This window comes from Rossellomorea pakistanensis, from assembly GCF_016908495.1.
In the GTDB taxonomy this organism is placed as follows: Bacteria; Bacillota; Bacilli; order Bacillales; family Bacillaceae_B; genus Rossellomorea; species Rossellomorea pakistanensis.
Genome location: NZ_JAFBDZ010000003.1, coordinates 288,357 through 346,027 on the forward strand (window position 1 = coordinate 288,357; position 57,671 = coordinate 346,027).

Here is a 57,671-nt window from a genome sequence, read left to right on the forward strand (position 1 = left end):
CTCCTATTTAAATTAGGGATTATCCCGGTATTGTTTGAGAAAGTATCGCATCGATTGAAAAAGGTAAAAACAGTTATTATCGCAACGGTTACTTCAGCAATTGGAATTAATGTATTAATAGGTGAGCAGTACTTGTCGATTTTATTAACAGGTGAAGCGTTTCAGGATCAGTACCGTAAAGTTGGGTTACATCCGAAAAACCTGTCCAGAGCATTAGAAGATGGTGGTACAGTCATCAATCCATTGGTCCCTTGGAGTGTATGTGGTATTTTTCTTACTGATGTATTAGGGGTACCGACACTCTCCTATTTACCTTTCGCGTTTTTCTGTATCCTTTCTCCTCTACTAACGATTTTATTCGGGATTACAGGGTGGACGATTACGCGTATTGATTCAACTGCTAAGGAAATTAAATAATCAAAAGCACCTTCACTTCCTATTCTATTAGGAAGATGATGGTGCTTTTTTCTGTTTTACTAATTGGTTTGACTTAGGTAAAAAGTAGGGGAAGAACTGACGATATAGACTTCCAAACAAAATAATAAACATTAAATGTAATGAGGGAAATATTAATAAATTCAAATTATACTTACTAGTTATAATACCATTTCTCCACATGTAGAATTCCACAACTGAAAAAAAGAGCAATCCTGCTAAAAGATATTTCCAATCTCGATTCTTGTAAAAGATAACTAAAGAATAAAAATAGGTTGCTAACCAGAAGTAAAGGATATTCCCTGATGTAATATCTTTGATTTCATTATCAAACCACCCTAAGTGAATTTTATAAATCCCTATTAAAGAAGAAAGAGCCCATGTAGAAGTCAAAACGATTGTACTTAATGCGAAAAATAATGTAATTAAATAATGCCACATATGTTCTTTCTTTTGTAAATAACTATACCAATAGCGTGCTAGAAAAAAAGCAATTGTTAAAAAGAAGCTGGTATAGTATGATTTCCACCAATAATGATCATAGACGCCGATCTTTAAAAAAATCTCTTCAATTATTGCAAATATACCGACAAAAGCAAAAATCCAACGTTTTTTAGATGTCAAAAAGGTAGCAAATGTTATCGCAACTGGTACGGCAAGTAGTTGAGAGCTAACGGAGCCGAGAACATTATCATTATAGCTATTCCTTAAGATTAGCGGCTCATATGTATAGCTATCAAGTATGATAAAGATAATAAATTCAAAAAAATAGGATACACCTGAAATGAAAAGCCAGAAAAAAATTACTAAAGGTTGTTTGATTTTATACCCTGTATACATCAGAACAAATATGCTTACGACTGATATCAGTAAAAATGGAATCCAATTAGCCATAGTCCTTTATTCAGCTCCTTTCAGGTTTTCATCCTGTTCTATTTTCTGCAGATAATCACAATTTATGTTAAGTATCCATTAAAGTTTGGCAGTAAAAACCAACATTATTTGTTGATACAGGCTTTCAAAGTGATTATAGTAATTATGACAAAAGGTATTTTCCTACAAGATTTTCCTGAGTTGGAAGGAGATATTTCATTGAAAATAAGTGCATATTCTATAAAAAGACCAGTTTTCACAATCGTTACAATGCTCCTTATCATCATAATCGGAGGGGCTTCTCTACTTAAAATCCCATTAAAGCTCATACCGGATATAAATCCACCAGTGGGGGTAGTCGTCACTACATATCAAGGGGCAAGTCCAACAGAGGTAGTTGAAAAGGTCACAAAGCCTCTGGAAGAAAGCTTAGCGACATTACCAGGAATAAAAAATATTCAATCTACATCTAGAGAAGGCTCCAATTTTATATTATTAGAATTCTCATGGACAACTTCAATCGATGAAATCCAAAATGAAGTTCTTCAACGAATTGATCAAACACCGTTACCAGATGATTCAGATAAACCTAGGTTTTTAAAATTTGATCCCTCACAATTCCCGATTATCCAAGTTTCGCTAAGAGAAACCAAGGAGAATCAGAACCTTCAAGAGTTAGCGGAAAAATTAAGGTTAGAGCTTACTAAAGTAAATGGGGTCGCAAGTGTAAATGTTTCCGGTACGCTTACAGAAGAAATTATAATCGAGTTAAATCAAAATCAATTAAAGAAAAATAGTTTAAGCCAATCAACTATTGTTGATTCCATTAGGGCAAATAATGTGACGATGCCAGGTGACACCATTGATACAGAAGGCAAAACACTCACAACGAGAGTCATCAGTGAATTGAAATCGGTTGAAGATATTAAGTCACTTGTACTTTCTGTAAGCCCTCGAACGGGTGAAGAAATTACATTGGCAGATGTGGCTTCTGTCGAAAAAGGTAAGAAAAACGATCATACCATCACAAGGGCTAACGATGAAAATGCGGTTTTATTAAGCGTTCTACAACAATCTGATGCTAATACAACAGATGTATCAAGAGCTTTTCAAACAGAGCTAGGTAAACTTTTAGAGCAGGACCAATACAAAAATATCGAGGCTGACATCCTTTTTGATCAAGGGGATTATATCGAGCAGGCTATTGGAAGTATTACAAATTCTCTACTTGTTGGTGGAGCATTTGCTATGCTTGTCCTTTTCTTATTTTTAAAAAATATTAAAAGCCCGATTATTATCGGAGTAGCCATTCCTTACTCTGTCATTGTTACATTCGTTTTAATGTTCTTTTCGGATTTTGCTTTAAATATTATGACTCTTGGTGCTTTGGCTTTAGGAATTGGGATGTTAGTTGACAATGCCATAGTTGTAATTGAAAATATATACCGCCATTTGTCGATGGGGAAAAATCCAAAAGATGCTGCTCGTGAAGGTACAAAGGAGGTAGGCGCAGCTATAACTGCCTCTACTTTAACTACCATAGCGGTATTTTTGCCTGTCGTCTTTATTACAGGGTTACTTGGACAACTATTTACGGAGTTTGCATTAACGATTTCATTTAGTTTATTTGCTTCTCTTGTTGTTGCATTAACCGTAATTCCAATGCTGGCTAGTCGATTACTGAAAGGGCCCCCGAGAAATATGGAGGCGATCAGAAGACGCTCAAAAGCAATGAACTCATTTGAGCGATCCATCCGCTGGTCTTTAAAGCATCGTTGGATTGTTTTAAGTTTAACAACCGTAATGCTTGTTATTAGTGGATATGGAATGACAAGAGTTGGAACACAGTTTCTTCCTCCAACAGATGAAGGTTTCTTTAATATGAAAGTAGAATTGGAAAATGGAACATCTCTAGAAGAAACCAACAATGTTGTAAAAGAACTTGAAAAAGTTTTAGAAGATGAAAAAGATGTTAAGGTTTATGTGAGTTTTATTGGATCAACACAAGAAGAATCTTTTAGAGGAACGACAAGAGGGAATGTAGCTGAAATATATGTAAAATTGAAACCATTATCGATACGGGACCAATCAATATTTCAATTTGTAGATGATATGAAACCGAAATTAAGAAAGATAGCAAAAGAAGTTAATCCATCTGCAGAAGTTCAATTCAATTTACAATCGACTTCTGGAAGCAGCCCTCAAACGGTTACTTTTAACGTTAGAGATACAGACAAATTTAGGTTAGATCAGGCAGTTGACAAAATCTATCACAAACTAGAAAAAATCGAAGATGTAACGTCCCTTGAGACGAATGAAATGGAAACAATTGAAGAGATACAATTGGAGGTAGACCGAGAAAAAGCAAGAGCGGCAGGTTTAGCTCCTATCCAAATTGCAAATGTAATCAATGATGTAACACGTGGTGTTGTAGCTACTCAAATTGTTACAGACCAATCAGAAGTTCATAATGTAATCGTGCAGTATGATCGACAGATAACGAATAATCTTGAAAGCTTGAAGGAATTACAGATACAAAATGGTCAAGGTGGTTATATTGCTCTTAGTCAAATCGTAGAGATTCAGAAAACAGATGGGCCTGTAAGCATCCAAAGAATTAATCAGCAGAATGCCGTTGAATTTACCCTAAAATATCCTTCTTCATCGAATTTAGGTGAGATTTCTAAAATAATAGATGGAAATATCCAAGAACTGGACCTTCCTGAAGAGACTTTTGTTACTTTTAGCGGAGACCGTGAGCTATTGGAAAGTTCTATTGACGATATGGTTTTAGCGATCGGATTAGCGGTTGTCCTTGTTTACATTGTAATGGCAGCGCAATTTGAATCGTTTAAATACCCGCTTGTCATCATGTTTACATTACCTTTAACGGTCATTGGTGTAGCATTTTCTTTATGGGTGACAAACACTCCAATAAGTGTAGCTGCCATTATAGGGGTTCTTGTATTAACAGGAATTGTTGTAAACAATGCCATTGTGATCGTTGATTATATTAATCAAAAAAAGGAGCAAGAAGTGAACAGTTTTGAAGCGATTGTGGTATCTGTTAAAGATCGTGCAAGACCGATTTTGATGACGGCCTTAACGACAATTCTTGGTTTACTTCCACTTGCACTAGGAATTGGTGAAGGTACGGAAATAAATCAGCCAATGGGAATTACAGTTATTGGGGGACTCATAAGTAGTACAATGCTGACACTTTATGTTATTCCAATCATGTATAGCTTGTTCGATAAAAATACAAGAAAAACGAGAAAAAAGCGGTCTTTTAAAAGGCAAAATCCTGAGAGTACAGAATAATAGAATAACTCAGTTCCTTCAGTAATCATATCGATTGAATTATAAAATGTAAAAAATAGTAATAATGCCATTAACTCTGAACAAACTATTAGTAGAAGAGCTGCTAGGAGGATACTCAGATGGATAATTCAAAAAGATCACTGAAGTGGATTGGGTTTTCGAGAAATAATTCAAATAAAGACAAACGAAAACATTTTTTCTTTGGTCTATCACAATTCTCCAGGAGTGTTAAGTTTAAAGTGTCATTTCTTCCCCTTATTAATCCACTAAATAAATTTTTCGTACGGCAAATTATTCTAACTAAGAATAGGAATAATTACTTAGAAGAATGAAAACTTTAGGGAAATTAGAAGCGATTCTATGGAGTATAGCTCTTCCTGGATTTACGCAATTACTAATTGGTTCATGGATAAAAGGGGTATTATTCGTCTTACTTGAGTTTATTATTAATGTTCAAAGTCATTTTAATAAGGCTATTATGTTAAGCTTCTTAGGTGAGACAAGAATGGCAGCGGAAATAATTGATTACCAATGGCTTATGTTCTATCCATGTCTTTATATGTTCGCTATGTGGGATGCTTATAAAGCATCATTGGTAAAAGATGAGAAGCTATCCTTTTTACCTTTTGTTTTTTCCGCGTATACAGTAACGGTAGGGTTGATGGTTTCTCCTAATGTTGAAATCATGAACGTCTTCATTGGTCCAATTTTTTTCCCGATGATGTGTGTCGTTCCTGGTGTTATTATTGGTTTCATTCTTAAAAAAATTATTTTGCATGTACAAAGAAGTTAAAAAAGTTTACCCTTATTACTAACTAGTGTATAATATAAATATAATTAATATAATACTTTTGACATTCGTCAAAGGGGAGTAGCTATAGGTGTATACCTAAATAAAGTCGTCATTTCATGGAGGAATCCATCGGCTTTATTGGCAGTTATTTTGCTAAGCAAGACCTTTGCCTTTATTAGGCAGGGGTCTTTTTGTTTTTCCTCTCCTTTTAAAGGAAGAATAAATTCAAAAGATAGAAGAATTTTGGAGGGAGAAGAGAAATGGAAGTAGGAATTTTATTAGAGTATGGGTGGGTTTTACTTGTCCTTATTGGTTTAGAGGGTATTCTTGCTGCTGATAACGCAGTTGTTATGGCCGTAATGGTTAAACATTTACCGGAAAATCAAAAGAAGAAAGCATTATTTTATGGATTATTAGGTGCGTTTGTCTTTAGATTTGCAGCGTTATTTCTCATTTCATTCCTAGTGGATGTATGGCAGGTTCAAGCGATAGGAGCATTATATTTATTCTTTATTGCCTTCAACCATCTGTATAAAAAATGGAAAGGGAAAAATGGGAAAGAAGACCATATCAATGAAAATAAAGGCTCTGGCTTCTGGACATCGGTTTTAAAAGTGGAGCTTGCCGATATCGCTTTTGCTATTGACTCTATGCTTGCAGCGGTGGCACTTGCAGTAACTCTTCAGCCGACTGGTTGGTTTGAAATAGGTGGAATTGACGGTGGACAATTTTCAGTCATGTTCCTCGGAGGAATTATTGGATTGGTCATAATGAGGTTTGCGGCTACCTGGTTTGTAAAATTATTAGAAAAATACCCGTCCTTAGAAACTACCGCATTTCTCATTGTTGGATGGGTCGGGGTCAAGCTTGCCGTATTTACACTTGCACATCCTGAAATAGCTATACTCGATCATCACTTTCCAGAATCAAAGGGTTGGAAATTAGTATTCTGGATAATTTTAGTGGGGTTAGCTGTAGGAGGATATTTAGTATCAAGAAGAGAAGCGAGAAAACAAGAATTGGCCCAAGAATAAGCTATAAGGTTGACCAAATTGGTCAGCCTTTTTTGCTTCTGAAAAAATTTCAGAGATACAACCCCCTTAAATTGAATTTTTAAAACGTAAGCATTTAAGGAGTGCTCGTTTAAAAAAGTGTTTAAAGTAAAGCCTTATCCCACTTTCCGCATTTTTCCATCGAAAGTTGAAAGAGACATGATATAATAGTGTGCGAAACGAGGTGAGGCTGATGCTAAATTTATTGTTATTTATAGCTAGTAAGCGGAAAAAAGGTCAGCCATTAGAGGAAGCAGCCCTTAAAATTCAAAATGGTGATACCAATATTTTAGAAGAGGTCCTTGATTCATATAAGCCTTTTGTGAAGAAAACCGTTTCATCAGTTTGCAAGCGATACATCTATGAAAGCGACGATGAGTTTAGTATTGGTTTAATTGCTTTTCATGATGCTATTTTAAATTATAAAAAAGAGAAGGGGGCTTCCCTTTTAAGCTTCTCAGAAGTCATTATTAAAAGAAAAGTGATTGACTACATAAGAAAGCAAAGAAAGAACCAAGCTATAAGCTTAGATCTTCATGAAGATGAACTAGATGCTCCACAGTCAATAATAGAAAGTAACCGATCAATTGAAGAATATGATAAAACAATCGAGATTAGCGAAAGACAAGAGGAAATCCGCACTTTTGTTAATGAATTAAAACAGTATAAGCTCACACTAGATGACCTTTTAGAACAATCGCCAAAGCATGAAGACGCTCGCGTGAATGCAATCGCGATTGCTGAAAAAATTGTCGAAACTGCTGAAATTAGAGATTATTTATTAGAGAAAAAAAGACTTCCATTAAAAAAATTAGAAAAGATGGTTTCTGTAAGTCGAAAAACTATAGAGAGAAATAGAAAATATATTATCGCGATATCATTAATTATCATGGGAGAGTATGTATTCTTAAGGGATTACTTAAAAGGGCGGATAAATAAATGAAAAAGGGAATTATTTTTGAGGTGAGAGATGAATATTTGATTCTAATGACTCCTGATGGTGACTTTTTGAAGGGGAGGAAACATAGTAATCAACAGTATGTGATAGGAGAAGAAACAATTTTTTTTCCGATGACAGGAACAAGAGAAAAAAGAAAAGGCATTAAGAAATACTTACTGCTTCCAGTCGTTGCCGTTGCTGCATTAATGCTTTGTCTTTCCTTGATGCTATCTCTTTTCCAAAATGATGAAGTTTATGCTTATGTTTCAGTTGATATTAATCCTAGTCTTGAGATGAGCATCAATCGTGATCATGAAGTAATTGATATTATTCCATATAATCTCGATGGCAAAAAAATACTATCTCAATTAAAGCACTGGAAAGGAAATACAGTAACAGAGGTTACCTCTGAAATAATTTTAAAAAGTAAAGAAAATGGATATTTGTTAAATCAAAAAATCATGATCACTTCCATCTTTACAGAAAAAATAAATAAAAAGCAAAAAGAAGCTTTTGATCATTTATTAAATAATTTTGCATTAAAGAATAAGTATCATAAGCAAATCACTGTTGAACATTCTACCGAAGAAATTAGAAAAAAAGCCCACAAAAATGGAGTTTCTATTAGATCTTATATTGATGAGAAGTTAGAACCCCAGAACTCAGAACAACCTAATAAAAACATTAAAATGAAAGATGAGTCACAGAAGGATAGGGAGAAAAATATACCAGCCAACCCTAATGATAAGAAAGAAAATATAACTGATCGCAAACAAAATCACGAAAGTCATCCTTCTCAAAAAAAGAATGAGAATCGAGGCCATTCAAAACCGAAGGCACATCCTCAACGAACCGAGCAGAAGAGCAATGGAAGAGGTATGAATCACCCTATTAAGGAAGCAGAAGAAACTAAAGAAGCACGGTCTCAAAATAAGGGGAAAAACAAGGAGAGAAAAAATAATCAAGGGAAGAAGTCTGATCCCGATCACCAGCCTAATATGAATGAAAACAATGGTGCGGGAAATAAAAATAAAGAATAACCTAAAAAGGGTGACCCAATAATTAAATGGGCCACCCTTATTTAGTGTATAGGAACAATTGGAAAAAGTCTTTGTGGTCGTAAACTTTAGTTTCCTAAACCTTATATTTTAAATCCTTGAATGAGGGAAGGGATAGTTACCTTTCCTTCATAAGGTTCTTATCCAAGGCTTCCAGTCCCCATGTGGAGAGTTAGAAAGGAGTAGCGAAGACATTTCTCAAGATATGAGGGTCTTTTCGTTCTTTGAATAGGCTTACTTATCTTCCTAAAACTCAGGGGGGGCTCTACCAGTGATTATTTATTGATTATTTTGCCCATTTAATTGTGATTCTGCTTGTTTAACTAAACGTTTTGTAATTTCTCCACCAACAGAACCGTTAGCACGTGATGCACTATCAGGGCTTAAGTTAACTCCAAATTCTTGAGCAATTTCGTATTTTACTTGATCCAAGTACTGTTGAACTCCAGGTACAACTAATTTATTTGAACTTCTAGCCATTATAACTTCCTCCTATCATTAGTTTGTTAGAAATTTTGTATTACTAACTTAATTCTATTATTAGATCACAGGTACATTGTCATGTGTGGTAATTTTTCTTTGAAAGGAGAAAAAATGGGTAAACATATGGACCTTAGAATGTTCAGAATAAGTTAGGTTATTATAAAAATTAAGAATTAATAAAAGTCATTGGTCAATGAAACCGTTAAATTGTATTCATAATACTTAATTAACCCTTTTTTTCTGTGTTTATTTTCTTTATGATAGAAAGGAAACAAAAGTTGGAAAGGAAACCATTATGCGCAGTCGTTTTAAAAACCTTCTCAAAAGACTTACACCTGCACAAATTATTGTAAGTTACTATTTTATAGCTATATCCGTTTCAGTTCTATTATTACGACTTCCTTTTGTACATCAGACAAATATAGAGGTTTCATTCATGGACTCAGTATTTACAGCAGTGAGTGCAGTGAGCGTGACGGGATTATCCGTCATTAACATTTCAGATACCTATACAACAGGTGGAGTCATTGTTTTAATGCTCGTTCTTCAATTTGGGGGCATTGGCATTATGACACTCGGAACTTTCTTTTGGTTGATACTGGGGAAGAAAATTGGGCTGAGGGAAAGACAACTTATTATGGTTGATCAAAATCAATCTAATCTTTCTGGAGTAGTAAGCCTTATCATTGAAATTTTGAAAATCATGATAATAATTGAAGCCATCGGAGCGCTCCTTCTTAGTATTTACTTTACAAGATATTTTGCAACTTGGGAAGAAGCCTTTTTGCATGGGGTGTTTGCTTCAGTATCTGCAACTACAAATGGTGGATTCGATATTACAGGTAATTCACTCGTTCCGTATGCAAACGATTATTTTGTTCAAATGATACATATCATCTTAATTACTCTTGGGGCAATCGGATTCCCTGTTCTTATTGAAGTTAAGGGATTTTTATCCGGGAAGAAAGAGCATTTTAGGTTCTCATTATTTGCAAAACTAACATCGGTTACCTTTTTATTATTACTTATCGCTGGAACGATCTTGATCTATATAATGGAATTTCAACATTTCTTTGCAGACAAGAAATGGCATGAAGCCTTTTTTTATTCACTTTTTCAATCTGCTTCAACTAGGAGTGGTGGATTAGCTACTCTTGATGTTAGTCAGTTTAGTGAGGCAACATTGTTAGTTATGAGTCTTCTTATGTTTATAGGGGCTTCACCAAGTTCGGTCGGTGGTGGAATTCGAACCACGACATTTGCGATCAGCGTCCTATTTGTTATTCATTTTGCCAGAGGGAAAGACACGGTAAAAGTTTTCCGAAGAGAGATTTATCAAGGTGATATCATTAAAGCATTTGTTGTCATCATGCTCGCGTTGATTATGTGCTTTACTTCGATTGTCATCCTAATGCTGACAGAGGACTTTTCAATCATTCAAATTGTTTTTGAGGTATGTTCTGCGTTTGGAACTACAGGAATGTCCTTAGGGATTACCGCAGAGCTTTCAAATATCGGAAAAATTATCATTATGATCTTAATGTTTATAGGAAGGGTCGGTTTACTTTCCTTCTTATTTATGATGGGTGGAAAAAAATATAAATCGAATTATCATTATCCAAAAGAAAGAGTAATTATTGGTTAATCATTTTAGGCAGTTTTTCTAAGCAGTTTAAGATGTTTCTGAATGAGAACCTTTCTAGGGGAGAAACTATAGTTAATTTTCCTAGAAGGAGTGAAAGAAATGACAAAGCGTAAGGCTAAATTTGATGCTGCAGAAAAAAATAATAAAACCCCCAAAAAGAATTTAGATGAGGCAGAATTTTCTGCAGAATTTGCATATGGAGAAGATACAGCAAAAGGGAAAAATAGAAATTCTAAGAACGGTAAGGTTGGAGGACACAATGAGTAAAAAGAAGAAAAATGATCGTGAAGAGTTTGGTTTGGAATTTGGAGATGTAAATGCCGCAAAGCATTTTGAATTAGAAAGTAATCGAGAAGCTAAAAAAGATGAAAAACATTCGCGTAAAAACGATTCGAACTGTTAATACAAATTAGAGAGCTCCTTTTGAGGGCTCTCTTTGAGGTTTTTACCTAGCTTTCCTATTTAAATTAAAAATAGGAATAGAAACCTCCCAATCAAGATAGGATAAGTTTCTATTCCATTTAACAATTAGCTACTTTCTGCTAACTCCTTATTTAGTGTAAACAATTGTGATTGGCCGTTAGATGGCTCGAAATAGGCTAATAAATAATAGCCTTCTTCATTTTGAACCTCTCTCTCAGGGTCCCACTTAATTTTTTCTATTAATGTGTGTTTGTAAATCTCTTTTTCAGACAACCCTAGCTTTGCAAATGAAGGACCTGCAATTTCAGGGTGTGACAGAATGTTTTGGTAGATATCAGAACGCTCACTTTTACTCATTTCGTGCTGCCACCAAGGCTTTCTTGGTTTGTATCGCTGATTAAATAAGTAATCATATTTCATAAGACCATCAACAATTTCAAGATCTTTCAAATTAATGGAAGATAGAAATTGGTGTAGTCGTTTAAAGAGATGTTCGAGCTGATGCCCAATTCTCGACCATCCTTGGTTCTCCCAATAAGAGCCAAATTGTTGGAAGAAATCAAATGGAGAAGGGAAGCACTTAGTCACTAGGTATTCAATCGTTGCATCCATTCGATGATCATTCCAATACTTTTCTAATACATCCTCTACTTGTTTGATACGAACAATGTCATCAAAGCTTAAAACATTGTTTCCTAAAATTTCATATGGAGAATGGTCCATATATACGTATTGATGATCGTTTGCTCGTATTCTAAGCCCTGTTCCACGTAACATTTTTAAGAAACCAAGCTGGAGTTCTTCTGGTCTCATCGCAAAGACATCATTAAATGTTTTACGGAAGGAGTTATAGTCTTCTTCAGGTAAGCCAGCAATGAGATCGAGATGCTGATCGATTTTCCCGCCTTCTTTTACCATTGTGACTGTACGAGTCAGTTTTTGAAAGTTTTGCTTCCTCATGACAAGCTCGTTTGTTGTATCATTTGTGGATTGAACTCCAATTTCAAATCGGAATAAACCAGCAGGTGCTTCTTTATTTAAAAACTCAATCACTTCCGGTCGCATTATATCAGCCGTAATTTCAAATTGAAAAACTGTTCCTGGTAGATGCTCATCAATTAAGAAACGAAACATCTCCATGGCGTAGCTTCGACTAATGTTAAAAGTTCGGTCAACAAACTTAATGGTCTTTGCCCCATTTTTCATTAAATATCGAATATCCTCTTTTACCTTCTCACGATCAAAGTAACGGACACCTACTTCTATAGAAGAAAGACAGAATTGACATCTAAATGGACAACCCCTGCTTGTCTCAATATACGTAATTCTTTTTGATAAAGAAGATTTGTCTTCTTCAAAACGAAATGGTGAAGGAAGATCACGTAGGTCTAGTTTATTTCTCTGAGGATTAATGACAGGCTTTCCATCTAGAGCATAACCGACCCCATTTACTTTCGACCAATTTTGTTCACCTTGGATTTGGTTAAGAAGTTGTTTAAATGTTTCCTCGCCCTCACCAATAACGATGAAATCAACAATCGTTTCAAGTCGGTCAAGCCAATAGGTTACATCGTAAGTTACTTCGGGTCCTCCAAGGATGACTCTAACATTAGGCATGATTTTTTTAAGCATGTTAACAACTTTAATTGTTTCTTCAATATTCCAAATATAACAGCTGAATCCAATAACATCTGGTTTTTTGGAATAGAGGTCCGTGACAATGTTCATTGCAGGATCTTTAATTGTGTATTCAGCTATTTCAACGGAATATTCAGGCTCTGCAAATGCTTTAAGACAGCGTAAAGCTAAGTTTGTATGAATATATTTAGCATTTAAAGTACTTATAATAACATTCATTATGATTACTCCTTACAAGATGGTTAGGACCATTAGTATTCTTTCTGCTTTCCTATTTTAACGGAGTGTTGTCGAAACCTCAATATTATCGACTATTTTAGAAAAATTCGACGAATAAAGAAGGATTTAGTGAATATTTTTAGAATTACTTACTAATAAAGTGAAACTTCCATCAGTGGAGTTATCTTTATCCTCCGCTGATGGTTAGTGGAACCAATCGGGCTTTTACGGGCTGTTATCTTCCTACCTGCGTGTCTTCGATTCCTCTACGCTTTTAAATGGGGATACTGCCTGTTCATTCGTGATAAAATGTAAAAAATTGCAGCCATCACTCGACTGCAATTTTTTGAGCTTAATAATGGTTCTGAAGGAATTGTTTCTTCCTTTTCCTCTCTTTAAATGAGATGAAAAGTTTTTTTAGCTTTGTCCATTTGACTTCAATAATTGGTTGAGTAATCGATGTGAATAATCTAGTTGAAAGAACAATCGTTAAGAGTAGTGAAACTGCAAGTAAAAGTATGATTGATTCTGTAGTGTGAAAATAATTTTGGACTTCACTTTCGCGAAACGTTCTAACGATGAATCCATGCAATAGGTAGACATATAAAGTACTGGTTCCCCATTTTGTAAAGAAATGCTGGCGTTTTGGGACAAGTGTAAAGAAACTAAAGACCATTATAATATTAAGGCAATACACAGCAATTCTTGCAAACGGACTATAAAAGCTATGGTCATCAAGTTCTCCATAAGGCTTTGAACCTAAAAGCCATTTGTCCGAGAACTCAGGAATAAAGTACATACCTATTAGTGTTAGTATAAATGCTGATATTCCTATTAGTCTGGCTTTATTTGTTTGCACCCAATCGAAATGTTCTTTCCTTAGATAAAATCCTAATAAGAATAACGGGAAGAAAACAAATGTTCTTGACAAACTAAGGTAATTTGAAATGAAATCAATATATCCAATTAATATTCCAATTCCAAATGAAAGTACTAATCCATAAAGCGGACCTAATTTCCAAACCTTGACGAATAAATATAATAATACATTCCAGCAGAATAAGCTGATCAAAAACCATAATGACCAATGTGGGTCAAATGGATTAATGGTAAAGCTAGATTTATTGTATAGGAAGTAGTAAAAAATGGTGTAAATAAATTGAAATAAAAAGTATGGAATTAGCAATTTTTTGAATAGCTTTGCTAAATATCCTTTTTTATAAAAACCTTTTGCAAAGAATCCTGAAACTAAAATGAATGCAGGCATATGAAAAGTATAAATGGTTTTATATACAGATAGGATGAAAGGATCACTTTCGATATATGACCGAATGATATGTCCAAATACAACGAGAAATATTAATAGAAATTTAGCATTGTCAAAATAATTATTTCTTTTATCCATTGATATCACCATCTTGATGTTTTTTGAAGTAAATCATTTCCTTAAACAACCTTACTATCTAAATAAAGTCATATGCTTTCTATTCATTACCCAAGTGTAAAGGCTTTAAACAGAAAATTCACTGTTAATTTTCACCAAGGAAAATTGCCTCATCAACCTTTATTGTGTAATAAAGGCCTAAGTGAAAGGAGAAGTACAATGAGTAAAGGCTTTAAAACTGAGCATGAAAAGGATCCAATTCGATTAGAAAAAGAAATGCTGGATGAAGTACTATCGGTATCCCCAATTCCTATAATCATTGTAAAAGAAGATTCAACGATCTTAGAGGCAAATGTTTCTGCATGCCAACTCCTAGAAGTATCTCATTCTGAATTAATTCACCAACCTTATTACCTTTTTTTCAAGTCTGTCCCTTCACCGATTTTGTCTCAATATGAATTGATTATTAAAAATGGTGGAGAGCTTGAGGATGAAACATTGGTTTCTACCTCAACAGGTGTCATTAAGCATGTAGAATTAACGATAAAAAAATCGGAGAAATATCCCCATTCACTTTTTTATATACGCGACGTGACGAAGGAAAAGGAAAAAGAGCGTAACGATCATATGACATTACATATGCTGACAAATATTTTTGAATATGCAGCAGAAGGAATCATATTGTTCGACTCTAGGGGAAATATTCAAGATTGTAATCATGCATTTAGTAAACAGGTCCATTTAAAAAAAGAAGAAGTGTTAAAAAGAGATATTCGGTCATTCGTACCACAAAACTTCTACTATAAGATCGATAAAGTTAGAGAGCTGCTAAATTCAAATCGAAAAGCTCGAGGCGAAATCCCAATCCAACATGCAGAAGGAATATCGGTAGTAGAATTTACAACAAGTCCTTTTGTCCACCATCAATTACATATGGCGATCCTTCGCGATGTTACTGAAAAAAGGCAAATGGAGATTCAATTAAAGCGGAGTGAAGAATTGTTTAAAGATTTATTTGAAGAAGCAATTGATGCCATTGTACTGTGGGATCATGATGGGAGAGTCCTAAAAGCAAATCATTCGGCTTTAAAAATATTTGAATGTACCCTCTCCGATATTTTGACCAAAAAGATTGAAGATTTTGTCTATCCTTTAGAGTTAAATAAGTTTGAAGCCGTTATGGAAGAACTTAAAATAACGGGTGCTGTTCGAGATGAAGTTTTGTTTCTAATGCCGAATAATCAACTAAAGCATCTTGAATTTACATCAAAGCTGCATTCCGTTGACGGTTATAATATGACGATTTTCAGGAATGTCAGTGAAAGGTACCAAATGGAGAAAGAACTTCGGGAAAGTGAAGAAAGGTTCCGAAAAATATTCGAAGGAACTTTAGATGGAATGATTCTAACCAACCATTATTGTAAGGTAGTAGACGCCAATCCTGTAGCTTGTAAAATATTAAACTTAGAAAAGGATACGTTAATAGGAAAAGATGTAAAAGAAATTTTTGGGATTAAAAAAGAAGAAAGAAAAGATTATCAAACGTATATTCAAACATTAAGGGAAGAGGGCCTAGCGAATATACTAAGGGCGGTAACAAAGGAAGATGACCGAATACAGTACATTGAACTATCGTCAAAATATAATCTTCTTTCTAACTTAAACTTAACTGTGTTACGAGATGTAACAGATCAAATGGAAATGCAGGAGCAGCTAAGGAAATCGGATACATTGACAGTGGTTGGTGAACTAGCTGCGGGGATTGCTCATGAGATTCGGAATCCAATGACAGCTTTAAAAGGATTTATACAGCTATTAGAAAATAGTATTGGTGAACAGCATGCGATGTATTTTCATGTTATCAAGTCTGAACTTCAAAGAATTGAATCGATTATTACTGAATTCCTTATTCTCGCAAAACCTCAAGCGGTTCAATATCAAGAAACAAATTTAATCAAAACGATGAAGGATACCGTCGAACTATTAAATGCTCAAGCAATGATGCATAATGTACAATTCAATGAATACTATCAATCCAATTTATCAACTTTATATGCCGAACCAAATCAGTTGAAGCAAGTATTCATTAACATCATTAAAAATGCTATAGAAGTGATGCCAAAGGGTGGATATATATCAATATCCATTGAAGAAACGGAAGAACAGCAAATTCATATTTGTATTAAAGATGAAGGTTCAGGTATCCCTAAGGATAAAGTAAAAAAACTGGGGGAACCATTTTATACAACAAAAGAACGAGGTACTGGACTCGGTCTAATGGTTAGCTTTAAAATAATTAAAGAGCATAGAGGAACGGTTGAAGTTGAGAGTGAGGTTGGGGCAGGAACAGCTTTTCATATTTATTTACCAAAAAAGTAAGGGAGAGAAACCATGGTGTGTCAATCTATTATCGTGTCTTCTCCAGTTGGATTCTTAAAGGTTTCTGCCGAGAATAATCGAATTACAAGTATTGAATTTGTGAATGAACAAAGTATAGAAGAAAGTGATTTGCCTGTATTAACGCAAGCAAAGAATCAGTTAGAGGAATACTTCTCAGGCAGCAGAAAAACATTTGATTTGCCACTTGAAATGAAGGGAACTACTTTTCAAAAGTTAGTCTGGAATCAACTTTTAGAAGTACCATATGGACAAACATGTTCATATCAGGATATAGCCAATCAAATTGCAAATCCTAAAGCTGTACGTGCAATTGGACAAGCAAATAAAGCGAATGCCATTCCTATTGTGATTCCATGTCATCGTGTGATTGGAAAGAATCAATCATTAACTGGTTATGCTGGAAAAGAAATTGACAAAAAAGAGAAGCTGCTTTCACTTGAAAAGCAATATCAGTAAAGTAAAAAGAACTGGACCTTTTAATGGTTCAGTTCTTTTTTGAGCAATGAAGGAGAAATAATCTTTGACAATCTCATCAAATTAGACTACTATCTAATTAGGTAATAATCTAATTAGATAGGAGTCTAATCATGCAGCTAAATAAACAAGTTTCTTTCTACAAAACGCTTGGAGATTCTACTCGATTGAAAATTATTTACATTTTATCTAGTGGAAGACTACATGTTGGAGCAATTGCTGGCAAATTGGGATTAACTCCTCCGACCATTTCTCATCATTTTTCAAAATTAAAGGAGATTAATCTTGTTTATTCAAGAAGAGAAAAAAATACGATGTATTACTACTTAAATGAAAAAGTGATGAAACATCACGCACAAGTATTACTTAACATTACCCAGTGGAGAGAGGAAGAGAATACAATGAGCGATGATCGGGAGAAAGAAAAACAAAAAGTTCTTAATAATTTTTTCACACCTGATGGAAAGCTGAAATCTATCCCTGCACAACGAAAAAAGAAGTTATTTGTATTTGAGCATATGGTAGAGGGGTTAAAAACAGGAGTCAAATATGAAGAAAAAGCAATGAATGAGTACATTAAGAGGTTTCATGATGATTTTGCAACGATTCGTAGAGAATTTATTATTAATCAGTATATGTTCAGAGAAGCTGGAATTTATGAATTGAACCCTAAAGAGCTTTGGGCAAAAATTGACTGATAGAAAAAGGTGCCCTGGAACCATATATTATAAATAGAAGAAACTTTCAAGATTTCTTCATAATATAGATTAAAATGGTCCGGGCACATTATGGGACAATTCCTTTTCAACCAGCAAGGATTTCTCTAATATTTTGATTGAAATCAGGGTAAATGATCCCTTTTTCAGTAATGATTGCAGTGATTAATGAAGAAGGAGTAACATCGAATGCCGGGTTAAAGACCTCAGAATTTTCTGGTGCTATGTTGACCCCTTCAATAGCTATAACTTCCTCAATTGGTCTTTCTTCAATTGGTATTTCTCCTCCACTGTTAATGGCTAAATCAAAAGTAGTGGAAGGGGCAGCAACATAAAAGGGTATCCCGTAATGGTTGGCAATAATAGCTAATGATAATGTACCAATTTTGTTTGCTGTATCACCATTTGAAGCGATTCGGTCAGCACCAACGATAATGGCGTTAATTTCTTTCTTTGAAATTGTATGTGCAGCCATACTATCCGTAATTAGGGTAACATCGACACCGGACTGTTGTAACTCCCACATAGTAAGACGCGCCCCTTGTAGAACAGGTCGTGTCTCACAAGCATATACTTTATAATATTGTTCTTTTTCCTGAGCAAGATGAAATGGGGCAAGAGCTGTTCCATATTTAGCTGTTGCTATAGATCCAGCATTACAAATCGTTAGGACAGATGCTCCAGGTGTAAGGATTTCTAAACCATATTCTCCAATTTGTCTGCATGTTTCTTCATCCTCTGTATGAATTTGAACCGCCTCATGGAGCAACAGGGTTTTAGCTTCATTTATAGAAATACATTGATCAATCTTTTTTTCAAGACGTTCTAGTGCCCAAAAAAGGTTTACAGCAGTTGGACGAGATGATGCTAATAATTCTTTATCATTTTTAAATTGCTGTAAAAAATCTTCCCACTTATTAACTGAATAATGTTGAGCAGAGAGTGCTAATCCATAAGCAGCTGTGATGCCAATTGCCGGGGCACCTCTGACCTTTAAGGAAAGAATGGCCTCATAAAAATCATCAATCTTCCGTAGCTGTATGTACTCTGTCACTTTAGGTAATTTTTGTTGATTTAATATTAGTAAATGGTCATGATGCCATTCGATTGATGTTGGAATGGTTATAGTATTAGTCATGAGTCTAACTCCTTTCTTTACTAAAAGTCTTTAAGCTGAAAATTACCTCATCAATGGAAGAGAATTGCTTTCTTTCTTTAATAAGAAAACTTCCAATGTCTAAAGTCCTCCTTTTTGCCTGAATTCTTTCGTCGTAATGTTCAATTCCATCTAAATCTTTAACATGAGATAAACCAATGGTTCTTCGTATCAATTCACATCCTGTAAATCCCAACGAATCTTTAAAGCTTTTATCTAGAATATATTCTAAGTAACCCTCTACTTTTGTATAGGAATCAAGGCTTTCTTTCCATAGCTCTGAAAATGTGGCTGAAAACACATGCCATGTATTTTCAATATAGGATAGGATCTTTTCTTTTTTGCTTTCTTCTTTACTAGTAATATATTGAAATAATAAATTAGCAAAGAATTGTCCTATATCAAAACCAATAGGACCATAGAAGGAAAATTCAGGGTCAATGACTTTAGTTGTTTCTATATCAGCAAAAATACTTCCTGTATGAAGGTCACCATGTAAAAGTGCTTCAGCTTCGGTTAAAAAACTTTTCTTTAATTTAGCAACCTCTAATTTTAATTTGAAATCCTGCCATATTTCTACTGCATCAGGAAGGAGTTCTTCTTCAAAGTCGTTCGATTCACTATTAAAAAATGGGTCGGTAAACACAAGGTCTTCGGTGATTTTACACAATTCTGGGTTAGAAAATTGTCTGACCAATTCTTTTTTCTTAAATGGATGTAGGGCATAATCAGAAGTATGGTAAAGCGTCTTTGCAATAAATTCTCCAATATGTTTGGAGAGGATTGGGAAATCAAAATTGTCTATTAATCCACTACGGACAATTGTTAAATGACTTAAATCCTCCATTATCGTGATGGCAAGGGATTCATCTGTGTAGTACACCTTTGGGACCAGATCCGGTACAATACTTGCTTGAAGTTTCAACGCGTTTGACTCGATCGTTGCTCGCTGAAGAGTCAGTGGCATGCTTTTTCCTACTACCTTTGCATATGGTAATGCTTGTTTGATAATAATCGATTTTTCCTCATCTTGGTCATAAATGTGGAAAACAAGATTTAAATTCCCATCCCCAATTTCTTTACAATAAAGGACTTTTCCTTCCTCAAATATCCGCAGTTTAATCGCTAATGCAATAGCGGTTTGTTCGGTTAAAGATTCATAAATATTACTTTGTGTTATCGCCATCCCAATTCCTCCTTATAATGTTTTTGATGGAGGCTTTTCTAAAATGGCAAATAGAAAAGCCTCTTTCGATTTGAAAGAGGCTTGAAGCAACATAGTCTTCGTACCTCTCATCTCTCAGAAAGTAATCTTTCTGTTGGAATTAGCACCGTGCCTTTAGGGGAATCCCCTAGCGCATGTTTCGCGCCCCGTTATAAACGGATTTACAGTCGGTTGCTGGGCTTCAAAGGGCCAAATCCCTCAGCCTGCTCTTGATAAGAGTTTGCAATATATATAGTTAGATATTTCGCTTTAAAAATAAATACTATTTGCTTGTTGTGAATATTATCATTCATATCCTTCATTTGTCAATTTTTTTTGGGGGAATCGAAATTCCTCTAGATTAATTGTAATATTCAGGTCTCCGATCAGTGAAGATAGGGATTCGTTTCCTAACGGATTCAACATCACTTAGGTTAATCTCTTGAATGATAAGTTCTTCTTCATCTTTTCCTTCTGCGATTACTTCTCCCCATGGGTTAATAATTAATGAGTGTCCTGCAAATTCATTGTTGGGGTCACTTCCGACTCGATTACAGGCAATGACAAAACATTGATTCTCAATCGCCCTTGTTATTAGTATCGATCTCCAGTGATCAAGTCTTGCGCTAGGCCATTCTGCTACTACAAACAAGGCCTTCGCCCCCTTTAGAACATGTTTCCTCATCCATTCAGGAAAACGGATATCATAGCAGATAAAAGCGGCAAATGGAAAATCCATTAAGGTAAATAAACCATCATTATTTCCAGGAGCTAAATATTTATGTTCATTCATAAGTTGGAATAAATGTAGCTTGGAATATTCTTTTATTAACTTTCCTTCGTCATTGATGACAATTAAGGTATTTTTAATTCCGTTCTCTTGAATATTCGCTACAGAACCTCCAACAATATGAATCTTATGTTTCTTTGCTAGTTGTTGTAGAAGCTTGATTGAAGATGCTCCGTTTGAATCAGCAATTTCCTCTAATCTCGATAAATCATAGCCTGTATCCCATAGTTCTGGAAATACGATGATATCAGGTGATTTTAGTGAAGCCATTTCAATCCATTTCTGGACTTTTTCACGGTTTTTTTGTGGATTTCCAAAAGTGATATCTATTTGTGCGATTGCTATTTTAACATCCATGTACATCCTCCATTTTTGAGTAGTAAGAAAATTTTTACTTTACATTCTTTAACTAACGTTATATCATTTGTGACTAGAAATTTAAAGAAATTTTCGTAAAAGAGAAGGTGACAAATTGAAATCTTTTGAACAATCACAATTACTTCAGTCTTTGCCACGACAGTTTTTCGCCTCATTAGTAAAGAAGGTGAAGAAAGCGGTTGATGATGGACATGATATTATTAATTTTGGCCAAGGAAATCCTGATTCCCCAACACCTAAACATATTGTAGACCGTTTGAAAATTGCTTCTGAGCTGCCTATCAACCATAAATATCCACCATTTAGGGGTCATGATTATTTAAAGGAAGCGGTTTCGACATTTTACAAACGTGAGTATGATGTAGACATTGATCCTAAAACAGAGGTAGCCGTTTTGTTTGGAGGAAAAGGTGGATTAGTAGAAATTCCCCCGTGTTTATTGAATCCAGGAGATACTGTCCTTGTACCTGACCCAGGTTATCCAGATTATTGGTCAGGTGTTGCTTTGGCAAGGGCAGAGATGCACATGATGCCTTTAAAAGAGGAGCATTCTTTCCTACCTCAATATGACAATATTCCAGAAGAAATTCTTCAAAAAGCGAAGCTCATGTTTTTGAACTATCCAAACAATCCAACTGGTGCTATCGCTGATCTGAATTTTTTCAATGAAACGATTCAACTGGCCCAGACTCACGATTTATGCATTGTTCATGATTTTGCCTATGGTGCGATAGGTTTTGATGGTCATAAACCGATTAGCTTCCTTCAGACTCCTGGTGCGAAAGATGTTGGGATAGAAATCTATACGATGTCGAAATCCTATAATATGGCTGGATGGCGAATCGGTTTTGCCATTGGAAATCCAAGTGTAATAGAAGCCATTAACCTTATCCAAGATCACTTATATGTAAGTATATTTGGAGCCATTCAAGAGGCTGCGGCTGAAGCATTATTAGGACCCCAAGAATGTATAGATAGCCTAGTCGAGACATATCAAAGCAGACGAGATCTTCTAATTTCTGGACTACATGAGATTGGCTGGAATGTAACAGCCCCTAAAGGTTCATTCTTCGCGTGGTTAAAAGTACCTGAAGGATTTACATCAGAGACTTTCTCTGATTTTCTTTTAGAAGAAATAGGAGTGATCGTTGCTCCAGGAATCGGATTTGGTGAGTATGGTGGTCAATATGTCCGGGTAGGTTTATTGACATCAGAGGAACGGATAAAAGAAGCTATATCTAGAATCCGAAAGTTAGGAATATTCTTGACATAACCATAGATTGATGTCATAATCCAAATTAATTTCACAAACAAAAATAACTTTATAATTCTTATCAAGAGCAGGTGGAGGGACCAGCCCGTCGAAGCCCGGCAACCGACTTTCATTAGAAAGCACGGTGCTAATTCTTGCAGCAAATTAAGCTGAGAGATAAGAAGATTGGATACTAAACCTCTTCTTATCGAAGAGGTTTTTTTGGTTTATTAGTGAAGTCGTGGATTAATCCCTAAAAGGTGGTCTTATATATGAGTGAAATAATTGCAACATATCAACTTTCTAGTAATCTTACAAATCTAGAAAAGAGAGCAGAAGGGATAGCACTTGGTTTAACAGTTGGTTCGTGGACTAACCTCCCTAGCTTAAAACAAGAGCAGCTTAAAAAACATAAGGGAAGAGTCCATTCCATTAATGAAAATGGTGAGGTTAAAATTGCCTATCCAGCAGTGAACTTTTCTCCTGACATTCCAGCTATCTTAACAACTGTGTTTGGTAAGCTTTCATTGGACGGAAAGATTAAACTTGTAGATTTAGAATTTTCGAATTCGTTGAAGAAGCATTTTCCTGGTCCTAGGTTCGGAATTGAAGGGATAAGAAAGCTGACAAATGTTTATGACCGTCCATTGCTAATGAGTATATTCAAAGGTGTGATCGGTAGAGGTATGAATGAATTGGAGGATCAATTAAGGTTACAAGCACTTGGTGGAGTCGACCTTGTTAAGGATGATGAAATCCTCTTTGAAAATGAATTGACGCCCTTTGATGAAAGGATTATCCGTGGGAAACAAATACTTGAAGAAGTATACTCCGAATCGGGAAAAAGAACTGTGTATGCAGTAAATTTAACAGGAAAAACATTTGAATTAAAGGAGAAAGCGATAAGAGCCAAAGAGCTTGGGGCCGATGCTTTACTTTTTAATGTATTTACTTATGGGTTAGACGTTCTTCAGGAATTACGGGAAGATTCAAATATCAATCTCCCTATAATGGCACATCCCTCATATAGTGGTGCTGTTGTAGCTTCACAGGAATATGGTGTTTCCTACGGGCTATTGCTAGGAAAGTTATTACGTTATGTCGGTGCAGATTTATCATTATTTCCCTCCCCTTATGGAAGTGTAGCAATCCCTAAAAAAGACGCTTTAGCCATTTCACATGAATTAACACAAGAGGATGAAAGCATGAAAAAAGCATTTCCTGTCCCATCTGCAGGTATTCACCCAGGACTCGTTCCATTATTATTTAATGACTTTGGTATTGAAAGTGTAATCAATGCAGGAGGGGGCATTCATGGTCATCCAAGAGGTGCTCATGGTGGAGGGATTGCTTTCCATCAAGCCATTTCCGCTACCATAAAAGGAGAAAGCCTGGAGGAGGCAGCATCAAACCACTTGGAGTTAGCTGAAGCCCTTCAAATTTGGGGGAGTGTGGAGGTAATAAATAAATGAGAAATCCAATGATTATTTGTGATTTTGATGGAACGATTACAGAGTCAGATAATATTATTGCGATTATGAATAAATTTGCACCAGCTGGGTGGAAAGCGATAAAAGATCAGATATTCTTAAAAGAAGTTTCCATCCAAGATGGGGTAGGGAAAATGTTTAGTCTATTATCCTCAGACTTAAAAGAAAACATTATTGATTATTTAAACCAGAATAGTAGATTTCGGGAAGGATTTACGGAATTCCTTACATTTGTAAAAAAAAACCAAATCCCTTTTTACGTCGTAAGTGGAGGAATAGATTTCTTTGTTTACAAGTTATTGGAGGATCATCTTGACCCATCTGAAATCTACTGCAACCAAGCAGAATTTAGCGGCGGGAATATTCAGATACAATGGCCTTATTCATGTGATCAACAGTGTTCAAATCAAGGTTGTGGATGCTGTAAACCGTCTGTCATTAGAAGAATGAATACAGAGGATTATGAAGTCATCGTCATTGGTGATTCGATTACCGATTTAGAAGCAGCAAAATGCGCAGATTATATTTTTGCCAGAGACTTCCTTGCAGAACAGTGTGATAAACTTGCCCTTCCTTACTCACGATTCGAAACCTTTTTTGATTGTAAAAGTGAATTGGAAAAGAGTTTGGGGGTGAAAAAGTGAAAATGAATTACGAAAATCAATGGAATGAATTAGCCGATATTAAAGATGAACTTGCACAAAGGGACTGGTTTATGGGAACTAGCGGAAATCTTGCTATAAAAGTTGAGAATTCCCCCTTGTCCTTTCTTGTTACAGCTAGTGGTAAAGATAAACGTAAAAGAACAAGTGAAGACTTTTTACTAGTTGAACAAAACGGTTTACCTGTAGAGGAGACTACGTTAAAACCCTCAGCAGAGACGCTGTTGCATTGTAAAGTTTTTCAACAAAGTAAAGCAGGGTGTTGTCTGCATGTCCATACTGTTGCAAATAATGTTATCTCAGAATTGTTCAGTGAGGAGAGGGAAGTAACCTTTAAGGAGCAGGAATTAATAAAAGCATGGGGAAAGTGGGGACAGGAAGATTCGTTAACCATTCCGATCATTTATAATTACGCCCATATTCCTCGGCTCGCAGAAGAGTTTGGTCTACATGTTAATGAAGATCATGGAGCAGTATTAATAAGAAATCACGGCATAACCGTCTGGGGAAAGAATGGCTTTGAAGCAAAAAAGCTCCTGGAGGCATGTGAATTCTTATTTCAATATAAAATTACACTTCTACAAACGAAAAGAATGGAATTATTCAATTAAGAGGAGGAAATATAATGACAATCATTAAAATTCAAGGTACTGAGACAGTAATCAACAATCAGGACAATGTTGTAGAATTTCTACAAAATCAAGGTGTTATTTATGAGCATTGGGATATTGAAAAATTACCTAATAATCTTAAGGGAAAATTCTTATTATCAGATCAAGAAAAAGAAGAGATATTATCTGTTTTTCAAGCAGAAATCAAAGACATATCAGTAAGAAGAGGTTATAAAGCATGGGATGTTATTTCTCTTTCAGATACTACCCCGAATCTAGATGAGCTTTTGAAGAATTTTAAACAAGAACATCATCATACAGATGATGAAGTTAGATTTATTGTAAACGGTCACGGAGTCTTTGTTATTCAGGGGAAGAACGGCCAATTTTTTGAGGTTCATTTAAATCCTGGAGATCTCATATCTGTTCCAGAAAATGTTCGTCATTATTTTACATTATCAGATGATCGTCAAGTTGTGGCAGTAAGGATTTTTGTGACACAAGAGGGGTGGGTTCCGATATACGAAGAAAAAAATGTGAATGCTTAAAAAATCAAGAGGTTGGCATTATGAGAATCAGGTTTTGATTCTGGGTGCATATTATGCTGAAGGCGTGAATTCAAACAGGAATTCACGCTCATTTTTGTTATGAAATTAATGTTTTTCATACTTTTGATCTGATTTCTCATTCATATGATTTCTATCAAAAGGAAATACTTGTTGTTTAGTTTGAAATATGTGCGGTAACTAGTGGTCAATGTCGCTCGTTGGCGAATCATTTTCGATGAAGGACAAAACTATACATATTTAGATAGGGACTGTCCTTCATAACGCTGATGAAGGATCAAACTGAACAAACTAGGGTATAAACTGTCTCTTATAAACTCAATATTCTTTTCGGTTGATCTAGGTAGCAATTATCTTTGAATTAGCTCCTCGTTTTAACCCTGAGAAATCATATACCTTTTTCGATATGATCATGACTGCTTGCATATCGAACCCTTGGTTTTACCTCTTACTTTTCATAGATTACCGGAATATAAAACTGAATATTCTAAATAAACAGATTCGTTTTACCGTAATTTTTGTCGAACATTTGGAGGGATATTGTTGATTAAGTTGTTCTTTTAACTTTATTTGTCTAATTTTGCGAATCTATTTACTTTTCTATTAAATGTTGTGATAATACCTAAGTAATGATTGTTACGGTTTTCGAAAAGATTAATATAAAGGGGTCTATTATGGTGATTATTTGTTCAAGCTTAAGAAAAAAGATACTAGTAAATAAAATTAAAAAAAAGAGATCACAAATGATATTTTTAGGTGGAAAATTTGGATTTACAGATAAACAAACAGTCGAATGTAGCCAAGAATTAGACAAACTATTAAATCTGTATCAGCAATATCAAAGTAAAAACGATAAGAAAGGTAAATGGTCGGTTCTTTTATTTCAATCTGAATCAAAAAAGACCGCTGATTATGTATAGCAGTCATCTTCTAAAGACTTTCAATTAAAATGATCATGAACAAAATTCCAATAATAAAGGAGAAGGTCGCATTTCTTTCGTTTCCATCACCATGACTCTCTGGTATTAACTCCTTATAAATGATAAACAGCATAGCACCAGCTGCAAAAGCTAAACCATACGGAACAAGGAAATTTACAAACGAAGTTAAGTAATATCCTAATATTCCGGTAACGATTTCGATGGCACCTGTTAAAGTAGCGATGATAAAAGCATTAAACTTTTTTATCTTTTGATTCATGAGAAATAATGCAACGAGGAACCCTTCAGGTGCATTTTGAAGTCCAATTGCAAATGCAATTAAGTTCCCCGTTTCGGACTGTTCAACTGCATAGCTCACACCAACAGAAAGTCCTTCGGGGATATTGTGTAATGTGATTGCAGCTACAATTAACATTGCTTTTTCGTCAATCTCAATACCTTTTCGTGAATGTTCTAAGTCGATATGTGGTATGTACTTTTCCATGATGGTAAGTGTTAATACACCTAAGAAAATTCCTATTAGAAGTGGAAGTATCCCACCTGCTGCAAGTGACTCAGGAATTAAGCTGAGTAAAGAAGCAGCCATCATAATCCCCGCTGTAAAGGCAAGAAGTATATCTCTCCACTTATGTGTAATTGTACCCTGTAGAAAAAGAATAAGTAATGCACCTACTCCTGTAGAAAGTGCAGACAACGTGCTACCGACTAATACCTGACTCATGTTTGTCCCAGATCCTTCCAAAAAATTGATACTTCTTATGTACTCATTATAGAAAATGATGATCCACTTACTAATAATAATTATTAAAATCTTTCTACAATATACCATGAATTAGATATAGAAGAAAAAGTTTTAACATGATCCTTAAAGAAATGGAATAGAAATAAAACCTTAGTCATAAACGAACTCGTTAAATTCTAGAGAGGCTGTCCAAAACAAAGGTTAGGATATCATATCGACTATATATAGAGGCATTAGTTGTTGCACTTCTATATGTTTGTCGAAGAATGGTTCAAGAACCTTTTTCGGAAAGCTTTTTTTTCATCTTTATTCGTGAAAAGAATAATTAAGGTCAAATGATATACTCTACCAATTATAAGGGTACTTCCATTCGGTTTTTTGTTAAAATAGACATACTAGACTAATTAAAGGGGGCCCTGGAATGAAAACAAAAATAACCATTCTTGAAACTAGTGATGTTCATGGTAATGTATATCCTATTAATTATGGAACAAATCTACCACAATCATTAGGACTCGCAAAAGCTGCATCACTTATTAAAAGGATTAAACGTGAACAATCAAATGTTATCACAATAGACAATGGTGACCTCATACAAGGAACACCCCTTACATATCACTATGTTAAAAATATGGATCAACAGTCCAATCCGATGATCGAAATACTTAATCATTTAGAATATGATGCAGCTGTTATTGGAAATCATGAGTTTAATTATGGTATGGCCACTTTAAAAAAAGCTGTAAGTCAATCAAATTTTCCTTGGCTTTCCGCTAATATTGTTCATCACTCGACAAAAGAAACATATTTTGGATTACCTTATATTATCAAATCCTTTGATAGTGGAATGAGGGTGGCAATATTGGGGGTAACGACTCACTATATCCCTAATTGGGAAAAGCCCAGTCATATTAAAGATGTCCATTTTGAAGATGCCTTACATGCAACAAAACGTTGGGTACGATATATTCATGAGGAAGAAAATCCAGACTTGTTGATTGTTTCCTATCACGGCGGAATTGAAAAAGATCTTTCAACAGGTGAAAGAACTGAGAAGGAAACAGGAGAAAATCAAGGGTATCGAATATGTATGGAAGTAGATGGAATTGATGTACTCTTAACAGGCCATCAGCATAGAAAGCTTTCCGGAGAAATAAATGGAGTAGTTGTTGTTCAACCTAGTTTCAACGGAGAATGTGTGGCGAAAGTAGACTTAGAATTGGAAAAGACAAGTGATTCTTGGAAACTCATTCATAAAGAAGCAGAGATTCTTTCAATATCAGAAGAAGTGACTGATAACGAAATAGTAAATCTTGCTTATTATTATGAACAAGAAGCACAGAAATGGCTAGACCAGCCAATTGGAAGAATAATGGGGGACATGACCATAGCAGATCCCTTTAGAGCTAGACTTGAGGAACATCCGCTTGTTGAATTTATTAATAGAGTTCAGATGCATGCTGCTGAAGTAGAAATATCAAATACTGCTTTATTTAATAATACAGCAAGAGGACTTCCGAAAAACGTAACGATGAGAGATATTGTGTCAAATTATATCTATCCTAACACACTAACGGTTCTAGAAATCAACGGGGAAGATATAAAAGCGGCACTGGAACGATCCGCTTCCTATTTTATGGTTGAGGATGATGAAACAATCGCTATAAATCCAGAATTCTCCACACCTAAACCTCAGCACTATAATTATGATATGTGGGAAGGGATTCATTATGTGATGGATATTGCACGTCCCATTGGAGACAGAATTGTGAGCCTTAGCTTTAAGGGTGAGCCGATTAATAAAGAAAAAATATACAAAGTCGTCATGAATAATTACCGTGCAGGAGGCGGTGGTGAATATCGAATGTTCCAAGGAAAGAAAATAGTAAGGGAAGTACAAATTGATATGACAGAGCTATTGGCAAATTATTTTCTTGAACATAAAGAGATTAAAGCAGAAGTGAATCATAATTGGAAGGTTGTAATAAATGGAAAAGGACACAATTGACAGTTCCTTTTCACTTTTGTATAATAGTTTGAAATTGAGATATTTATACATTTAAAGGAATGAATACATGATGAGTGAAAGAAATGACATTGAACAATCATTAAAACTATTTATCGTCCTATCAAGAGCCTTTAAGGCAATAAATGAAGAAGTAAATAAATTTATCCAAGAGAAAGACTTAAATCCAACAGAATTTGGAGTCCTAGAACTTCTCTATCACAAAGGAGATCAACCTCTTCAACAAATAGGTGGAAAAATACTATTAGCAAGTGGGAGTATTACCTATGTAGTAGATAAGCTTGAGAAAAAAGGGCTTATTAAGCGTGTGGCATGCCCTAACGATCGCAGGGTCACCTACGCTCAGATTACTGAAAGTGGTAAAGAGTTCATTGCTGAAATATTCCCTGAGCATGAGGAGAGGATTCATAAACTTATGTCAGTTATTAGTAATGAAGAGAAGGATATTGCTATTAATTTGTTAAAGAAAGTAGGACTTTCTATAAAAGATCTGTCCTATTAAATTCGACCTCGATTCGAGGTTTTTTTTATTTTTGGCTGTTTCTAAAAGTTTGTTGCTACCTAAGATCAGTCGGAAATACATCTTATTAGCTGCGGGTTAAATAACAACAATCATGACGAATAGAGCCTTATTTTTAAAATAATGAATGGTTTTACTAATAAAAAGGATGTTCGCTTCAATTGATAGAGGAGTTTGAGAAGCTGTTATCGAATATTATGGAGAGAATAGGAGGCAAAAAAATGAAATTTGAACAATTTAGATACGAAAGACCCGTATTAGAGGAAGTGGAAAGTGAATTTAAAAATATGCTTAAAGAATTTAAAGAATCTACAACATTAGAAGAGTGCGAAACCTTAATGAAGGAGATTAACTCCATCCGAAATCGAGTAGATACAATGGTTAATATTTGTTACATACGTCACACTATTGATACCAATGATGAATTCTATCAAACTGAACAAGATTATATGGATGAATTACAACCTTCAATTCAGGGGCTAGTTTCAGAATATTATCGTGCACTTATTGATTCTCCCCATAGAAAATCCTTAGAGGATAAATGGGGAAGTCAATTGTTTGATTTAGCGGATGCAGAGTTGAAGACATTTTCTCCAGAAATTGTACCTCTATTGCAAAAAGAAAATAAATTGTCTTCACAATATACTAAGCTTTTGGCTTCGGCGAAAATTCAATTTAAAGGGAAAGAATATACACTTGCACAGCTTCAACCATTCACAGAATCAAAGGATAGGGAAATTAGAAGAGAATCTAGTGAGGTAAGGATTGCATTCTTTCAAGAGCATGAAAAAGAGCTGGACACTATTTTTGATGAATTAGTTAAAGTAAGAACGGATATTGCTCAGAAGCTTGGGTATAAGAACTTTGTTGAGTTGGGCTACTATCGTATGACACGAACTGATTATAATGCAGAAATGGTAAAAGTATTTCGCGACCAAGTAAAAGAACATGTCGTACCATTAGCGACTGAATTGAAAAAAAGGCAAAAGAAAAGAATTGGAATAGATCATTTAAAATATTTTGATGAAGGTTTTGAATTTGACAGTGGAAATGCGACACCTAAAGGTTCTGCACAGTGGATTATGGAAAACGGCCAAAAAATGTACAAGGAGTTATCTCCTCAGACAGATGATTTTTTCTCTTACTTAATTAATAATAACCTAATGGATTTAGAGGCGAAGAAGGGGAAGGCAGGAGGTGGCTATTGTACGTATATAAGTGATTACAAGGCACCATTTATTTTCTCTAACTTTAATGGAACATCAGGTGATATCGATGTTCTAACTCATGAAGCTGGTCACGCATTTCAGGTGTATTCTAGTAAAGATTTTGAGATCCCTGAATATATTTGGCCAACCTATGAAGCTTGTGAAATTCATTCCATGAGTATGGAGTTTCTTACATGGCCTTGGATGGAACTTTTCTTTGAAGAAGAAACGGAAAAATATAAATTCTCACATTTGAGCAGTGGGTTATTATTTCTACCTTATGGAGTGGCGGTAGATGAATTCCAGCACTATGTATATGAAAATCCAAATGCTACTCCTCAAGAAAGAAAAATTAAATGGAGGAAATTAGAAGAAAAGTATTTACCTCATAAAGATTACGACGGGAATGAATATTTAGAATCAGGTGGGTATTGGCAAAGACAGAGTCATATTTATACAACACCATTTTATTATATTGATTATACTTTAGCTCAAATTTGCGCTTTTCAATTTTGGAATAAATCGAATGAGGGAGAAGCGGTTTGGGATGATTATCTATCTCTCTGTCGTTTAGGAGGAAGTCAATCTTTCTTAAACCTAGTTAAATCAGCTAACCTTTTATCACCATTCGAAGAAGGCTCTGTACATTCGGTTGTTGAGCCAATTCGAAAGTGGCTAGAAAAGGTGAATGACAGAGAATTGTAAAATGAAGATATAGTAATATGAAAGGAATATATTTAAGGTTGTATTTGGATAAAAAAGTGTAAAGGTTGTAACCGTAAAGATAAAGACAAGCCAGATAGAGGAGGATAGACACTCCTTTTATCTGGCTTATCTTATGCTTGTCAGGTAACGACAGGATGGGGAGAGAAAAGCGATGCCACTTATCTTTTCATCCATTATCCAAGGAAATTACTCTTTTTTTAAGAATTTTTTATTTGGACGATTCATAATTCAATTCATTTTTGTTAGTAGTTGATTTATGTAAGGAAGCTTGATTACAATGTGGGTCCCATTATCATTACTATCGATGATTTCTAATTTACCACCATGCTGACCAATGATTTTTTGAGTGATCATTAATCCTAAACCCGTACCATTTGATTTTGTAGTAAAGAAAGGGGTTCCCACTTTTTCAATAATCTCTTTCGGTATTCCTACACCATTATCGATGATATTAATTTCTAATTCATTTTTTTTCACACAAGAAATTTTCACTTGGCCGTTTTCAGTCCCTTGAACGGCTTCGAGTGCATTTTGAAGCAAATTAATAAATGCTTGTTTCAATTGATTTGGATCACATTCGAGCATAATCTCTTCCTTACTGTTCTCATATATCAAATCTACCTTTTTCATTTTTGATTGAGATTCATAGAGGAGGATCACATCTTCAAGTAAATGATGTACTGATTTACGTTCTAACTGAACTTTTAAAGGCTTTGCAAGCAATAAAAATTCATTTAAGATTCCATTCATTCGTTCCACTTCATTATGGATAATACTGAAGTACTGTGGTCGGAAGCTATTCTGTTCCTTCATGACCTGAAGAAATCCTGAGATAACAGTTAAAGGATTACGAATTTCATGAGCAATACCAGCAGCCATTTGCCCGCTTGTTTTTAATTTTTCGGAATTCGTAACATACTCTTCCATTTGCCTCTTCTCAGTGATATCACGAATGATGACAGAGTAGGATGAAAGCTGTTCATCTTCATTCATTAATGGGGCAAACGAGCAATCAAGTATTTTTATATCGTAATTAATGGGAAACGTCAATTCTAACTCTAATACCTTAGGAGCTGTTTTCCAATCATGATCAATAGCAGAGATCATTTTATTATACGATGTATACTTGTTCGATCGAGTAAAGAAAAGAGTTTTAAAACGATTATTAGCTTTTAGGACGTGATGGTCTGGATCAACAATAGCAAATGCTTCGTTTGAATTGTCAAAAAAAGCATCAAGCGATGTACGAGTTGATTTCAGTTCAAGTTTAGCTTGTTTTTCGTTAAAGTATGCTTTTTCATAGAGAGTATTAGCAAATTTAATAAAGAGCAAAACGACAATTGTAATAAATATGGCTAATAATATTATGTATGGAAATTCAAGCATGCTTACATTCGAAATCATCTCTTTACCCAAGTATAAAGGAAGTATAATCATTGTAGATATTGTAAGTATGCTTGAATATAATACCACTCTAATAGACTGATAGAATGCAGACACAATCACAACAAAAAGGAAAAATAGATAATTAATTAAATCGGGCACGATGATATTAAGATAAACAAAATAAATATAGATTGATAAAATAGTCAAACACATTTTTTTAACTGGAGAGATCTTAAATTTTACAGAAGTAAAAAAATAATTGACAGAATGGGGCCAACTGGCGGCCATAGAAATAGCCATCCCCCTTCTACAAAGGTATAAAACATAGTATCAATGATATAGATAGGAAAAAGTATGTATATAATTAGTTTATTTCTGTCCTCAATAAGCTGATGCCGTTCCATGAAATTAGTACCTCACTTTATCTAATACAATCCTCTGTTAAATTTTAGCTAAAAATAGTGATTAGGGCAATGTATATACATAAAATCATTGATATTATTGTTATTGTCGAGGAAATTCAGGAATAATTTTGGGTGGTAAATTTAACTCCTTAATCTATAACGAGGGCTGTGAAGAAAAAACCTGGTACTTTTGTCTCGTACCAGGATAATAATGATTATTTGATTTGAATTTGTCCTTTTTCTAGAGAAACGTTAAGGCTATTAGTTTCTGGAGAATCCAATAAAATATCAGCAATCGAATCTTCTATTTTTTCTTGGATCACTCTTCTTAATGGTCTTGCCCCGTATACAGGATGGTAACCTAGTTCTACAATTTTTTCTTTAACTTCTTGATTGACAGATAAAGTGATATTTTGCTCGTAAAGAGTATCTTTTAACTCATTTAATAATATTTCTACAATGGAAAGTAAAGACTCTTTGGATAATGAGTTAAACTCAATAATGTTATCAAGTCGATTTAAAAATTCTGGTCTGAAATATTGAGTTAGAGAAGCTAAAACAGTTGATTCTTGGATTGCGCCAGTTTCAAATCCTACTGTATTGTTTTTTACTTCAACACCTGCATTACTTGTCATTACGATAACCGTTTCTTTAAAGCTAACAGTACGACCTTGGCTATCGGTTAAACGACCATCTTCAAGAATTTGTAGGAACATATGCTGTACATCAGGATGGGCTTTTTCTATTTCATCCAATAAAATAATACTATACGGATTACGTCGAACCTTTTCAGATAATTGTCCTGCCTCTTCGTGTCCGACATATCCAGGAGGCGACCCAATTAGTTTTGATACACTATGCTTTTCCATAAATTCACTCATATCGAGACGGATGAGGGCTTCCTTTGATCCAAATAACTCTTCTGCCAGCGTTTTTGTTAACTCTGTTTTTCCTACTCCAGTAGGTCCTACAAATAGGAATGATCCAATTGGACGATTTTTCGATTTTAATCCTGCACGACTACGGCGAATTGCTTTTGCCACTTTTTCGACTGCCTCATTTTGCCCAATTACATTTTTGTTTAAATTTACTTCTAGGTGTTTCACTTTTAATTGTTCGTCGCTTTGAAGCTTGCCAACTGGAATACCTGTTTTCTTTTCAATTAACTCCTGAATATGAAAAATCGTTACTTGAGGGCGTATCTGTTCTGTTCCTTCCTTCGTTTGATGTACTATTTCAAGTTCTTCATCTCTTAATTTTGCAGCTAATTCGTAATTTTCGTCTGCTAAAGCTTTCTGTTTCTCAACTTCTATTCGTTTTAGACGTTCATTATTGCTTCTATTGTCTTTTATAGTTAAATTTAATTTTGACCCCGCTTCATCTAACAGGTCAATGGCTTTATCAGGTAAGAAACGATCTTGGATATAACGATGAGAAAGATTTACACATGCCTTTAATGCATCCTCGTGAAAGGAGACGTTATGATAATCTTCATATGTTCCTTTTAATCCATAAATAATTTCTAACGCTTCATTTGGAGACGGTTCATTAACCTGTATTGGTTGAAAACGTCTTTCAAGGGCTGCATCCTTCTCAATTTGGCGATACTCTTTTAGTGTCGTCGCTCCTACAATCTGTAATTCACCCCGAGCAAGGGCGGGTTTAAGAATGTTGCCTGCATCCATGCTTCCCTCTGCAGAACCTGCCCCTACTAGTAAATGAATTTCATCAACAAATAATATAACGTTTTCTTGTTTTTGAACTTCAGAGATTAATTGTTGCATTCTTTCTTCAAATTGCCCACGGACACCTGTATTTGCTACTAGAGACGAAACATCCAATAAATAAACTTGTTTGTTTATAAGTTTTGAAGGAACATCACCATCAGCAATACGATTTGCTAGACCTTCAGCAATGGCTGTTTTTCCTACACCAGGTTCTCCAATAAGTACCGGGTTATTCTTATTTCTACGATTTAGAACCTCAATGACTCGTTCAATTTCATTATTTCTACCTATTACAGGATCGATTAATCCTTTTTTTGCTATTGAGGTTAAATTTCGTCCAAATTGATCCAAGAAGGAATTATTTTGAGTCTCTTCTGTTTGTACACTAGATGACATTTTAGGAAAACCATTATTTTTAAATAATCCCTCAAAATCTGAAAAGTTTTGGCCATTTAGATTCGTTGGGAAGGCTCCAGTACCAATTTTCTTTTTTGTTTGTTGATAACAACTAGTACATAAGTGCATTTCTTTGTTTTGACCGTTTATATTTAAATGAAGGTTAATATTTGCTTTTCTTTCTTGACACTGCTGACATAACATCAACAAAACCTCCTATATCATATTTGACTTTGATTATCTTTGACCAATCGACCAAGAAAAAGTGTCAGCGAAAAATTTGACTATTCCTGACCTTTGACTTCATTATAATTTGACTATCTTTGACTTTCAAGTATTTGAACCTAGGAAATTATTACCTTAATCAAAGAGAGGAGTCCATGGATGAAATGAGATGATAGACGATACAGTTTTTTTCGTACTTCTGATTTTGATTGCTTGTACATAAGGTAGATGTATAAGGAAATTTAGGCGGTGGTTAAAGGTTGAATCGATTATCAGGAGCTTTCCAAATAGCAGCTGTTTATGTAGGAACTGTTATTGGAGCAGGATTTGCAACAGGAAGAGAAATAGTTGAATTCTTTACCAGGTTTGGCTTTATTGGATTATTAGCCATCCTCATGAGTGGATATTTATTTATTGTACTGGGAACTAAAATGATGATTAAAGCTCACCAACTAAAAGCATCTTCTTATGAGGAATTGAACGAATATTTATTTGGTAAATGGCTTTCGAAATTTATGAATTTGTTGATGATGTTTATGTTGGTTGGTGTTACGGCAGTTATGCTTTCTGGTGCTGGTGCGGTATTTCAAGAACAGCTTGAGTTTCCGAAGCAATGGGGTGTATTATTAACAATTTTCCTTGGCTTTATTGTTATGGCCGTGGGAACAAAAGGGCTATTTGCCGTTAATTCATTTGTTGTGCCCATCATGATTCTCTTTAATCTAATCCTTATGCTTCATTCAGTAAATGACTCTGAATTTCTTGAAACGCTTCTTATCATTCCACACGTTGATGATGGTTGGAAATCAGTCATAGCTCCCTTTTCGTATGTAGCTTTTAATCTTTCCATGGCATCAGCTGTTTTAGTCCCCATTGCGGGGGAAGCAGATGATCTTAAAACGATACGATATGGTGGAATTATTGGAGGTGTTCTTTTAACCATTATTCTCATCTCTAGTCATTTTACACTTGTAATGATTCCAAATTTAACTTTATATCAAATTCCAATGGCAGTCGTTGTAAAAGGGATGGTTCAGGGTATTTACTTTATTTATATTTTCATCATTTATGGGGAAATTTTCACTTCTGTAATAGGGGGAGTATTTGGTTTAGAAAAACAATTAAGCCAATATTGGAGCGGATCTAGATTATGGGTGTTTAGTTTAATTTTTTTAATGATCTATTTATTAAGTTTATTTGAATATAGTCAGTTGTTGGCCTATTTATATCCCCTATTCGGCTATTTAAGCTTAATTTATATTGTCCTACTATGGATGAAACCGCGGATACAATCATAATGGTGACAATCGAAAACTATTGATCCATAAATCATTTCAAGAGAGAGAGTTGAGTATACCTATATCTTTTTTACTCATGGTAAATTGAACCCTGTGAGACTGGAGCATAAACAAAGTATGAGTTTAATTTTGATAAAAAACGTTCAAGATAACAATGAAGGAGGGATAACGTTGACGAAATCTAAAAAAGAGAAAGAAAGACAATGGGATGTAAGAAAGCAAGATCAAAATTCGCATGGGAAAGTAGAATCATTCAAGCAATTAGCTGAAGAACCGCTTGAAAAGAGTACAGAAAAGCATTAATAATCATTTTGTCAAAATAATGAGTGGAAAGGGAGTGACACTTTATCTGGTCAGTCCCTTAAGCTTTGTAATGATTGATTATTGATTAATGAGTTATGCTCATCAACTAGATCGAATAGGCTATGCCTGAACAATCTTATAGTTTTTATGGTTGACTACGGTTTTTTCTTCTAGTTCAAGATCACGATAGTTTTCCATATATGTTAAATCAACTATAACAGAGTTTTCGTTTACTTTTTCAACAATCCCTCTTAATCCTTCTTTAAATTCAATTAAGTTTCCTACCTCTGCTTTTTTCAAGAACAATCTCCCCTTCTCACTATAATCAACATACAATTAATAACAGTTTGCCTTAAGATTGTAAAAAGGTAAAGTATTTTGTTAGAATTCAGTGAATTTTTTTAACTATTTTCATTTTACTAATAAATGATTATCCTTGTAGTGTATGTAAAAGAAATGAAGGGAGAAAGAAAGCTATTGGATAAAGATACAATCGTAAGCTTGCTTGAAGGTTTAAGAAAAAGAGAAACGGAAGAAATTACAATAGCCAAAGAGGATTTTCTTGATTTTCGTAGTGTGCTTGTTAAGGAACCAGATTTTAAGCATTTTAGGGGGATTGCACAGCATGGTGGAAGTGTTATTTATCGCTTTTTAAATGAGCCAAGGAGCTAGACGGAAGAGGCTAAGCCGCTTCAAAATATAGGGAAGTTCTGTCGAGGAGTGATCCTTATAAATTTAAAAGTTCGTAATAAGGATATGTCTAAATATACTCGGAATTTCCCTGAAAATATGGGTACACTTATTATATGGGAATATATATTTGCTTTTCCCTACATTATCATTAGCCTAGCACCAGAAGAGTCCAAGGCACTTCCTATTAAAAGAAATTAGAGTTCTCTTATTTAAAGATTGTTGTTTTTTAAGAACACAAATTTTTGTAAAAGGTTGGAGTGGAAACCAACTAACTCCTTTTCTAATAACAGCAGTGTTTACGAAAACAGCCTATAAAAAAGCAGTGTAGTGGAAACGATTTCCGAATGAAATTAATCGATTTCCTTGTTATCTTAAGAAAGAAATTCGATTATGGAGGTTGATACATATGCTAATTAAAAAAGGAGTACTACTTACCATTGCGGCTGCTTCTATATTTGCATTTCAGACAAAGGAAGCCTCAGCTAATTCGGTGTATACAGTAAAAGAGGGAGATAGCCTTTGGAACATTGGAAAAGAGTATGGAGTATCAGTTGTTGATTTAAAAAATGTTAATCAATTAGAATCTACTAAAATTTATCCTGGTCAAAAATTCACATTACCATCTTCTATTTCTAGTGAAGATAGACAATTACTAGCGCAATTAGTGCATGCAGAAGCGAAAGGCGAACCATATGCTGGTAAGGTGGCTGTTGCGACAGTTGTTCTTAATAGAGTGGATCATGGAGATTTCCCTGATTCAGTGAAGGAAGTCATCTATCAAAAAGTAAATGGTCATTATGCATTTACTCCTGTTCAAACAGGAACCATAAATGAAAGAGCTACTCAAGAAGACTATGAGGCTGTCAATGAAGCTCTAGCATTTAACGGTCAAGGGCAGGGATCTGTCTTTTTCTATAACCCTGATACATCCAGTAGTAAATGGGTATTTTCGCGCCAAACAACTATAACAATCGGTAATCATGTATTTGCTAAATAATAAATCAGGAACCACAATAATATGGGGAAATAATGTGGTTCCGACTATTAGTTATGATTTTCTAAGCAAAAATAAATTTAACACCCCAATGAGAAAAATAAAAATAAGACTCACCAATAAATTTGAATCCATTCAATCACTCCAACCAGTTTTAGTAAAATAATAAGTGTTGAATGTACGATTTATATTATGAAAGTCTTAAAATTTTGTAAATTATTTCAATTTTCATAATAAGTCGATAGTATAGTTCCTTTTTATTGTTCTAATCTATCAATTCTTACATAGAATTTACTAGAAAAGTAGAAAGGGGCTATGGAGATGAAAGTTGAGGTTGAACAAGCGATTAGGGTGAAAAGTATCGCACTTGATATTGTTGAAGAGGTAATGAAAGACCAATCTCGATTCAATGAAAAAGATTTAAAACATGCTACTGAACTTCTAGCTAGATGTGTTTGTGATATGGTGAATCTATATACTGGTCTATCAGAAGATCATGAAACGACATTAAAAGGAACAGTGACAAAGGCAAAAGTAAGTTACAATTCGATTATGACCTACAAAAAACATTTTGTTTAATGGTGGCTGTTTTCTAAAAGATTGTTTTTTTAAGAACTTAAATTTCTGTAAAAAGGTGGGTCTTCGCTGCAGGTACCAGCTTCTGAGGGAGTAGCGGGACTGTGAGACCTAAGCAAGAGCAGGGCGATGAGTATGCTCACCGCCCACCCCGCGGAAAGGGAGATCTTTCCGCACCAACCATTTAACTTCTTTTTAAATAACAACTATCTTTTTACGAAAACAGCCTTATTTTAAAATTATCAACTTCATTTTATTGAAAGCTTTTGAAATACATAGGAAGTTGCTTTTTTAGGAAGTAAAAAGTGGTAAAATAGTAAATGGAAAGAATAAATGCAAATTCATAGTGGAAAATAGTGAACATAACTTTACAATATGATGAAATACTAAAAAAAAGTAGGCAATTCAATTGTCTATCTTACTATCCCGTGCTATTCTTTTTAAATGAAAAGGCTTATCTTACTATTTTTCTTCATTCATTTTTGATTAGATTTAACTATAATCATTGACGAAGTGGTGAAGATTAGATAATTTAATGAAGCAAGTAAAATTATATATCTAAGGAGTAGATTATTTATGGCACAAAAACAATTTACAGTTACAGCAGATACTGGAATTCATGCACGTCCAGCTACACTACTAGTTCAAACAGCAAGCAAGTTTGATTCTGAGGTTCACTTACAATACAAAGAAAAAAAAGTTAACCTTAAATCCATCATGGGTGTTATGTCTCTAGGTGTTGGTAAAGATGCTGAGATCACAATTATTACTGAAGGAAGCGACGAAAACGAAGCATTAAACAGCTTAGAAGAAACACTTAAAAAAGAAGGTTTAGCTGAATAATGTCTAGTATTTTAAAAGGAATTGCTGCTTCTAATGGAATCGCAATTGCAAAAGCTTATCGCTTAGTTGAACCGGATTTATCATTTGAAAAAAAGTCCGTTGATTCTGTTGATCAAGAAGTTGAGCGCTTTCAAAAAGCTTTAAGTACATCAAAATCAGAATTAGAAGCAATTAGAGATAAAGCAAATGAAGATCTTGGAGCTGATAAAGCTGCCATTTTTGATGCCCATCTTTTAGTTTTAAGTGATCCTGAGTTAGTAACTCCTATCGAAGATAAAATTAAAAGCGATAGTGTTAACGCTGAATATGCGTTAAAAGAAACTGCAGATATGTTTATTTCTATGTTTGAAAGTATGGATAATGAATATATGAAAGAACGTGCTGCAGATATTCGTGATGTAACAAAACGGGTGCTTTCTCATTTGTTAGGGGTACAAATTTCAAACCCGAGCATGATTTCAGAGGAAGTTATCATAATTGCTGAAGACTTAACACCTTCAGATACAGCTCAACTAAATCGTCAGTTTGTTAAAGGGTTCACGACTGATATCGGAGGAAGAACATCACATTCTGCGATTATGGCGAGATCTATGGAAATACCAGCTGTCGTGGGAGCAAAATCAGTAACTTCTGAAATAGAAAATGGCGATACCATAATTGTCGATGGATTAAATGGTGAAGTACATATTAATCCTACTAAAGAAATCGTTGAGGAATACGAAAGAGAACAGGCTAGGTACGAAGACCAAAAAGCGGAATGGGCGAAGCTTATTAATGAAAAGACTGTTTCATCAGATGGTCACCATGTTGAGCTAGCTGCGAATATTGGAACTCCAAAAGACCTTGAAGGTGTCAAAAATAATGGCGGGGAAGGAATCGGCTTATATAGAACAGAATTTCTTTATATGGGAAGAAATGAATTACCTAGTGAAGACGAACAATTTGAAGCATATAAAGCCGTTTTAGAAGGATTAGAAGGAAAGCCAGTTGTTGTCCGTACACTTGATATTGGAGGAGACAAAGAGCTTCCATATTTGAATCTTCCAAAAGAAATGAATCCTTTCCTTGGATTCCGTGCTATTCGGTTATGCCTAGAGAAACAAGGTATTTTCCGAACACAGCTTAGAGCATTGCTTCGTGCAAGTCAGTATGGAAATTTGAAAATCATGTTCCCTATGATCTCGAATTTAGATGAGTTCCGTGAAGCTAAAAGTATTTTAGAAGAAGAGAAAGAAAAGCTTGTTACAGATGGGATAAAAGTAGCAAATGATATTGAGGTTGGAATTATGGTGGAAATTCCTTCGACCGCAGTAATGGCGGATATCTTTGCTAAAGAAGTTGATTTTTTCTCAATTGGAACAAACGATTTAATTCAATATACAATGGCAGCTGACCGTATGAATGAAAGAGTTTCATACTTATATCAGCCATATAATCCAGCCATCTTAAGATTAGTTAAAATGGTGATTGACGCCGCTCATAAAGAAGGTAAATGGGCAGGCATGTGTGGAGAAATGGCCGGCGATGAAATAGCTGTTCCAATACTACTCGGCTTAGGACTTGATGAATTTTCAATGAGTGCAACTTCTATATTGAAAGCACGTTCACAAATTCTTCGATTAAGTAAAAGTGAAATGCAAAAGCTTGCTGAAGAAGTTCTAAATCTCCAAACGAATGAACAAGTCATTGAGACAGTAAAAAAATTCACAAAAAAATAATTCATAAAGTGTTATCGGGAAATAATGAGGGTAAAGTAATACTGCCCGTTACGGTAGAACTTAGATAGCCTTTTCATTCTCATTTTATCCCCTTTTTTGAACCAGGTGTAGAGGTGCATCTGGTTCTTTTTTCTTTCTTCCAAAATAAAATCGGGAGATGAAAGTTGGTTCACTGTTTTATTAGGATAGGTTAATTATAAAGGATGTAAGCGCTTTTTTAAAGTATATTAGAAAAATATTTTTAGGATATTTTTTAAAGGTGATAACAGGGAGTATATTTTCTGATAATGCTTTGAATAACTTTGAAGATGTTAAAGAAAAATAAGGAGGATCGTTGCGTAATAAGGAGGGATGATAAAATGGCTAAAAGAACAAAGAAAAATGATCCGGCGCAAAAAAATAAAAAAGGATTCGACTCTGCTGTTATAAATGAAGAGTTTGCGCATGAAATTGGAAGTGCAACAACTAATAAAATTCATAAAGATAAAGCCAAAAAAGAAAAAGCATCTAAAAATAATGGTGAATTTAAAGGCTAAAAAGTGGGGCAACTAAAAAAGTCAAGGCTTTCCCAAAATAGGTTCCGAACCAAGTAGAAGTTCCAGACACCATTCATTTGGGACAGCCTTGAAGTTACTAGAAGTTATTTAGATATGACTCAATTCTATTTAACCCTTCCTCTAACAACTCTTTAGAACAAGCGTAGGATATTCGTATATAACCTTCTCCTAGAGGGGAGAAAGCATTCCCAGGAACGACTCCAACCTTATGGGATTGTGCTAATTCTAAAGCAAATGTTAGTGAATCTTTTTTGATTGATTCTGGGATTTTAACAAAGAAATAAAAGGCACCGTCTGGATTTACAACTTTAAATCCCATACCTAACAATCTTCGATACGCATAATCTCTTCGCTGTTTATACGTTTTCTTCATTTTTACTCCATCATCTGCTCCTTTAGTTAATGCTGCATACGCTGCCTTTTGGGATATAGAGGAAGCACATGAAACATTATATTGATGGACTTTTAAAATATGCTGCAATAATTCCTCAGGTGCAGATAAAATTCCGATTCTCCAGCCCGTCATTGAATGTGATTTAGATAATCCATTAATAACAATTGTTTGTTTTCTCAATAATTTTGCGATTGAGGTATGTTGTCGATCGAATGTCAGTTCACTATAAATTTCATCAGCTAAAATAAATATATTCTTATCCCTAATAAAGTTTGCAATCTCACCTAATTCTTCTTCAGTCAAGCTTACGCCAGTAGGATTTGATGGGTAAGGGAGTATGATACATTTTGTTTTTGCAGTAATAGATTCTTCTAGAATTTGTTTTGTTAATTTAAATTTAGTATTTCTTGTATCTGCGTATATTGGAGTTGCATTGCATAGGGTAATGATAGGCTCATAGCCTGGATAAACAGGTCCTGGTAATATGACTTCATCCCCAGGAGACAGGATCGTCCGTAATGCTGCATCGATTGCCTGTGATGCACCATTAGTAATAATCACTTCATTTAAATTATATGTAAGGTCATATTTATTTTTTAAATAAAGCGCCGCTGCTTCTCTAAGCCCAGGGAAGCCAGCATTATGGGTATAATTCGTAAATCCTTCGTCAATAGCTTCTTTGGCAGCTTCTTTAATATGTTGTGGCGTTTGAAAATCTGGCTGCCCAATTGTTAAAGAAATCATGTCTTCAATGCCGGAAATCATATTGAAAAAACGCCTGATGCCTGAAATTTGGATGCTCTTTACGTTTTGATTAATCAAATGTTCCATTATTAACACCTTCTTTTTTCTAACCTTTTCATTATTTTACATTAAAAAAGAGTAGTTGACGATTGATAGAAGTGATTAATCATATAAAAAAGATATTAAAAAGAATATCGTTTGTTGTAGCAAAGATAATGCTTTGAATAATGTATAAATTGAAAGTCGGGAATTCGTAAAGAGAAATTGAAAAGACAGGGTTTTTAGGCTTGAGAGTCGAGAAAGTTTCCAATAATCCATAGAACAAGCCATTTACCTGTCTTTTTATTTATTGCTTTTAGTGCTGATTTCCTTGTTTTCATAATAAATTATATTAAGTTTTTGTAAAAGAAAAGGAAAATAGGAACAAAAAGTGGAAAGGGTATAGGTCAAAGAGAGGGGGAGTAAGGATGGGATTTCAACAACCAAGACCACAGATTGAAAAACCCAAAAGTAATTTTAAGCTGTTATTTACATTACCAATCATATCTTGGGCATTGTACGATTTTGCGAATACAATATTTTCTTCGAATATTAATACGATATTCTTTCCTTTCTATTTGCAGGAAGTGGTTGGAGAAAATGAAGTTCTTAATCAAATAGCAAGTACTTTTATTTCATATGCTAATGCATTTGCTAGCTTTTTATTAGTTTTATTCTCACCTTTATTCGGAGTAATGATTGACCGTACAGGCAGAAGAAAGAAGTATATTATGATTTTTACCTTGATTGCAGTGGCAGGCACTTTTCTAATGGGTGTCTTTGGAGGTCTTAAATCGAATACAGAGATATTTGGGTTACCAATCACTTTAACGATGGTTATAGTATTGTTTATTTTATCAAAATTCTTTTATCATTCAAGCTTAGTATTTTATGATTCAATGATTGGTGATCTAGGTAAAAAGGAAGAGATACCAGTTATTTCTGGATTTGGTGTGGCAGTAGGCTATTTGGGGACATTGCTCGGACTTACCGTTTATCTTTATGTTGGGGATTCAGGCTTCCATGAAGCCTTCATACCAACCTCACTATTATTTTTATTGTTCTCTTTGCCTTTATTCATTTTTATTAAAGAAAAACCGAACCCGCCAAAAACGAAACAATCATTTCTTTCCGGTTATAGAGAGATCATTACAACATTTAAAGAGATGAAATCGTTTAAAGGTGTCTTTACTTTCATGGTTGCGTATTTCTTCTTAAATGATGCAATTGCCACAACGATTGCCATGATGGCAGTCTATGCTAAGGCTATAGTCGGTTTTTCAACATCAGAATTCATATTGCTTTATTTAGTATCGACCGTTTCAAGTGTCATTGGTTCCTTTATTTTTGGCTTAATAACTAGACAGGTTGGTGCTAAGCGAGGTGTAGCTTATGTAGGGTGGTTAATGCTCCTATCTCTTACCATTGCTGTGTTTGCATACAGTGAATGGATGTTTTGGGTTGCGGGCAGTATGTTTGGAGTAGCACTTGGGTCTATGTGGGTTACGTCGCGAACGCTAATTGTAGAGCTGACACCAACGGAGAAAAGAGGTCAATTCTTTGGATTGTTTGCTTTTTCTGGTAAGGTGTCAAGCATCCTTGGACCACTAATATATGGAAGCATTACACTCGCATTTTCCAGCTACGGTAATCTGGCAAGTCGCTTAGCGTTAGGATCATTAATCATCATGACGATTATTGGATTAATTTTTCATGCAAGAGTGAAGGAAACTAATTAATAAGTAAATAACGAATATAAGGGTTGTCCCAAAATGGTTCCGGAACTATTCTGATCTTCCATTGATAGAAGATGTGGTTCTCGACACCTGATTTTGGGGCAGCCCTTTTTGATTAATGGTTGGTTTCTAAAAGATTGTTGTTTTCAATTAACAAACAATGCATTCGAATACACTCTAATTAAAAATAATAAGGTAAAACTATTGACGAGAATGATTATCGTTTATATAATATAAAACGTATTAAATAATAATAATTATAAATAAAAAATTACTATAATTAATAGGAGTGAAATGAAATGAAATTACGAACTGAAATGCCAGAATTGACAGGAGCAACTAAATGGATTAATGAAGAGTTGACAAAAAATGATTTAACAGGGCATAAGCCAACACTTATTCATTTTTGGTCAGTTAGTTGCCATCTTTGTAAAGAAGCTATGCCGGAAATCAATGATTTAAGAGATGAATATGAGGATGAGCTAAATGTTGTAGCCGTTCATATGCCACGTTCTGAAGACGATCTTGATATAGGGGTTATTGAACAAATGGCATTAGGTCATGATATTACACAGCCAATCTTCGTTGACAGTGATCATAAATTAACAGATGCTTTTGAAAATAAATATGTACCAGCATACTATGTGTTTGATGAGGAAGGAAAGCTTCGTCACTTTCAAGCAGGTGGAAGTGGTATGAATATGTTACGTAAAAGAATTAATCGTGTACTTGGGACTGAAAAATAAGAATCTGACAAAGCGAAGAATCACTAGGGAAATTTTTATAACCGTGCTTGTTTCAAATGGTATTATATATGCTTTTTAATAGCCAATCGACAAATCGGGAATTAAATCGTGTCCTTTCTCTGAAGACCTCTAGCTTAATAGTAAAAAAACTAGAAAAAAAATCCTTCATTTAAAGAATTTCCCTTCCCAGCATGATATATTATAGAAAAAGTGAGGAAGGTGTCAATTTGTGAAAGAGGAGAAAGGGATTCTATTAAAGAGTGGAACTAATGAGTTGGAGATTGTTGAATTTGAAGTAGGAGGCAGTCGATTTGGTATCAATGTCATCAAGGTCAAGGAAATTATTCAACCAATTCCAGTTACTCATATTCCCCATTCACACCTTAATGTTGAGGGAATCATCCAGCTTAGGGGAGAAGTATTACCAGTTATAGATATGTCAAAGGTTCTACAATTATCTCCCCTAAGTGATTCAAATCAAGCTAAATTTATAGTATCAGAGTTTAACAAGCAGAAAGTCGTATTTCATGTCAATAATGTCATACAAATACATAGAATTTCATGGGATCAAATTGAAAAGCCCTCTGACATGTATCAAGGAGGAGCATCCAAGATTATCGGAGTCATAAAGCGTGATAACAAAATGATTTTACTACTAGATTTTGAGAGTGTTATGGTTGAAATCAATCCTGAATCAAGTATTCAAATGAAGGACTTGAAAAAGCTAGGGAAAAGAGAGAGGATACATAAGAAAATCGTAGTTGCAGAAGATTCTCCTTTATTAAGGAAACTACTGATCGATACATTATCAGAAGCAGGCTATTTGGATGTAGATTTTTTTGAAAATGGTCATGATGCGTTTAAATATCTTGAATCATTAGCTGAAGATTCTAAAGCAATTGAAGAGAAGGTCCAGTTAGTCATAACCGATATTGAAATGCCGCAAATGGACGGGCATCACCTTACTAAAAAAATTAAGAATCATGAAGCTTTACATAAGTTACCATGTATTATCTTTTCTTCCTTAATTACTAAAGATCTCAAACATAAAGGAGAAATGGTAGGGGCAGAAGATCAGGTAAGTAAGCCAGATATTGCTGAACTTGTACTGAAGGTTGATCAGTATATCCTTTAGTCAAAGTGATAATATAAATAAACTAAAAAGGATTCCTCAAGAGAAATCCTTTTTTACTTTGACGAATATTTGCGTTAATGCGCTAAAATGTTGAGAGAAAAATTAGAAGAAACTATCACCGAGTTTCTTAAATACAGGTTTATTATATTTATTTGATGTTGGCTTTTTCCTATTGTTGGAATTCTTCTCAACTATGCCTGTATACCCTTCAAGTATTGATTTCGCTTCAGATAAACTCATTCGACATTTAGGATTTCTTGATTTCTTATTTAGGTTACCTAAGTGTGGTAATTCTTCGAAATCCTTTTTCATAGGAGGTATATGGAAGGTATATTCTCCACATGATACTAGGACGTCTGATTGCTGCTGGCTATATTTTGGATTATTAGAAAAATGTAGACCGACTTTATGGGCCTTGCCTTCTTTGATCATTTTTAATAGGGCTTGTTTTTTTAAATAATAGAGATATCCGGGATTAATAGCTGTTTTAGCATGTCGATTTACTGTAAAAATGGCTTTAGAGAGGTTTATTACAGTAGCGGATAGGGGAGAGGATTGATTTGGATTCCGCAAATTAATAACTCCTTTCGAAATAATTTTATAATACTATTATACATTTTAATCGTATGAATGGGAAGTTCAGTAGGATTTTTGCTTAGAAAACACGGATTTCTAAAGGGGAAATGAATTTTCTTAATAAAATAAATTAATAAAAATCGCTGTTTTCGAAACATTGCTGTTATTTGAAATGGGGTTAGTTGGTTGGAGCAGAAGGATCTCGCTTTCCGCGGGGGGGTGGTGAGCCTCCTCGTCGCCTTGCTCCTGTTTGGGCTTCACCTGTCCCGCTACTTCCACAGGAGTCTAGTACCTGCAGCGATGGACAACCTTTTTACAAAAATTTTGGATCTATAAAAACAACAATCTTTTAGAAAACAGCCATAAAAAACAAAAGAAGATTTAAATGTGAATAAACCTGTCAGAGTGATTACACCATTTTAATCTTATGAGGATGAGAAAGAACATTCGTAGGAGGATTAAAAAATAAAAACGGGGAAGCTCTTGAAGTGTAGAACCCCCGTTTTAGATCTTTGTTTTTCTATTATTTTGGGTATACATTTATATTTTCTGTAACACTGTATGGAGCATTTCCTCCTCCACTGTAATTTGAATATGGTCCAGCTCCATATGGTGCACCGCCATAAGCTCCAGGACCATATGGTGCTCCTCCATAAGCTCCTGGTCCATATGGCGCGTATGGAGGATAATAAGGAGGGCAACAAGGTCGACCGCCAAATCCGCCCCACAGGAATGGGCTAATGGCAAGCCCTGCTAAACCACCTGCTATAAATGGAAGTCCGAAGAATGGAAAGAATCTTTGGTTTCCGCCTCTCATTGGATATCCCATATTTGGATAATAATAAGGGGGCTGGTACATAATACATACCTCCTTTCTTTATACACCTAGTTTATGGATACTTTTGCTATATGCGCCTGTACTTCTTATTGTTGGGCACAGTCTGCGGTATAAGAAATCTGATAAATCTAGATTAATTGACAACTATTCTTGCCCTTTCCCTTCCAATGGGAGTAAATAAATTGAAATATCCACGAATAAATGAGTATATAATAAGTTATTAGAATACGTAACTAGAAGTCTATAATTGACATAATAATCTCTTATCCCTTAATTTAATAGTAGGGCGGATGTTCACGCTTGTCCGATACCTTGTGGAAAAGGAGAAATGACGATGAGAAAATTCAACCATATGGAAGCCATGTTTTTACCAACGGATCAAGGAATGATTAAAATTTTCATTTATGGATTTCAATCCATAGGATCATGGGGACAAGTGATTGCGCAGTTAGATGATGTAACTGTTAATACTAAAGGCTATAGTCGAAGAAAGACAATTGTTCGATCACTAACACAGCTTCATCAAATGCTAGTAAAGAAAAACGATCTTTAACTAAATAGATAAAAAGGTTAACCTTAATGGGTCATTGTGAATTTCAATTAGTTGCTATGACACATTGTTTAGGTTAACCTTTTTTGTATTTAATTTAGGGAATCTTCATATGTTAGTATTCTTTGTAATGTGTAAAAGCTTTTGTTAAAACCTATTTTGGAAATGAACGTAAATTTATAATAAGGCAGTTCCCTTTATTTCATTGTCTTATTATTCTGAAATATGATACGATTATGAGTGAACATTCATTCATGTAGACGGAGGGGTTATTTTGAGAGAGAAAAGAGTAGTCATTATAACGGGTGGATCTAGTGGTATGGGCTTATATATGGCGAAGAAATTTGTTCAAGAGGGGGACAATGTTATTATTACTGGTCGTGATAAAGAGCGACTAGTAATGTCTCAAAAAGATTTATCACAGTATAAAGGTGAGGTTGATATCTTTCAAATGGATGTAAGAGAACCTGAACATTGTGCTAAAATGGTTGAATTTTCGATAGAAAGGTTTGGGCAATTAGATATTTTAGTTAATAATGCCGCAGGAAATTTTATATGTCCTGCTGAAAAGTTAACACCAAATGGGTGGAAATCAGTGATCGATATAGTGTTAAATGGGACCTTTTATTGTTCCCATGCAACCATTAACTACTGGAAAGAAAATAATATAAAAGGAAATATTATAAATATGGTGGCTACCTATGCATGGAATGCTGGTGCTGGGGTCGCACATTCCGCGGCAGCAAAAGCAGGTGTACTGTCTTTGACCCGTACCCTGGCAGTAGAGTGGGGGCATAAATACGGAATTAGAACGAACGCTATAGCGCCTGGACCAATTGAAAGAACAGGTGGGGCGGAGAAGCTTTGGGAATCAGAAGAAGCAGCTAAAAGAACGATTAATAGTGTTCCGCTAAAACGTCTTGGTACACCTGAAGAGATTGCTGAACTTGCTTATTTCTTATCATCTGATAATGCAAGCTATATTAATGGGGAATGTGTCACAATGGATGGTGGACAATGGTTAAATCAATTTCCATTTTAATATACTCGAAAGCTGGCTTCTACCGGAGTCAGTTTTTTGTTTTGGTTCTTAGTACCTACCCGACTAAAAAGACAGCTTACAAAATAAGTAATGATAATAAGTCAATTAGTATTTCATTAGTTTTTTAATAAATTCTCATTCATAAAAAAATCATTCATATGGTATAATCAAACATAATTTTGATGAAATGGGGGTTTTTTTATGGATCCATTAGATATACTTTCCAATTTACATTGTGTAACTCCTCATTTCCAACCCATTTTTAGTGCGGATGAACATCGAATTATTGGGTACGAAATTTTAGGGAGGTTTCAAAATCAATCCGAATGCTTAAGCTTAGGACCCTTTTTTCAAGATGAAGAAATTCCGGATGAATACAGATTAGAAGTAGATAATATTGTCCTGCAAAAAGCAATTGAGCACATGATAAGTAAAGGACAACAAGATAAAGTCCTTTTTATTAATCGTGATGCGAAAATTTTAACTGAAAGTAATGGAGAAGAACTAATTGAACTTTTCAAAAGCTATGTCGATAAAGGACTTCAATTGAATAAAATTGTTATAGAAATCTCAGAGAGTCATTTTACTAATGAATTAGAACGGCTTGTACATTTGCTCCTATACTATAAAACATTCGGGATTAAAATTGCTATTGATAATATGGGTGAAAAAATTGGTCAATGGAACCAATTTAGTACTTTTTCTCCCGACATATTCAAGGTTGACTTAAAGCATTTAAAAAAAGAAGTAGGAAATCAAGCATATAATGATATCCTATTTAGCTTATCGATTTTAGCTAGAAAATTAGGTGCATCTTTATTATTTGAAAATATTGAATTAGACTATCAGCTCCATTTTGCATGGAAGAATGGAGGGAGGTTTTATCAAGGCTATTATTTACATAAGCCAAGTCCAAGCTTACAGGATCCCAATATACTTAAAGAAAAATTAAAGAGTAAATGTCAGTCCTTTATTCAAATAGAGAAAAAGAATTTACAATCTGTTTACCAATTTGCTGAAAGGATCCAACAAGAATTGCAAGAGATGGTACCAAAGCTTAAAAAGCAAAATGAAGATCTTAATGCTTTTTTACGTCAGCTTGGAAATCGATTATCTTATATGTGTTTTAGGCTTTATATTTGTGATGAAAATGGTTTTCAAAAGTCACATAATCTCTTCAAACAAAACGGTGAATGGATTGATCAGCCAAAATATCTCGGGAAAAATTGGAGTTGGCGATCTTATTTTCTTGAAAATATAATTGAAATGCAAAATGAGCAACGTGGAATTTTGTCAGATTCTTATAGCGATATTGAGACAGGAGGTACCATTAGAACATTTTCTTTTCCATTAGGAAATCAGGATTATCTATTTATCGACATTTCCCACGATTATCTTTACGAGCAAGATGGTTTCCTCCTATAATCACTGAATAGTTTCCACCTCTATTGGGGAAATTATCCCTAAGGTAAGAAGTAAGGGGTGGTGAAAAGAGTGAGTACTTTTGTAATAATCCTTTCTTTTTTAGCAATTGGGATTGCTGTGTTTGCTATCGTGTATACACTCATGATTGGAAGACAGCAGAAAGTATTAAAGGGAGAGCTAGATACGGATATACCTGACCAAGTTAAAGAGCATGCATTTATAAGGAATCCAATCTTCCTTTCCTTTCTCATTGCGAGTGTATTAATACTTCTTTATATCTTGTATTGGGTGATTAACTATATATAAAAAACAGATAGAGGTTAATGAAAATGGGGGTGAGACACTACTTGAGTAAGGTCTCCTCCTTTTTTGTTGAATAATTCTTTAAAGTAATTAATAGAATCGGAAGAACTTTCCTTTAATTCCCAATAAATGCTGTGTTAGTTCTTCTTTTGAACGGGTAGAAATTGATTATATAAGAATTACAATTTTGTCAATTCATGCTGTGATTTCGCGAACGATTTTTGTACTATCGACAATTTTCCATTGCTAAAATAATGGAGTATCAAGTCCATGGGAGGAGGATCTTTTGTGAAAACACGAAAACTCTTATTTTTGACGGTGATAATTTTTTCCCTACTACTAACCGGTATCCTGCCAGCATCCGCAGAAGAACCCATAAAGTCTAAAATGGTGACACATGTACAAGAAGCATTTAATGCCCAAGTTTCCTTAAGTGAAAAACCAAGATCCTTAAGCCAAATTGACAATATTCTAGACGAATATTTTACGGAAGAGTTTCAGAAGAAATTCATAAGAGATAATGTAGTTCAAGGAGAAGGAGGATATTTTACTCTAGGTAGTGACTTTGCTCCTCATTATATCCCATTCTTCAAATATGAACAGATGGAAATGGTCCTACATGAGGAGAAGCTATATGTATTGGAGTATTTAACATATGAGGAGGGACCAGTATCGTTTGAGAATGGGTATGAGGCTGTGGTTTTTGAAAAGGAAAGAGGGGAATGGAAAATCAATGAGATTACTACGCAATTACCAGAAAAAATCCTGCAATATTTGAATGGTGAAAATGTTGATCAAAATGAACAGAAGGGAAATAGTAATAATGAGATAATGGAAGACCAGGGGAAGATGGAGGTTGAGACTGATCAACCCCCTATTACGTTAGAGTTAGAGCCTGTTAATAAGGAAGTATTTACAGTGAACACTGTCTTTCAAACCTATCTCCCACAATGGGTGAAAAATTGTCTTCGATTCCAGGAGAACTTTAATAAGCACAAAATGCAGCCAACGGACATTTTATAAAGTATTTAAAGAGAGAAAACACCCTTTAGCGGGTGTTTTTTACTCTATTAAAGAGGGAATGCTTATTTCATACTATCCTCTATTATTTCTTTAATCCTTTCAATATCTTGACCAATAAAAACCTTTCCATCAATCACTACAGTTGGTGTTGAAAACGATTGATATTTTTCAATTAATTCTTTTTTGGCTCTTGAGTCACTTTGTATGTTGAACTCCTTATAGTTAATTTTATGATGGTGAAGCAGGTTTTTAATATATAGACAAGGGGGACAATCTGGTTGAGTGTATAATAATATTTCCAAAAATATCTACTTCCTTTTTGATAAATAATCTATGATTCCCATTGAAGAAACACTAAGATCTAATTCAAGAATTTTATATATTGGATTTGAAGGGGAACGGTTCGAAAATAACGAACTTTTCCTAATCACTTCGCTAATATATCCGTGAGTCTTTTCCACCTTTTCGTTGAAATTATTCTCTTCGTAATTTGCTTTTTCTCCACATTGTAAAAATATTTTCAACCATTTTTGTACATCTGTCAAACCTTTTGAAGGGTTTTCGGTCATACCAAAATGTCCATAAAAAATTCTTGAAAGATTTTTATTACGATAAAATTGAATAGATTGATCCATATCTTCAGGACTGAATTGAGTAGGTGATGTTGAGGGTAAATAGAATTCTTCATTTAAAAGGTATGTATAGTTTATTCCCGCTGTATCTCCAGTAAACATTCCATTTGAAACCGGATCATAAATACTAAAGTGATGCTTGGCATGCCCAGGAGTATCATAAAAAGTAAGGGTGCAATCATCACTGATTATAAGTGTATCAAGATGGCCTTTTACGATTACCTTATTTTCAGGAACAGGAAGAAGTGGTTTAAACAACGAGTCAAATTTATTACCATAAACTTGCCTAGCACCTGCTTCGAGCTTAGTAGGGTCAATTAAATGCTTGGCACCTCTAGGATGAACGATTACTTTAGCGTTGGGACACTCCTTCAATAATAATCCTACACCACCACTATGGTCCAAATGAATATGCGTTACTATAATATTTTTTATTTCGTTCGGATCTATATTTAGCTTTTTCAGCCCTTTTAATAAATAGGGGATTGAGGGACTTGCAGAAGTTTCAACGATTGTGAGCTCTTTTTCACGTATGATATAACTGCCTGTACGTAATGGCATTCCCAGGTCAAACAAGTCAATCAGTTCGATTCTTTTATCCAAATGAAATTGGTTCAATTAACTCCACCTCCTCTAATTATTCTAACTAAATAAAACGAAATATTCAAAAAGTTTTAATTCCACGAATTTATGGTATCTTTATAGTGGATAGAAAAAAGGAACAGGTGTATCCTAGTATTGAGTTAATGAATGAAAGGAGAAGTTATATGTCTCAACTTCTTGGAATCATCCAACGTCTAAAGACACTACAGGATGGTACAGATCATAGTGAAACAAATCAACGCTTTTTTGAAATCAATGGGAAGAAAATCTGTCAAGTAACCTATATGCCTACTGCAGATACCTTTGAACTTGAAGTTTACAAAGATGATAAGAAGCCAAATAAATATCCATTTGACGATATCGACATGACCGCAATCGAAATATTCGACCTACTGCAAGAAAACCACGAATAGAGCTAACCACTAGCTCTATTTTTTAATTAAATTAACAGAGCAAAGCGTTAAACCAGTGGGGGACGGTTCTCGAATCGGGTAAAGCGTTAAAGCGGTGAGAGAATTGTTCTTAATTTATATAAAGAATAGGGTTTTTTTATTGATTACCAAGGGATTGTTTGTATATCGTTTAGGCTGTGTAGACATTCTATAAATGAGGTGATAGAAAATGAATCCAATTGTTAAATGTCCAAAGTGTCAAAAGGAAGAGGAGTTAAATCATGTTCTAACTGCTCAATCTAATCAAAATGTGATTTATAATTGTCCAGCTTGTCATTACAAAGTAAGAAATATTATGACAAGTAAGGGTTGAACAAATTGAAGCATATCAATCATCAAACAAATAATAATATGTTAATATTAAAGATAGCGTTCCCAAAATAAGCAATGAAGGTGTTTGATATGATTTCACTACAAAGTAAAGAGTTTTTAGAAATGAGCATTTCAGAGTTTATCATTCCTTCAGAAAAGGTCGCACATGTGCAAGTGGGTAACAATCTTGAGCACGCTCTGTTACTATTAACGAAGAGTGGATATTCATCAATTCCTGTTTTAGACTCAGAATTTCGATTAAAAGGATTAATCAGCTCTCCTATGATTACAGACTCCATTTTAGGACTAGAAAGAATTGAATTTGAACAACTAGTTGACAAGAAAGTAGAAGAAGTAATGAATACCGATATTCCTACCATTTCCTTAGAAACAAAGTTTGAAAAAGGTTTAGGGTTACTAGTTGACCATCCCTTTTTATGTGTCGTGAATGAAGACTCTAATTTTGAAGGAATATTAACTCGTCGAGAATTATTGAAGCTTTTGAACAAATATGTTCGTACATAAGTAACTCTGTTAAAGCTCCCATTTCAAACTTCGGGGGCTCATATTTTTGTTTAAAATAAGCAGTTTAACACGGCTGAGGCAGTACGGAAGATAGAAAGAAGGGGAAGTATGGGATATGCAAATGGGGAGATAAAAGGTTCTACAGGATCTGTTAAAAAAACAAAGCGACCTTTTGTGTTAGCAGCAGTCATGCTTGCAATGTTTATGGGAGCGATTGAGGCAACTATTATTTCAACGGCAATGCCATCGATAGTAGGGGATTTAGGAGGGTTTTCATTATATAGCTGGGTATTTTCAGCTTATCTTTTAATGAACGCGGTCACCGTTTTAATCTACGGAAAGCTCTCTGATTTATTTGGAAGAAAGCCAGTCATCACCTTCGGAATCATTTTATTTTTATTCGGTTCGCTCCTTTGTGGTTTTTCTCAGTCAATGGTTCAATTGATTATTTTTCGTCTCATTCAAGGCTTAGGTGCAGGGGCTGTATTACCGATGGCTACAACAATCGTTGGGGATATTTATACTAAGGAAGAAAGGGCAAAGATTCAAGGATACCTATCTAGTGTTTGGGGAATATCTGCTATAAGTGGTCCTGCCATCGGGGGGATACTTGTAGAACTTGTCAGCTGGAGATATGTTTTTTGGATTAATATTCCTCTTGGGATTTTGGCGATAGCCGGGTTATGGCTCTATTTACATGAAAATGTTGAAAAGACAAAGCCAGACATTGATTACAAAGGTGCATTACTATTAACCATTTCTATTTCATCTCTAATGTTTATACTTGTAGAGGGAGGAGTTCATATCCCATGGAGCTCATTACCGGCAATGGGAATCATCGCTATTTCAATTCTTTTTTTCTATCTTTTTGTAAGGCAGGAGAAAAAAGCAAATGATCCGATGATGCCTTTTGACATTTGGAAAGTACGCTCCATTCTTGTTGCAAATGGTGTCTCACTTACTACAGGAATTATGTTAATAGGGATCTCAAGTTTTCTTCCCGCATTTGTACAAGGAGTAATGGAAAGAAGTGCTACTGTAGCTGGCTTTACTTTAACGGCGATGTCAATAGGGTGGCCCATTGCCTCGACAGTTGCAGGGAGCTTATTATTGAAAATTGGATATTACAAAACATGCTTTATCGGCGGGCTTTCCTTAATACTGGGGAGCATTTTCTTTGTTACAATGTCTCCTGCTTCAGGACCGATTTGGGCTGCATCTGGCTCATTTTTTATCGGAATTGGAATGGGGTTAACTTCCACTTCATTTATTGTCTCTATTCAAAGCACAGTGTCTTGGAAGCAAAGAGGGATTGCGACAGCTGCAAATATGTTCATGAGAAACCTTGGC

56 protein-coding genes and 3 riboswitches (2 of these 59 cut by a window edge) are annotated in these 57,671 nt (G+C 34.7%); of the genes, 40 read left to right on the forward strand and 16 right to left on the reverse strand.

Annotated features, from left to right (window positions below; translation table 11 throughout):
- On the forward strand, positions 1–417 hold the 3' portion of the coding sequence (nhaC, locus tag JOC86_RS15340) for a Na+/H+ antiporter NhaC (protein ID WP_205173794.1). The gene continues 984 nt to the left of window position 1, outside the view; 417 of the gene's 1,401 nt are visible here — the last part of the coding sequence; its start codon lies beyond the left edge, outside the window; its stop codon occupies positions 415–417.
- 27 nt (positions 418–444) lie between these two features.
- On the opposite strand, the gene JOC86_RS15345 is transcribed toward nhaC, so the two are convergent.
- Positions 445–1,329 carry a hypothetical protein gene (locus JOC86_RS15345; RefSeq protein ID WP_205173795.1) on the reverse strand — a complete coding sequence of 295 codons (885 nt, stop codon included), beginning with the start codon at positions 1,327–1,329 and terminating at the stop codon, positions 445–447.
- A gap of 198 nt (positions 1,330–1,527) precedes the next feature.
- On the opposite strand from JOC86_RS15345, the gene JOC86_RS15350 reads away from it, so the two are divergent.
- The 5 genes from JOC86_RS15350 (at position 1,528) to JOC86_RS15370 (ending at position 8,454) form a co-directional block, all read left to right on the forward strand.
- Positions 1,528–4,629: an efflux RND transporter permease subunit gene (locus JOC86_RS15350; RefSeq protein WP_205173796.1), complete on the forward strand. Its 3,102-nt coding sequence runs from the start codon at positions 1,528–1,530 to the stop codon at positions 4,627–4,629.
- Positions 4,630–4,957: 328 nt separating this feature from the next.
- Entirely contained in the window at positions 4,958–5,422 is a 465-nt protein-coding gene (locus JOC86_RS15355) for a hypothetical protein (protein ID WP_205173797.1), read from the forward strand.
- Between the two features lie 61 nt (positions 5,423–5,483).
- A riboswitch (yybP-ykoY riboswitch) is annotated at positions 5,484–5,631 on the forward strand.
- 51 nt (positions 5,632–5,682) lie between these two features.
- Positions 5,683–6,456 (forward strand): TerC family protein, encoded by a 774-nt coding sequence (locus JOC86_RS15360; protein ID WP_205173798.1) that lies wholly within the window; start codon positions 5,683–5,685, stop codon positions 6,454–6,456.
- A gap of 211 nt (positions 6,457–6,667) precedes the next feature.
- Entirely contained in the window at positions 6,668–7,417 is a 750-nt protein-coding gene (gene sigI, locus JOC86_RS15365; protein WP_205173799.1) for an RNA polymerase sigma factor SigI, read from the forward strand.
- 98 nt (positions 7,418–7,515) lie between these two features.
- On the forward strand, positions 7,516–8,454 hold the full coding sequence (locus JOC86_RS15370; RefSeq protein ID WP_239587633.1) for an anti-sigma-I factor RsgI family protein: 939 nt from the start codon (positions 7,516–7,518) through the stop codon (positions 8,452–8,454).
- Positions 8,455–8,751: 297 nt separating this feature from the next.
- Here the strand turns inward: JOC86_RS15370 and JOC86_RS15375 are convergent, their stop codons facing one another.
- The gene (locus tag JOC86_RS15375; RefSeq protein ID WP_205173801.1) at positions 8,752–8,952 is read right to left on the reverse strand and encodes an alpha/beta-type small acid-soluble spore protein; all 201 of its coding nucleotides are present in this window, start codon (positions 8,950–8,952) and stop codon (positions 8,752–8,754) included.
- 298 nt (positions 8,953–9,250) lie between these two features.
- Between JOC86_RS15375 and JOC86_RS15380 the strand changes: the two genes are divergently transcribed.
- From JOC86_RS15380 to JOC86_RS15390, 3 genes are all read left to right on the forward strand, one after another.
- Complete coding sequence (locus JOC86_RS15380) at positions 9,251–10,600, forward strand: TrkH family potassium uptake protein (protein WP_205173802.1); 1,350 nt, start codon at positions 9,251–9,253, stop codon at positions 10,598–10,600.
- A 99-nt stretch (positions 10,601–10,699) separates the two neighbouring features.
- Entirely contained in the window at positions 10,700–10,867 is a 168-nt protein-coding gene (locus tag JOC86_RS15385) for a hypothetical protein (protein ID WP_205173803.1), read from the forward strand.
- Positions 10,860–11,003 (forward strand): hypothetical protein, encoded by a 144-nt coding sequence (locus tag JOC86_RS15390; protein WP_205173804.1) that lies wholly within the window; start codon positions 10,860–10,862, stop codon positions 11,001–11,003. Before JOC86_RS15385 ends, JOC86_RS15390 begins: the two co-directional genes overlap by 8 nt.
- A gap of 125 nt (positions 11,004–11,128) precedes the next feature.
- On the opposite strand, the gene JOC86_RS15395 is transcribed toward JOC86_RS15390, so the two are convergent.
- Together JOC86_RS15395 and JOC86_RS15400 are read right to left on the reverse strand one after the other, a co-directional pair.
- Entirely contained in the window at positions 11,129–12,880 is a 1,752-nt protein-coding gene (locus tag JOC86_RS15395; protein WP_205173805.1) for a B12-binding domain-containing radical SAM protein, read from the reverse strand.
- A 352-nt stretch (positions 12,881–13,232) separates the two neighbouring features.
- On the reverse strand, positions 13,233–14,285 hold the full coding sequence (locus JOC86_RS15400; RefSeq protein WP_205173806.1) for an acyltransferase family protein: 1,053 nt from the start codon (positions 14,283–14,285) through the stop codon (positions 13,233–13,235).
- Positions 14,286–14,483: 198 nt separating this feature from the next.
- Between JOC86_RS15400 and JOC86_RS15405 the strand changes: the two genes are divergently transcribed.
- From JOC86_RS15405 to JOC86_RS15415, 3 genes are all read left to right on the forward strand, one after another.
- The gene (locus tag JOC86_RS15405; protein WP_205173807.1) at positions 14,484–16,643 is read left to right on the forward strand and encodes a PAS domain-containing sensor histidine kinase; all 2,160 of its coding nucleotides are present in this window, start codon (positions 14,484–14,486) and stop codon (positions 16,641–16,643) included.
- A 12-nt stretch (positions 16,644–16,655) separates the two neighbouring features.
- Positions 16,656–17,120, forward strand: a complete 465-nt coding sequence (locus tag JOC86_RS15410; RefSeq protein WP_205173808.1) for a methylated-DNA--[protein]-cysteine S-methyltransferase — start codon at positions 16,656–16,658, stop codon at positions 17,118–17,120.
- 131 nt (positions 17,121–17,251) lie between these two features.
- Entirely contained in the window at positions 17,252–17,836 is a 585-nt protein-coding gene (locus JOC86_RS15415; RefSeq protein ID WP_205173809.1) for a DUF2087 domain-containing protein, read from the forward strand.
- A 106-nt stretch (positions 17,837–17,942) separates the two neighbouring features.
- Here the strand turns inward: JOC86_RS15415 and mtnA are convergent, their stop codons facing one another.
- From mtnA to JOC86_RS15430, 3 genes are all read right to left on the reverse strand, one after another.
- Positions 17,943–18,992, reverse strand: a complete 1,050-nt coding sequence (gene mtnA, locus JOC86_RS15420) for an S-methyl-5-thioribose-1-phosphate isomerase (protein ID WP_205173810.1) — start codon at positions 18,990–18,992, stop codon at positions 17,943–17,945.
- Positions 18,993–18,996: 4 nt separating this feature from the next.
- Positions 18,997–20,196: an S-methyl-5-thioribose kinase gene (mtnK, locus tag JOC86_RS15425; protein WP_205173811.1), complete on the reverse strand. Its 1,200-nt coding sequence runs from the start codon at positions 20,194–20,196 to the stop codon at positions 18,997–18,999.
- Positions 20,197–20,300: 104 nt separating this feature from the next.
- A riboswitch (SAM riboswitch) is annotated at positions 20,301–20,454 on the reverse strand.
- A 121-nt stretch (positions 20,455–20,575) separates the two neighbouring features.
- Positions 20,576–21,361, reverse strand: coding sequence for a carbon-nitrogen family hydrolase (locus JOC86_RS15430; protein ID WP_205173812.1), 786 nt, complete (start codon positions 21,359–21,361; stop codon positions 20,576–20,578).
- Between the two features lie 115 nt (positions 21,362–21,476).
- On the opposite strand from JOC86_RS15430, the gene JOC86_RS15435 reads away from it, so the two are divergent.
- The 6 genes from JOC86_RS15435 (at position 21,477) to JOC86_RS15460 (ending at position 26,883) form a co-directional block, all read left to right on the forward strand.
- Positions 21,477–22,655 (forward strand): pyridoxal phosphate-dependent aminotransferase, encoded by a 1,179-nt coding sequence (locus tag JOC86_RS15435; RefSeq protein WP_205173813.1) that lies wholly within the window; start codon positions 21,477–21,479, stop codon positions 22,653–22,655.
- A 55-nt stretch (positions 22,656–22,710) separates the two neighbouring features.
- A riboswitch (SAM riboswitch) is annotated at positions 22,711–22,818 on the forward strand.
- Positions 22,819–22,906: 88 nt separating this feature from the next.
- The gene (locus tag JOC86_RS15440; protein WP_205173814.1) at positions 22,907–24,106 is read left to right on the forward strand and encodes a 2,3-diketo-5-methylthiopentyl-1-phosphate enolase; all 1,200 of its coding nucleotides are present in this window, start codon (positions 22,907–22,909) and stop codon (positions 24,104–24,106) included.
- A complete protein-coding gene (locus tag JOC86_RS15445) occupies positions 24,103–24,768 on the forward strand; it encodes a 2-hydroxy-3-keto-5-methylthiopentenyl-1-phosphate phosphatase (RefSeq protein ID WP_205173815.1) in 666 nt (221 codons plus the stop codon). Before JOC86_RS15440 ends, JOC86_RS15445 begins: the two co-directional genes overlap by 4 nt.
- A gap of 2 nt (positions 24,769–24,770) precedes the next feature.
- Positions 24,771–25,397 carry a methylthioribulose 1-phosphate dehydratase gene (locus JOC86_RS15450; protein WP_205174243.1) on the forward strand — a complete coding sequence of 209 codons (627 nt, stop codon included), beginning with the start codon at positions 24,771–24,773 and terminating at the stop codon, positions 25,395–25,397.
- A gap of 14 nt (positions 25,398–25,411) precedes the next feature.
- A complete protein-coding gene (locus JOC86_RS15455) occupies positions 25,412–25,945 on the forward strand; it encodes a 1,2-dihydroxy-3-keto-5-methylthiopentene dioxygenase (protein ID WP_205173816.1) in 534 nt (177 codons plus the stop codon).
- Between the two features lie 692 nt (positions 25,946–26,637).
- Positions 26,638–26,883 carry an aspartyl-phosphate phosphatase Spo0E family protein gene (locus JOC86_RS15460; protein ID WP_205174244.1) on the forward strand — a complete coding sequence of 82 codons (246 nt, stop codon included), beginning with the start codon at positions 26,638–26,640 and terminating at the stop codon, positions 26,881–26,883.
- 10 nt (positions 26,884–26,893) lie between these two features.
- On the opposite strand, the gene JOC86_RS15465 is transcribed toward JOC86_RS15460, so the two are convergent.
- Positions 26,894–27,625, reverse strand: coding sequence for a ZIP family metal transporter (locus tag JOC86_RS15465; protein WP_205173817.1), 732 nt, complete (start codon positions 27,623–27,625; stop codon positions 26,894–26,896).
- 442 nt (positions 27,626–28,067) lie between these two features.
- Here JOC86_RS15465 and JOC86_RS15470 point away from each other — a divergent pair, with 442 nt between their 5' ends.
- The 3 genes from JOC86_RS15470 (at position 28,068) to JOC86_RS15480 (ending at position 32,105) form a co-directional block, all read left to right on the forward strand.
- On the forward strand, positions 28,068–29,654 hold the full coding sequence (locus JOC86_RS15470; RefSeq protein WP_205173818.1) for a bifunctional metallophosphatase/5'-nucleotidase: 1,587 nt from the start codon (positions 28,068–28,070) through the stop codon (positions 29,652–29,654).
- Positions 29,655–29,724: 70 nt separating this feature from the next.
- Positions 29,725–30,174, forward strand: a complete 450-nt coding sequence (locus tag JOC86_RS15475; RefSeq protein WP_419096078.1) for a MarR family winged helix-turn-helix transcriptional regulator — start codon at positions 29,725–29,727, stop codon at positions 30,172–30,174.
- Positions 30,175–30,413: 239 nt separating this feature from the next.
- Complete coding sequence (locus JOC86_RS15480) at positions 30,414–32,105, forward strand: M3 family oligoendopeptidase (protein ID WP_205173820.1); 1,692 nt, start codon at positions 30,414–30,416, stop codon at positions 32,103–32,105.
- Positions 32,106–32,354: 249 nt separating this feature from the next.
- On the opposite strand, the gene JOC86_RS15485 is transcribed toward JOC86_RS15480, so the two are convergent.
- Together JOC86_RS15485 and JOC86_RS15490 are read right to left on the reverse strand one after the other, a co-directional pair.
- Positions 32,355–33,563 carry an ATP-binding protein gene (locus JOC86_RS15485; RefSeq protein WP_205173821.1) on the reverse strand — a complete coding sequence of 403 codons (1,209 nt, stop codon included), beginning with the start codon at positions 33,561–33,563 and terminating at the stop codon, positions 32,355–32,357.
- Between the two features lie 568 nt (positions 33,564–34,131).
- Positions 34,132–36,243, reverse strand: a complete 2,112-nt coding sequence (locus JOC86_RS15490) for an ATP-dependent Clp protease ATP-binding subunit (protein ID WP_205173822.1) — start codon at positions 36,241–36,243, stop codon at positions 34,132–34,134.
- Positions 36,244–36,524: 281 nt separating this feature from the next.
- Between JOC86_RS15490 and JOC86_RS15495 the strand changes: the two genes are divergently transcribed.
- Both JOC86_RS15495 and JOC86_RS24740 read left to right on the forward strand, forming a co-directional pair.
- Complete coding sequence (locus JOC86_RS15495) at positions 36,525–37,562, forward strand: YkvI family membrane protein (RefSeq protein ID WP_205173823.1); 1,038 nt, start codon at positions 36,525–36,527, stop codon at positions 37,560–37,562.
- 171 nt (positions 37,563–37,733) lie between these two features.
- Positions 37,734–37,865, forward strand: a complete 132-nt coding sequence (locus JOC86_RS24740; RefSeq protein ID WP_239587635.1) for a DUF6254 family protein — start codon at positions 37,734–37,736, stop codon at positions 37,863–37,865.
- A 120-nt stretch (positions 37,866–37,985) separates the two neighbouring features.
- Here JOC86_RS24740 and JOC86_RS15500 read toward each other — a convergent pair whose 3' ends face one another.
- A complete protein-coding gene (locus tag JOC86_RS15500) occupies positions 37,986–38,165 on the reverse strand; it encodes a YkvS family protein (protein ID WP_205173824.1) in 180 nt (59 codons plus the stop codon).
- A gap of 156 nt (positions 38,166–38,321) precedes the next feature.
- Between JOC86_RS15500 and JOC86_RS15505 the strand changes: the two genes are divergently transcribed.
- From JOC86_RS15505 to JOC86_RS15530, 6 genes are all read left to right on the forward strand, one after another.
- The gene (locus JOC86_RS15505; protein ID WP_205174245.1) at positions 38,322–38,537 is read left to right on the forward strand and encodes a hypothetical protein; all 216 of its coding nucleotides are present in this window, start codon (positions 38,322–38,324) and stop codon (positions 38,535–38,537) included.
- Positions 38,538–38,964: 427 nt separating this feature from the next.
- Entirely contained in the window at positions 38,965–39,555 is a 591-nt protein-coding gene (locus JOC86_RS15510; RefSeq protein WP_205173825.1) for a cell wall hydrolase, read from the forward strand.
- Positions 39,556–39,873: 318 nt separating this feature from the next.
- Positions 39,874–40,131, forward strand: coding sequence for a hypothetical protein (locus JOC86_RS15515; RefSeq protein WP_205173826.1), 258 nt, complete (start codon positions 39,874–39,876; stop codon positions 40,129–40,131).
- Positions 40,132–40,704: 573 nt separating this feature from the next.
- Positions 40,705–40,971, forward strand: a complete 267-nt coding sequence (locus tag JOC86_RS15520) for a phosphocarrier protein HPr (RefSeq protein WP_205173827.1) — start codon at positions 40,705–40,707, stop codon at positions 40,969–40,971.
- A complete protein-coding gene (gene ptsP / locus JOC86_RS15525; RefSeq protein ID WP_205173828.1) occupies positions 40,971–42,689 on the forward strand; it encodes a phosphoenolpyruvate--protein phosphotransferase in 1,719 nt (572 codons plus the stop codon). Before JOC86_RS15520 ends, ptsP begins: the two co-directional genes overlap by 1 nt.
- Before the next feature lie 359 nt (positions 42,690–43,048).
- Positions 43,049–43,225, forward strand: coding sequence for a hypothetical protein (locus JOC86_RS15530; protein WP_205173829.1), 177 nt, complete (start codon positions 43,049–43,051; stop codon positions 43,223–43,225).
- A gap of 97 nt (positions 43,226–43,322) precedes the next feature.
- Here the strand turns inward: JOC86_RS15530 and JOC86_RS15535 are convergent, their stop codons facing one another.
- Entirely contained in the window at positions 43,323–44,471 is a 1,149-nt protein-coding gene (locus tag JOC86_RS15535) for an aminotransferase A (RefSeq protein ID WP_205173830.1), read from the reverse strand.
- Positions 44,472–44,851: 380 nt separating this feature from the next.
- Between JOC86_RS15535 and JOC86_RS15540 the strand changes: the two genes are divergently transcribed.
- From JOC86_RS15540 to JOC86_RS15550, 3 genes are all read left to right on the forward strand, one after another.
- Positions 44,852–46,162, forward strand: coding sequence for an MFS transporter (locus tag JOC86_RS15540; RefSeq protein WP_205173831.1), 1,311 nt, complete (start codon positions 44,852–44,854; stop codon positions 46,160–46,162).
- Positions 46,163–46,458: 296 nt separating this feature from the next.
- Entirely contained in the window at positions 46,459–46,905 is a 447-nt protein-coding gene (locus JOC86_RS15545) for a TlpA family protein disulfide reductase (RefSeq protein WP_205173832.1), read from the forward strand.
- A 229-nt stretch (positions 46,906–47,134) separates the two neighbouring features.
- Entirely contained in the window at positions 47,135–48,040 is a 906-nt protein-coding gene (locus JOC86_RS15550) for a chemotaxis protein CheW (RefSeq protein WP_205173833.1), read from the forward strand.
- Between the two features lie 102 nt (positions 48,041–48,142).
- Here JOC86_RS15550 and JOC86_RS15555 read toward each other — a convergent pair whose 3' ends face one another.
- Positions 48,143–48,613 carry a YkyB family protein gene (locus tag JOC86_RS15555; RefSeq protein ID WP_239587636.1) on the reverse strand — a complete coding sequence of 157 codons (471 nt, stop codon included), beginning with the start codon at positions 48,611–48,613 and terminating at the stop codon, positions 48,143–48,145.
- Between the two features lie 526 nt (positions 48,614–49,139).
- Positions 49,140–49,475, reverse strand: a complete 336-nt coding sequence (locus tag JOC86_RS25345) for a hypothetical protein (RefSeq protein ID WP_419096079.1) — start codon at positions 49,473–49,475, stop codon at positions 49,140–49,142.
- Between the two features lie 313 nt (positions 49,476–49,788).
- Between JOC86_RS25345 and JOC86_RS15565 the strand changes: the two genes are divergently transcribed.
- The 5 genes from JOC86_RS15565 to JOC86_RS15585 all read left to right on the forward strand — a co-directional run bounded on the left by JOC86_RS15565 (position 49,789) and on the right by JOC86_RS15585 (position 53,797).
- Positions 49,789–50,007, forward strand: a complete 219-nt coding sequence (locus JOC86_RS15565) for a hypothetical protein (protein ID WP_205173834.1) — start codon at positions 49,789–49,791, stop codon at positions 50,005–50,007.
- Positions 50,008–50,278: 271 nt separating this feature from the next.
- Positions 50,279–51,046 (forward strand): 2,4-dienoyl-CoA reductase, encoded by a 768-nt coding sequence (fadH, locus tag JOC86_RS15570; protein ID WP_205173835.1) that lies wholly within the window; start codon positions 50,279–50,281, stop codon positions 51,044–51,046.
- A gap of 201 nt (positions 51,047–51,247) precedes the next feature.
- The gene (locus tag JOC86_RS15575) at positions 51,248–52,471 is read left to right on the forward strand and encodes an EAL domain-containing protein (protein WP_205173836.1); all 1,224 of its coding nucleotides are present in this window, start codon (positions 51,248–51,250) and stop codon (positions 52,469–52,471) included.
- A 69-nt stretch (positions 52,472–52,540) separates the two neighbouring features.
- A complete protein-coding gene (locus tag JOC86_RS15580; RefSeq protein WP_205173837.1) occupies positions 52,541–52,777 on the forward strand; it encodes a hypothetical protein in 237 nt (78 codons plus the stop codon).
- A gap of 285 nt (positions 52,778–53,062) precedes the next feature.
- Positions 53,063–53,797 (forward strand): DUF3993 domain-containing protein, encoded by a 735-nt coding sequence (locus tag JOC86_RS15585; RefSeq protein WP_205173838.1) that lies wholly within the window; start codon positions 53,063–53,065, stop codon positions 53,795–53,797.
- A gap of 62 nt (positions 53,798–53,859) precedes the next feature.
- Here JOC86_RS15585 and JOC86_RS15590 read toward each other — a convergent pair whose 3' ends face one another.
- Positions 53,860–54,099 (reverse strand): glutaredoxin domain-containing protein, encoded by a 240-nt coding sequence (locus tag JOC86_RS15590; protein ID WP_205173839.1) that lies wholly within the window; start codon positions 54,097–54,099, stop codon positions 53,860–53,862.
- 6 nt (positions 54,100–54,105) lie between these two features.
- Complete coding sequence (locus tag JOC86_RS15595) at positions 54,106–55,047, reverse strand: MBL fold metallo-hydrolase (RefSeq protein ID WP_239587637.1); 942 nt, start codon at positions 55,045–55,047, stop codon at positions 54,106–54,108.
- A gap of 149 nt (positions 55,048–55,196) precedes the next feature.
- On the opposite strand from JOC86_RS15595, the gene JOC86_RS15600 reads away from it, so the two are divergent.
- The 3 genes from JOC86_RS15600 to JOC86_RS15610 all read left to right on the forward strand — a co-directional run.
- The gene (locus JOC86_RS15600; protein ID WP_205173840.1) at positions 55,197–55,445 is read left to right on the forward strand and encodes a YkuJ family protein; all 249 of its coding nucleotides are present in this window, start codon (positions 55,197–55,199) and stop codon (positions 55,443–55,445) included.
- A 441-nt stretch (positions 55,446–55,886) separates the two neighbouring features.
- On the forward strand, positions 55,887–56,321 hold the full coding sequence (gene cbpB, locus JOC86_RS15605) for a cyclic-di-AMP-binding protein CbpB (protein ID WP_205174248.1): 435 nt from the start codon (positions 55,887–55,889) through the stop codon (positions 56,319–56,321).
- Positions 56,322–56,429: 108 nt separating this feature from the next.
- On the forward strand, positions 56,430–57,671 hold the 5' portion of the coding sequence (locus tag JOC86_RS15610; RefSeq protein ID WP_205173841.1) for an MDR family MFS transporter. 261 nt of this gene lie beyond the right edge of the window; the window shows 1,242 of its 1,503 coding nt (coding positions 1–1,242); its start codon is at positions 56,430–56,432; the stop codon falls past the right edge of the window.

Bases quoted from the DNA above. Each gene is read 5' to 3' on its own strand.
- JOC86_RS15345 (WP_205173795.1), bottom strand. From the start codon at position 1,329: ATGGCTAATTGGATTCCATTTTTACTGATATCAGTCGTAAGCATATTT.
- JOC86_RS15355 (WP_205173797.1), top strand. From the start codon at position 4,958: ATGAAAACTTTAGGGAAATTAGAAGCGATTCTATGGAGTATAGCTCTT.
- JOC86_RS15360 (WP_205173798.1), top strand. From the start codon at position 5,683: ATGGAAGTAGGAATTTTATTAGAGTATGGGTGGGTTTTACTTGTCCTT.
- sigI (WP_205173799.1), top strand. From the start codon at position 6,668: ATGCTAAATTTATTGTTATTTATAGCTAGTAAGCGGAAAAAAGGTCAG.
- JOC86_RS15375 (WP_205173801.1), bottom strand. From the start codon at position 8,952: ATGGCTAGAAGTTCAAATAAATTAGTTGTACCTGGAGTTCAACAGTAC.
- JOC86_RS15380 (WP_205173802.1), top strand. From the start codon at position 9,251: ATGCGCAGTCGTTTTAAAAACCTTCTCAAAAGACTTACACCTGCACAA.
- JOC86_RS15385 (WP_205173803.1), top strand. From the start codon at position 10,700: ATGACAAAGCGTAAGGCTAAATTTGATGCTGCAGAAAAAAATAATAAA.
- JOC86_RS15390 (WP_205173804.1), top strand. From the start codon at position 10,860: ATGAGTAAAAAGAAGAAAAATGATCGTGAAGAGTTTGGTTTGGAATTT.
- JOC86_RS15395 (WP_205173805.1), bottom strand. From the start codon at position 12,880: ATGAATGTTATTATAAGTACTTTAAATGCTAAATATATTCATACAAAC.
- JOC86_RS15400 (WP_205173806.1), bottom strand. From the start codon at position 14,285: ATGGATAAAAGAAATAATTATTTTGACAATGCTAAATTTCTATTAATA.
- JOC86_RS15405 (WP_205173807.1), top strand. From the start codon at position 14,484: ATGAGTAAAGGCTTTAAAACTGAGCATGAAAAGGATCCAATTCGATTA.
- JOC86_RS15410 (WP_205173808.1), top strand. From the start codon at position 16,656: ATGGTGTGTCAATCTATTATCGTGTCTTCTCCAGTTGGATTCTTAAAG.
- JOC86_RS15415 (WP_205173809.1), top strand. From the start codon at position 17,252: ATGCAGCTAAATAAACAAGTTTCTTTCTACAAAACGCTTGGAGATTCT.
- mtnA (WP_205173810.1), bottom strand. From the start codon at position 18,992: ATGACTAATACTATAACCATTCCAACATCAATCGAATGGCATCATGAC.
- mtnK (WP_205173811.1), bottom strand. From the start codon at position 20,196: ATGGCGATAACACAAAGTAATATTTATGAATCTTTAACCGAACAAACC.
- JOC86_RS15430 (WP_205173812.1), bottom strand. From the start codon at position 21,361: ATGGATGTTAAAATAGCAATCGCACAAATAGATATCACTTTTGGAAAT.
- JOC86_RS15440 (WP_205173814.1), top strand. From the start codon at position 22,907: ATGAGTGAAATAATTGCAACATATCAACTTTCTAGTAATCTTACAAAT.
- JOC86_RS15445 (WP_205173815.1), top strand. From the start codon at position 24,103: ATGAGAAATCCAATGATTATTTGTGATTTTGATGGAACGATTACAGAG.
- JOC86_RS15450 (WP_205174243.1), top strand. From the start codon at position 24,771: ATGAATTACGAAAATCAATGGAATGAATTAGCCGATATTAAAGATGAA.
- JOC86_RS15455 (WP_205173816.1), top strand. From the start codon at position 25,412: ATGACAATCATTAAAATTCAAGGTACTGAGACAGTAATCAACAATCAG.
- JOC86_RS15460 (WP_205174244.1), top strand. From the start codon at position 26,638: ATGGTGATTATTTGTTCAAGCTTAAGAAAAAAGATACTAGTAAATAAA.
- JOC86_RS15465 (WP_205173817.1), bottom strand. From the start codon at position 27,625: ATGAGTCAGGTATTAGTCGGTAGCACGTTGTCTGCACTTTCTACAGGA.
- JOC86_RS15470 (WP_205173818.1), top strand. From the start codon at position 28,068: ATGAAAACAAAAATAACCATTCTTGAAACTAGTGATGTTCATGGTAAT.
- JOC86_RS15475 (WP_419096078.1), top strand. From the start codon at position 29,725: ATGAGTGAAAGAAATGACATTGAACAATCATTAAAACTATTTATCGTC.
- JOC86_RS15480 (WP_205173820.1), top strand. From the start codon at position 30,414: ATGAAATTTGAACAATTTAGATACGAAAGACCCGTATTAGAGGAAGTG.
- JOC86_RS15485 (WP_205173821.1), bottom strand. From the start codon at position 33,563: ATGATTATACTTCCTTTATACTTGGGTAAAGAGATGATTTCGAATGTA.
- JOC86_RS15490 (WP_205173822.1), bottom strand. From the start codon at position 36,243: ATGTTATGTCAGCAGTGTCAAGAAAGAAAAGCAAATATTAACCTTCAT.
- JOC86_RS15505 (WP_205174245.1), top strand. From the start codon at position 38,322: ATGAAGGGAGAAAGAAAGCTATTGGATAAAGATACAATCGTAAGCTTG.
- JOC86_RS15510 (WP_205173825.1), top strand. From the start codon at position 38,965: ATGCTAATTAAAAAAGGAGTACTACTTACCATTGCGGCTGCTTCTATA.
- JOC86_RS15515 (WP_205173826.1), top strand. From the start codon at position 39,874: ATGAAAGTTGAGGTTGAACAAGCGATTAGGGTGAAAAGTATCGCACTT.
- JOC86_RS15520 (WP_205173827.1), top strand. From the start codon at position 40,705: ATGGCACAAAAACAATTTACAGTTACAGCAGATACTGGAATTCATGCA.
- ptsP (WP_205173828.1), top strand. From the start codon at position 40,971: ATGTCTAGTATTTTAAAAGGAATTGCTGCTTCTAATGGAATCGCAATT.
- JOC86_RS15530 (WP_205173829.1), top strand. From the start codon at position 43,049: ATGGCTAAAAGAACAAAGAAAAATGATCCGGCGCAAAAAAATAAAAAA.
- JOC86_RS15535 (WP_205173830.1), bottom strand. From the start codon at position 44,471: ATGGAACATTTGATTAATCAAAACGTAAAGAGCATCCAAATTTCAGGC.
- JOC86_RS15540 (WP_205173831.1), top strand. From the start codon at position 44,852: ATGGGATTTCAACAACCAAGACCACAGATTGAAAAACCCAAAAGTAAT.
- JOC86_RS15545 (WP_205173832.1), top strand. From the start codon at position 46,459: ATGAAATTACGAACTGAAATGCCAGAATTGACAGGAGCAACTAAATGG.
- JOC86_RS25345 (WP_419096079.1), bottom strand. From the start codon at position 49,475: ATGTACCAGCCCCCTTATTATTATCCAAATATGGGATATCCAATGAGA.
- JOC86_RS15565 (WP_205173834.1), top strand. From the start codon at position 49,789: ATGAGAAAATTCAACCATATGGAAGCCATGTTTTTACCAACGGATCAA.
- JOC86_RS15575 (WP_205173836.1), top strand. From the start codon at position 51,248: ATGGATCCATTAGATATACTTTCCAATTTACATTGTGTAACTCCTCAT.
- JOC86_RS15600 (WP_205173840.1), top strand. From the start codon at position 55,197: ATGTCTCAACTTCTTGGAATCATCCAACGTCTAAAGACACTACAGGAT.
- cbpB (WP_205174248.1), top strand. From the start codon at position 55,887: ATGATTTCACTACAAAGTAAAGAGTTTTTAGAAATGAGCATTTCAGAG.